Below are 54674 nucleotides of genomic sequence, written 5' to 3' on the forward strand. Positions count from 1 at the left end.
TGCCGGACCTGCCGGCGTTGATGATTGAGGAGACGGTCAAGGCCGCGCTGCTGGAAGACTGGGGCCGGACCGGCGATATCACCGCGCAGGCGACCTTGCCGCGCTCTGCCCGCGCCGATGCGGTCATTGCAGCCCGGGTGCCTGGGCGGATCGCCGGCATTGCCTGTGCGCTCGCCGCCTTCCGCCTCTCCGACCCGGAGATTCGCGCCGAGGCCCTGTGCCAGGATGGCGATCTTGTCTCGCCGGGGGACAAGGTGATGCGGATCGAGGGGCCGGCTCGGGCCGTGCTTGCCGCCGAGCGGGTTGCCCTGAACTTCCTGGGGCATCTGTCCGGTGTGGCCAGCGCCACGCATCTGTTTGCCGAGAAGGTCGCGCATACCAAAGCGCGGATCGTCTGCACCCGCAAGACCACGCCGGGCCTGCGTGCTCTGGAGAAATACGCGGTGCGCTGCGGCGGCGGTGCCAACCACCGCTTCGGTCTCGATGATGCGATCCTGATCAAGGACAACCACATTGCCGTCGTCGGCAGCGTTGCCGAGGCGGTGGCCGCCGCCCGGCGCTTTGCCGGCCATCTGGTCAAGGTGGAGGTCGAGGTCGACACGCTGGAGCAGCTTCGCGAGGCGCTGGAAGCGGGGCCGGATGTGGTGATGCTCGACAACATGCCGCCGGCGCGCCTGCGCGAAGCGGTGGCAATCGCGAACGGCCGGGTGCTGCTGGAAGCTTCCGGCGGGGTCAATCTGGAAACGGTGGCCGGCATCGCCGAAACCGGCGTCGATCTCATCTCCGTCGGCTGGATCACCCATTCGGCGCCGGTGATGGATCTGGGGCTCGATATCGCGCTGCGCGGCTGAGCCGGCTTACCCGGTCGCGTCCGGCGCGATGCCCTTGAAGAAGCGGCGCGCCTCCTCCTCGAACACCCGGGTGACCCAGGTGCCGGGCAGGCGTGCCGGTTTGGCAAGCGCGACCCGGTGCGGCGGGATGGGGTCTTCCAGCTGCAGATGGGCGACCGTTCCGCCGTCATAGGTGGTGCGATACGGCAATTCGGTCGCCAGCAGGCCGACGCCGAGGCGGCTTGCCACCATCGAGCGCAGCATCTCGATGGAACTGGTCTCCATGCCGATGCGCGCGCTCAGCCCGCGTGCCTGAATGATCGACAGGAAGAAGTTCCGGCTTTGCGGCAGGTTGACGAGGATGAGGGGATCCTCAAGCACTCGGGCGAGCGAAACGCTGGTTTCTCCGGCGAGCGGATGATCGCCGGCCACCAGCGCATAGGGCCTTGCCTCATGCAGCGGCGTCATCTCCACATCTCCGCCAAGACCGAAGTCATAGACGATGGCAAGGTCGATGCGTCCGGTCTCCAGCCAGGCATGCAGGGTTTCCAGGTCCGCCTCGTGCAGGCGCAGCCGGGCATTGGGCACGCGCGTCCGGAACCGGTCGATCAGCGTGGGCACATAGCGCGGTCCCAGGGTGGAAAACACCCCCAGATCCAGCATCGGCGGCAGCGGCGCCTCCTTGCCGGCGGAGGCGAGGATTGCCCGTGTCTGCGCGCGCAGGCTGCGGAACTCGGCCAGCTTCTGCCGCCCGAAGCCGGTGAGCGCCATGCCCTGGCCGGTGGCGCGCAGGAACAGCGGCTGGCCAAGGGTCTCCTCCAGCCGGGCCACCGCGAGGGACACCGAGGGCTGGGAGACGTTGACAAGGCGGGCGGCGGCGGCGGTGCTGCCGGTTTCGGCGACGGCGATGAAGTAGTCGACCTGCCGAAAGCTCAAGGGGATAGTTTCCATTTATCCCTTATATGAAAGAAATGTATTTCTTTCTATATCCGCCGCCCGCCTAGGCTCTGCCGAATGAGCCAGGCAAGAGGATGGCGGAAATGGAAACGGAAAAGGCGGCACGGCCGCTTGACGGCGTGCGGGTGCTGGATTTCACTCGGGTTCTGGCCGGACCCTATTGCACGGCGATGCTGGCCGATCTCGGCGCCGATGTGATCAAGATCGAAAGCCCCGGCGGCGATGATTACCGTCATGTCGGGCCGTTCCGTGAGGAAGAAAGCCTGCTGTTTCAGGCGGTCAATCGCGGCAAGCGGTCGATCGCGATGGATCTGAAGGATCCGGCGGCGGTGCAAAAGGTGCGGGAGCTGGTCAGGTCCGCCGATCTGCTGGTGGAGAACTTCCGCCCCGGGGTGATGACCAGGCTCGGCCTCGGCCCGGAGGCGCTTCAGGCGGAAAACCCCGGACTGGTCTATGTCAGCGTCTCCGGTTTCGGTCAGAGCGGGCCGAATGTCGCCCGCCCGGCCTATGACATCATCGTCCAGGCCATGTCCGGCCTGATGCATCTCAGCGGCGAGCCGGACGGAGCGCCGACCATGGTCGGCGAGGCGGTGGGCGATGTGGCCGGCGGGGTGTTCGCCGCCTTCGGGGCGATGGTCGCCCTGTTCGAGCGCCAGCGCACCGGCCGGGGGCGCCATGTGGATGTGGCGCTGTTCGATTCTCTCCTGGCGATGATGCCGACGGCGGCGACCCGCGTTCTGATGGCTGGCGAGGATCCCATGCGCACCGGCAACCGCCATGCCCTGTCGGCGCCCTTTGGCACCTACCGGGCCTCGGACGGACATTTCGCCGTGGCGGTGCTGAACGACCGTCTGTTCCAGGCGTTTTGCCGGGCGATTGGCGAGGAGGCCCTGACCGCCGATCCGCGCTTTGCCAGCGATGTGCTGCGCCGCCAGAACGAGCCGGCGCTGGCCACTCATATCGAGGGTTGGTCGGCGGGGCTGACCGCTGCGGAGGCGGTCGAGCGGCTTGCCGAAGCCGGCATTCCGGCGGCCCCCATTGAGACCGCCGCGGACGCCTGGCGTTCGCCGCAGGCCTCCGCGCGCGGCCTTGCCAGCATCGTCGATCACCCGCTGTTCGGGGCGCTGTCGGTCCCCGAGCAGCCGGTGCATTTCTCCGGTGCGCCCCGGGGTGGCCGGCGGCCCGCGCCAGCCCTCAATCAGCATGAAACAGAAATCCTTGCCGGACTGACCGAAGGAGCCAGCCAATGACCCCGACATTTCGTGACGATGAAGCGATGATCATCGAACAGATCGCCCGCTTCGCCGAAAAGACGCTGGCGCCGCAGGCCGCGCGGATCGACGAGGAGGGGCAGTTCGCCACCATCCACCGCGATGCGCTGGCGGAAATGGGCATTCTGGGCATGAACCTGCCGGAGCAATATGGCGGGGTGGGGCTGCCCGGCCCGGCGCTCTACCGGGCGGTGGAGCTGATCGCCGGCGCCTGCGGGTCCACCGCCTCCATGCTGACCGCACATTTTCTGGCAACTGATTCCCTGCTTCTGGGCGGCGATGAGGCGTTGAAGCAGCGCTATCTGCCGGCGGCGGCCGAGGGGCGGATGCTTGGCGCCTTCGCGCTGACGGAACCGGAAGCGGGTTCGAACCCGGCGGACATGCGCAGCCACGCGGTGGCCGAGGACGGCGGCTACCGGCTGAAGGGCTCCAAGTGCTTCATCTCCAATGCCGGCGCGGCGGATTTCATGGTGGTCTATGCCAAGACCGACCGGACCGCCGGCGCGCGCGGCGTCAGCGCCTTCGTGGTCGAACCGAAGACGACCGAGGGCATCGAGATCGGCCCCAATGAAAAGACCATGGGCCTGCGCGGCGGCCATGTTTTCAGCTTGTCGCTCGATTGCCACGTGCCTGCTGAAAATCTGTTGGGCGCGGAGGGCACCGGCTTCCGCACCGCGATGAAGGTGCTCGACAACGGCCGGATCGAGGTGGCGGCGCAGGCGACCGGCATCGCCGAGGCCGCCCTTGAGGCTGCGGTTGCCTATGCCAAGGAGCGCAAGGTCGGCGGCCATGCCATCGCCGACTTTCAGGGGCTGCAGTGGATGCTGGCCGATATGGCCACCGATCTGGCGGCGGCAAGGGCGCTGGCCTATCAGGCGGCGGAAAAGCGCGGCACCGGTCAGCGCTATTCGCGCGAATCCGCCTTCGCCAAGCTCTATGCCAGCGAGGCCGCCTGGCGGATCGCCGACCGGGCGCTGCAGATCCACGGCGGCTACGGCTACACCTGCGATTTCCCGCTGGAGCGCTACCTGCGCGATCTGCGCATTTTCCGCATTTACGAGGGTTCTTCTGAGATCCAGCGCACCATCATTGCCCGCGACCTCTTGAGCTGACGTCGCTGTCCGGGCCGAGGCGGCAGGCGGCAACCCCGTCTTCCATCGCCTTGGCCCGGTTCTTGAGCGCCGCGATATGGGTGCTCAGGGTGTCGGGGTCATTGACCCGCACCCGCCGGGGAAGAAAAAGCACCGCGATGGAGCAGGACAGCAGCGGATAGCGTTGCGGCTGCCCCTTCCGGTCGCTGGCCAGAATGAAGCCCTGTCGCCGGTGGTTTGCCTCATGCAGGCTTTCCACCTCATGCCGGAAGTCCCGGCGCAGCTCGCGCATGACTTCCTCCAGTGGCGCCAGCTCCTGTCCCTTGATGCCGAGAAAGAAATCATCGCCGCCGACATGGCCGATGAAGGCCGCCAGGTTCTGAAGCTTGCGACGGGCGATCTCCGCGAACAGCATCAGGGCACGGTCGCCGAGGCGGAAGCCGTAGGTGTCGTTGAACGGCTTGAAATTGTCGAAATCGACGTAGCAGAAGGCGCGATCGACGTCCGATTGCAGCGCCGCCTTGCCGACATGATCGAAGATTGCCGCGTTTCCCGGCAATTTTGTCAGCGGATTCTGATCCTGTGCAATCCGCAGTCTGGTTTCGTTGGAAAGCTTCAACAGCGCATTGGTCGGCAGATAGCCCGCATAGCGACCGTTTTGCGTGATCACGATGCCCTCGGATGGATCCGAGCTGCTGATCTCCACAAGGGTTTCCAGTGGGGTGTGGATATCCGCCACGGCACAATGGCGAATGAAACGCCGCAGGTGATTGTCGATGGTGGGATTGAGCAGCAGGTCGCGCCCGTAGGAGGTATAGAGCAGGCTCTTGAGATCGGGTTCCAGGATGAGGCCGGTCGGGTGATCGAGAGCGTCGAGCACCGGCAATACCGTCTGGCGGGCGTTCGCGCGGAAGATTTCCAGCGCTCTGGAGATGCTGGCCCCGGTGTGGATCGACGGCAGGACCTCCATCTCCCGCATCAGGAAGCCCGGATCGGCGCCAAGAGCCTCGCCATGGCGCAGAGCGGCGGCGCCAATCGTGTCATAGCACCGGCGCAAGCTCTGAAGATCAAGCGTGGGCTCTGCAATCAGCGCCCCTTGCACCAGATCGCAGCCCATTTCCCGACAGGCGCGCAGATCCGCCTCCGTTTCCACATTTTGCGCGAGCACCCGTCCGCCGAGCGCGTGGGCGAGATCGACCAGGCTCGCGGCGAAGCGCATCCGGCGCGCATCCCCGTGCAGGCCCGCGAAGAAGCTGCGGCCCAGCTTGAGCAAGCGCGGCCCCTGTTCGTATAGGGTCTGGAGCGGGGTGCCGATGGATTCAAGGCCGTCATGGGCATGGGAGAAGCCAAAACCGCGGGCCGTCATTACGAAACGATCGATGCTGTCCTGAGGGATCAATCCGCTTGCTGTCGGTGGCTCCAGGCAAATCGCTTCTGGCGCCAGTTTGTGCTTGGCCGTCAGGTTCTGGGTTTCCTTCAGCAGAGCGCCGTCGAGATCGAGGATGTGCTTGCTGACCGGCAACAGAAGCAGGAGGGGGCGTGCCTCCGAGAGCCGGGCGAATTGGGCGATTGCCCTTGCCCGCAGCAGGGTCACGAACTCGGGAAGACAGCCAGTCTCCGCAGCGAAGTCATGAATGAGATGGGGCGCGTCGAAGCCGAGTTTTTCCGGCCCGCACAAATGGGCGCCGAGCCCCTGAATCTCGCCGGTGTGGCTGTCGACAAAGGGTTGCAATGCAATGTCGAGATGAGCGCGGGCATTGGCCAGAAACAGATGGCTGTTCCGGTGCGAACGCCAGGCCTGCGTCAGGGCGTCGATGTCATGGCTCATCTGCGGGGCTCCGCGGCCGCTAACCGGCCGGCGCGCACGACTCACATGCCCGGGCTGGGCAGGTCGAACGTCAGGGCGAGAACCCTAGCTGGCAAATTTGAAGCCAATATTACGCTGGGAGATGATATCGAATGAGCGCTGTCGAAATGGAACTTCAGGATCTTGCGATGCAGTGCTGGGACAATGCCGAATTTGGTGCCATCGAAGTTTTTTTGGGAATGGTCCTGGCCATCTTCGCCGTGCTGACCATCAACTGGGCGATTATCGATCTCGCGGCCAAGGGCGAGAGTGTTACCGCTGCGAACGCCGGCGCGGCGATGACGATCGGGGCGCTGTTGATGACGGGAGGTGGTTGGCTGACCGGCCGGATCGTGTTCTTTTCCTATCTGATCGTGCATTCACGATATGACAATCCTTTCTTGTACTGGTCCGTCATGTGGGGCTGTATCTTCATTTTTGCTCAAGGGGTTGTTCAGTTTTCTCTCGATATTCGAGACCCTGTTATTTTATTGATTGATTTGTAAATCTTCAAAACGGGATTTCGGCAAACCCTGATCTTACCAGATCCATGGAGACGGTCGGGTAGGCTGTTCAGCGCCGAACGCAGTGCCACAACCCGGCAACCATGAGCGCCATGCCGAGGAGGAAGGTCGGGACAAAATGCTGAAGCGCTTCCCAGTCATCCCAATGCAGGGAGACACCGCCGCAGCCCGTGGGGTTCATGCCGCAGCCGAAGGCGTTGAGCCAGTACCAGGCCGCAAATGTGACACCGAAAATGAGCGCGCCGGAGACGAGGAGCAACACGGCTTTCATGGGGGCCTGTTTCGTTGCGCGCGCCAGGGGCGAAGGCGCTGGAGCGGCGGGCTGGTTCGGGTGGCTAGCTCCAGCCGCCGCCCTTGGTCTTGTAAAAGATGTGCTGGCCGATCTTTTGCAGCCGGGTCATGTAGCGGGCCCAACGCGGCTTGACGTAGGTCGCATGGTAATGGGTCGAGGCGCCGACCTTTTCCAGATACCGCTGGCCGGAGACCGTTTCCCGCGCCACCTTTTGCGCCACCTTCCAGCGCTCGCGATCGTTGATCCGGTCGCGGATGCCATCGCAGGCGAAGGAGAACTGGCAGCGATTGCGCTTTGTGCGGTTCTGGTAGACCACCTTGCAGATGGTCGGCGGGTAGGTGGGGTTTTTCACCCGGTTGAGCACCACCTGGGCAACCGCCACCTGGCCGTTGAGCGGCTCGCCGCGTGCCTCGAAATAGACCGCCTCGGCAAGGCAGCGCTGTTCCTTGGCGGCCAGCACGCTGGCGGGGAGCGGACGTTTGGCCCACCAGAATGGATCGCTGTCGCTGTTGGCTTCGAGCGCGGCCTCTTCTTCGGCCGAAAGCGGCAGTGTGCTGCCGCCGAGCAACGCCTCGAACGGCGCGCGAATGTTTTCGGTCCCTTCGGGCGCATAGGCCGAGGCCAGCGAAACGCTGGTGGCGGCGACATTGCGGGCAATCGCCAGCCGGGTCAGGTCGAGCGGGCTTCTGCCCGTCTGCGTGGCGGCAAGGGCCGTGCCGGTGGTCGGCGCGGATTTGATGAAGGCGACGCGCGGGTTCTGGACCGCGCGGTTCTCGCCGATCAGGCTGGCCATCTGGTAGACGGCGCCGGCGGCAACCCCGACCATCTGCCGGTCCGGGGCCATCGAGACATATCGGTCGCCCTTGGTGGCGCGGTTGACCCTGGTCTTGTCCGACAGGACCCCGGGGGCCACTTCCTTGACGTAGCTCTCCAGCCCGCGCACCACCGCCGGATCGGATCCGGGCATGGCGTTGGTGACGGCATAATCGGGCGCATCGGCCTGGCGCGGGCGGGAGGCATCGGCCAGCACAAGGGTCGGCGCCAGGCTGGAGGCATGCGGTGCGGCCTCGATCGCCGACATCCAGCGCGGGGCATTGGCGCGGTTCGCCTCCATCAGCGCGGCGATGTCCTGCTGGGCGACCGGCAGGGTTGCCAAGAGATAGAAGGCGGGCGCCGAGGTGGCGAGAACACCGATGGCGCGGCCGCGTCTGCGGCTTCGCGGGGAAGCTGATTGCACCGTGCCAAACATACGCGGCAACTCCGGTCCTGGGCGATACGCGGTGACGGCGGGCGGCAAGGGCCCGCCAGACGTGTCAGTGCTTATCCTCCGCTCTTAACCTTGAGAGAGGGTTAACCAGGTCGGAAGTCGGCGGAAACAGGGAAGTCGGTGCGCCGCGCCGCGATAAACCGCGGCGAACAGGGTTAATGGCTGTGCTAAGATTTGGTGCAACTGGCTGCGCTGGCGTTGTTTTTTCTGTCGAAGACAAGCGCTTCAGAAGGCGCAGGAGGCTTCGAACCGGCATTCGCGCCCGCCGGTGGGATGGCGCAGGGTGAGGCTTTCGGCGTGCAACTGCAGACGCGGCGCAGCGTCCAGCGCCTCCGGCCCGGCGTAAAGCCGGTCGCCGAGGATCGGATGGCCAAGGCTGAGCATATGCACCCGCAATTGATGCGAGCGGCCGGTGAGCGGGAACAGGCGCAGGCGCGTCGTGCCATTCTCGTGGGCAAGCACCTGCCAGCGGGTCTGGGCCGGTTTGCCCCGTTCATGATCGACCATCTGCCGCGGCCGGTTCGGCCAGTCGCAGATGAGCGGCAGGTCGATCTCGCCTTCGCTTCCCGCTACCTCTCCCCAGACCCGGGCGATATAGGTCTTGGAGAGCTTGCGCCGTTCGAACTGCAATCCCAGATGCCGCTGCGCCGCCGGGTTCATCGCCATCACCACCACCCCGGAGGTGTCCATGTCGAGCCGATGCACCAGACGCGCTTCCGGCAGGCGTGCCCGTGCCCGGGTCTCCAGACAATCGGCCAGTTCCGGCGCCTTGCCGGGAACGGTCAACAAACCACTCGGCTTGTCGAAGACGACCAGATCCGCGTCCTGATGCAGGATCGTCAGGAACGGCTCGCACGGAGGTGCATAGACCAGGGGAGGGAGGGCAGCGGACGACATGCCGTCCCTTTACCGCGCCCGGCCGCCCACGCGCAATGCACCATGTGCTTCCACCCCGCGCGCAGAGGGCTTTCTGCTTTCCCGCGCGGTCAGCGGGTCTCGCCGGCGGGAAAGATCATGCAGGTTTCCACACCATGGGCGATCAGCTTGCCGTTCTCATCGACGAGCCGCGCCTCGGAGGTGGCCATGCGCCGGCCCCGATGCAGCACCGTTCCGTCGCAGATGACCCGGCCGCTGGTCTGAAACAGCGGGCGGACGTTGTTCACCTTGAATTCTATGGTGGTGTACCCCTCGCCGGGCTGCAAGGTGGTGTGAACCGCGCAGCCAAGCGCGGAATCCAGGATGGTGGCGATCCAGCCGCCATGTACCATGCCCATCGGATTGTAATGGGCAAAGCCCGGCTCGCCCTCGAAGCGGGCGCTGCCGTCCTCGACCTCGGTCAGGATGAAATTCATGGTCTGGCAGATCGGTGGTGCGGGGAAGCGGCCATCGAGCATCGCCCGAAGCATGGCAAGGCCGGTCATGGTCGCGGTTTCGGCCCGATCGGCCAGCCCGAATGTCCGCTCCTGAAAATCCATCTGTCATGCTCCCGGTTTATGCGTGTATCAGCACATAATCACGAGCCGATGTGCAAGGCAATGGCCTGGCGAAGCAGGGAGGTGATGCGAAGGTTCCATAAAATAAGTGCTGATGCACGGAAATCGCGGCCATGCTAGCATGCGCCATGAGCAACGATCTCTTGTGTTCCTGTCACCGGCTGCGCCGCGCCGGGCGCGCGGTGACCCGCCTTTACGAACGGGCGCTGGATGGCAGCGGCGTGACCATCTCGCAATTCGCGGTGCTGGCGGCGCTGGGCGAAGGGCACGCGCGCAGCGTGTCGGAACTTGCACGGCTTCTGGGCAGCGATCGCACCACCATGACCCGGACGTTGGAGCGCCTTCTCGCCGCCGGTCTCTTGCGGGAGGACCCTGGCGAGGATCAGCGCGAGCACCGGGTCATGCTGACCGATACGGGGCGGACGGCCTTTGCCGGAGCGGTCGCTTGCTGGCGCCGGGCGGAAGGCACGCTCAACCGGGCGATGGGGCCGGAACGGCTGGCCCTGTTGTGGCAGTTGCTGGAGGAGGCGGAAACGGCGACGCGAAGTTTCGATCCGTCCCGCGCGGCGCGCAAGGCGCGAGAAGAGCTGTAGACGGGGGCGTAGCCGGGCTATCGGCCGCCGACCCGCAGGCCGAGCGCCGGGCGCTCCTTCAGCACCTCCCGGCGGAAGCGGAACAGCGCCGCTGGCCGGCCACCGGTCTGGGTCGAGGTCTCGCCCGTGGGTTCGACCAGCTCGGCCTTGTCCACCAGACGGCGGAAGTTCTGCTTGTGCACGTGGCGCCCGGAAATCGCCTCGACGCAGCGCTGCAGGTCGGTCAGCGTGAAGGTGCGCGGCATCAGTTCGAACACCACCGGGCGGTATTTCAGCTTGGCGCGCAGGCGGGAGATGGCAGTTGCCAGGATCCGCCGGTGGTCGTAGAGCATCGCCTGGCCGAGTGGCGGCAGGCAGGGGCGCTCCAGCGCCGCCGGGCGTCCGTCGCGCCGCGCCTCGGCAAGAAGGCCGGCCTCGAACAACAGTTCGAACCGGTCGAGCACCTTTTCCTCGTCCCAGATCCCGTCCTGAATGTCGAAGGCCTGATGCATCCGGTCCTCGCGGCTTTGCGCGCGCGGCGGGCTGCCCGCCGGCACCGGTGCGGCCACCCAGCGCTCCAGCGCTGGCAGGATGTGCTCGGTGACGATGCCCGGGCAGCCGGAGCGCCAGTCCTCCCAGGGGAAGAAATCGTACCAGGAGCGCCAGGTGGCGTTCTCGCGCGCCAGCGCCTCTTCCGATTCGCTGGTTTGCCGCGCCAGCGCCAGATAGCCGACCGAGACCACATGTGGGCCTTCGTCGCTGTGGATGTGATGGCGGCCCCGATCTCCGAAGGTGTAGAGCTGTTCCACATAGCCGAGGGTCAGCGCGGTCTGTTCCTCCACCCATTCGCGCAGGCCGATCTCGAAGGTGCGATGACGCTCCGGGTCGAACGGACCGAAAGGCAGGGACGGTGCCTGCTGGGCAACCGGTGTCGCCACGGTCAGTACCAGCGGCTGCGGGTCATCGACCGCGACGATCACCGCGTTGAGGCCAATCTCGATCATCGGCCGGTCAGCGCTCCACCCCGGCCACAGGGACCGGTTCCAGCGGTACGGTGAACGGGGTCCCCTGGAAAGCGTCCGCGCCCCGGCCAATCGCCCTTATGCCGTCGATCATCCGGCCGTCCCGATCGAGCAGCCGGTCGGCGATCGCCACCAGCCGGGCATTCGGCGTCGCCGAGGCGGAGGCCGAACGCAAGGCTGCCGCCAGCCCGGCCTCGCAGGCATCGGGCCGCAGGGCACAGGCGGTGATGTAGGCGGCTGCCGTGGAGCGGCTGATGCCGGCAAAGCAATGGATCACCATCGGCGTTGTCCCGTCCCAGTCGGCGACGAAGTCGAGTAACTGGCGCACATGCGCCTCTCCGGGCGGGGTCATGCCCTCGGCCGGGGTGGTGATGTCATGGAAGGACAGGAACAGATGATCGTCTTCGGCGATTTCCGGCGGTCGCGGCACCACCGTTCCGGCGCTGATCAGGGTCACCAGCCGGCGGGCGCCGGTAACCCGCACCGTTTCCGGCAGATGCGCGAGAGAGCAAACGGTGATCATGGCGAGGCCTCCGTATCGGCGATGCTGTCGCAAGGTAGCAGGTCTGGCGTCTGGCGTCTGGCGTCTGGTGCCGGGCGCTGGGGATCTGCTGCGGTCTTCCGTGTCTCACCGGCGCGGTGTCTGGGTCGCGCGTGCCTGTTCGATCTCGGTGAAGCGAGCGAGAAAACGTGCCTGGGCCTCCGCAGGAGGCAGCGGGGCGAGGCCGAGCCTCGGCGCGCCTTGCGGCCCGTCGTCGAAGCCACGCGGCCGGCCGAACAGGCGCCCGGCCTCCCGGTCGTCGAATCCGGCCAGTTCGACCGCTTCGAAATAGGCGGAAATCATGTCGGCGCGCTTGGCCAGGGTCTTGACCGTCTTTGGTGTCTCCGCCGGCAGGCCGAAACGCAGGTGAATGGCGCCCTGAAGCCGCGCCTCGATCTCCTTGTAACTGCCGCCCATCACCGTCTTGAAGGGCGAAATCATGTCGCCGATCACATACTCCGGCGCGTCATGCAGCAGCACGACCAGGCACCAGTGCGGCGGCAGGTCCGGCTTCAGCCGCCGGGCCAGCTCCTCCACCAAAAGCGAATGCTCGGCCACCGAGAAGGCGTTGTCGCCGATGGTTTGTCCGTTCCAGCGGGCGACGCGGGCGAGCCCGTGGGCAATGTCCTCGACCTCGATGTCGAGCGGCGAGGGATCGAGCAGGTTGAGGCGGCGGCCGGAGAGCATTCGTTGCCAGGCGCGGGGTTCGGTCGATTTCATGGAGCCCGTTCGTGTGATCGCGTCGGTGGGAAGCGTGGTCGGTCTCGGCCGCCCATGTCAATCGTCGGCGGACGCTGTCTCCGGCCAGGTGAACCGGGCAAACTCGGGCAGGGCGAACCGGAGCGCGACGCCGTCTGCGGCAACCGTCGTGCCGGCGGCCTGAGCTGCCGCCACCCGGTCGAGACGGACAAGGGCGAGCCCTCGCGTGCCATCGACGGAACCGAGCGTGCCAACCGGCTTTCCGCCGGCTTCAATGGTGCTGCCGGAGGCGGGGAGCGCGGTGTCCGAGGTGACCTTGACGATGCGCCGGCGCGCGGTGCCGCGATGCTGCATCCGGCTCACCACTTCCTGACCGATGAAACAGCCCTTGTCGAAGGCAACGCCGTTCAGGTCGTCCATATCAACGTCATGCGGGAAGACATCGCCATAGGCAAAGTCGAACGGCGCTTCGGGAACGCCAAGGGCGATCCGGTGCCGGCGGTAGGCGGCGGCGTCCGCCGTCGTCTCTGCGAAGGGAGAGCCATCGCCGGACGCGGGCACGACGGCCCTCTGTCCGAGGGTGGCAAGCCGGGGATCGGCCCCATGGGCAAGGGCGCTGTCCGGCGCAGTGACCTCGCCGCCCCAAAGGGCCAGAACCGCCGTTTCCGCGCTGATATCGGCGATCTCCACCTTGCTCCGCAGCCGGTAGAAGGTCAGCCGCTTGACCAGATCGCCGGCGGCGGCGCGCGGCAGGTCAAGCAGGTAGTCCTCTCCCTGGCGGAAAATGAGGAAGCCGAACAGGATCTTGCCCTGGGGCGTCAGCAACGCGCCCGTTCCGGCGCCGTTCTCCTCGATCCGGTCGAGATCGCAGGTCAGGAGATTTTGCAGGAACCCGCGCGCCTCCGGCCCGCCGACCCGCACCACGCCCCGGTCTGCCAGATGCGCGATCTTGCCCATGCCCATGCGTTCCCTCCGTCCGTGTCCGTCCGTCGTTTCAAGGCTGTAAGCGACATAGGCCGGATCGACGGGTGCAACAAGGGGGGCGAACCGGGTTATCCGCCGATCCGGCGCGGAGGGCTTTGTTTCAGGCCGGATCAAGAACCGGCGCTGTCGCGCTGTGGCTGGGGGAAAGGTCGGCCAGCCGCGCCCGGGGCGGGATCGGCCGGATGGTGAAAAGGCGGGGAATGCGCTGGGTGTCGGCGTCGCTGGCCAGCGCCATCAGTGCCTCGATCTGGTCGCCGACCCGGCGATGGGTCTCGGTCTCGATGCGGATCCGCCGCCAGACATGCCGCTGGATGACAAGGTCCAGGCAGGCCTTCAGCTCCCCGATCAGGAATTCGAGATCGAGGGTCGGCAGGCTGAGATAGCTTCGCAGCTCATCGAAGACGGTCTTCAGCACCGCCGCATAGGCCATCTGTTCGGCTGAAGGACGCAGCTCGTTGATATCGAGGCACTGGATCTGTGCTTCCTCCCGGGCGGTTTCGATGAAAGCGGCGATCTCCGCCGCCGAGGCGGTGATGGTGCCATCCTCCAGCGACAGCTGGCGCATCAAGAGGGCAGCTTCGAAAATATCCAGAATGCGTCGGGACAACAGATGCACCAGCTGGCGCAGGGCCTGTTCCTGCGCCGGATGACACTCCACGAAGTTCATCTCGATGATGTCGAAAAGGCCTGCCTCGAAGGCTTCGCCGACCTTGCGCAGACAGGGCGTGTGCTCCAGCAGCGCATTGACCGCCGGAAGGGCGTCGGCCTCGATCGGGCAGTCGCTCATGCGGATGTCGTCGATGTCGGTGAACAGATCCGGGACCGGCAGGTTTCTGATGGCTTGGGTGGTGAGCACGGTGATCTCCATCGCGGACCTGGCGACCGCGTTTTGCAAGGTCTGGTTGTTCGGGTTTCGGGCCGGGAGGGGCCGATGCGGAAAAGCATTCCGAATCGCGCCCTGAGTCGCAACGTTGAATTGTAATTCGAAAGGCAAGTTTTTTCTTGTGACCCTGTTGAACACCTGTGGATGAGGGCTCGTGCGGGCGCTGTTGCCCCCGCATTCGCTCCGCTCGACCTGTGATGGCGATCACTGCGATGTGAACGCTGGCGCGGCATCTAACAATGCGGGCTAACCAGAGATTCACCGGTCGCCGCTAGGGTTTCCCGGACCGTCGGCGTGTACCGAGTAGGATGGGTGTGAATATGATCGGACTGATTTCGAACGGAGCGCATCTTCCGCGCGGCAGGATCGTTTTCGGAGTGGCGGCCTCGATGACGATGCTCGCTGCGCTGCTCGCCCACACGCCGGCACAGGCCCGCGATGCCGGCCAGTTGACGCCGGTGGCCGGTCAGAGCGCGCCGGTGATCGCGCCGGATGATCCGTTGCAGGTGATCGTTTCGCTGAAGGAACAGCGTCTCGATGTCTACCGGGGCACCCGGCTGATGGAGAGCTCGCGCATTTCCTCCGGCAAGCGCGGTTACGGTACGCCGACCGGCGTGTTCAGCATTCTGGAAAAGCGCCGCAAGCATTTCTCCAACATCTACGACAATGCCCCGATGCCCTACATGCAGCGTCTGACCTGGTCGGGCATCGCCCTGCATCAGGGGCGGGTGCCGAATTATCCGGCCTCCCACGGCTGTGTCCGCCTGCCGGGGAAATTCGCCAAGCGGCTGTTTTCCCTGACCGAGCGCGGCGCCCACGTGGTGGTCACCCGTGAGTTGACACAGCCGGTGCCGATTTCCCATCCGCTCCTGCCGCAGCCGGCGACGCGCGCGACCGAGGTTGCCAGCCTGGATGAGGCGGTGGGAACGACCGGAGCTTTGCGCGGGGCGCTTGACGCAGGCAAGCCGGCCGCGGTCGCCGCGCTGGTCGTTGAGAAAGAGCGGGCCGCCGAGGAGCCGCGCGTTCCCTTGCGCATTCTGATCACCCGGACCGACGCCCGCGAGCGTCTGCGCGACATGCAGCGCCAGCTTCACCGGCTCGGTTATGCGCCGGGGCCGATCGACGGGGTGATGGGTCGCCGTACCCGCGAGGCTCTGCGCCTGTTCCAGGAAGGGGCCGACCTGCCGGTGACCGGTGAGCCGACCGACGTGGTGTTGCGTGCGCTCTATGCCGAGGCGGGCGAGCCCGGGCCGGCAACCGGCAAGCTCTACGTCCGGCGCAAGTTTCGCGAGCTCTATTCGGCCAATGTGGTGCTGAAGGATCCCGACGCACCGACCGGCACCCATATCTTCACCGCGCTGGGGCCGGATGCGTCGGCGAAGGAGGGGGCCGCGCCCATGCGCTGGATGCAGGTGACGGCGGCGGAAACTCCGGGCGCGAGCGTTGCAACCGTGCTCGACCGAATCGAACTCTCCGACGAGACGCGCGCCTTCCTGGGTGCCCGGCTGGTGCCCGGAACCTCGCTGATCGTTACCGACCGGCCGTTTCGCCTGCACTCCGGCCTCGGGACGGATTTCGTCGTCACCACGCGGCAATAGCCGGGCTTTGCCCAGAATGTCGTTCCTGCTCATGGGCATGTCGGCAATTGACATGCACCATGGCAAGAAAGCAGGTTGTCTTTCTAGGGGCCAGACTCATAGATGAGGCTGACATGGCATGGGAAATGGCAAGAGGCTGCGAGGAAGGGCGTGCGGAGCGGGCTTGTTGCCCGGTCAAACGCGCTGACGACGCAGGGTGAAGCCATTTCCATGTCCTGAAGGATTTGACCGGATTGCGCTTGCTCATGCGTCGCGAAAGGCTGGAAAATGAACCACATTTCCTGCGCTTCCGCTTCTTGATCAGGAGCAATCCGCCTCAAACCATTTCAAGCTCATTTATGAGTCTGGACCCTAGGGTATCACGATGCAGCCAGTGCTGGTTGGTTCGATCATCCCCAAAGGAGGCAGCACAGTGTTCAAGACGATTCTGATCCCCGTCGACCTTGCTCATGTGGATGGGATGCAGCGGCCGCTAAAGGTCGGGGCGGATCTTGCACGGCTCTATGGCGCCTCGCTTACTCTTGTGGGAGTTACGGCGGGAACCCCGAGTCCATTGGCGCATTCCCCTGAGGAATACAGGGAGAAACTTGAAGCCTTTTCCGGCGAGCAGTCCATCACCTTCGGGCTGCCGATAAAGGCAAAGGCGATGCTGGCTCATGATCCGGCGGTTGATCTCGATGACCGGATCCGCGCGGCGGCCGAGGAAATCGGTGCCGACCTGATCGTCATGGCCTCGCATGTTCCCGGGTTTGCCGAGCACCTCTTCGCCTCGCGCGCCGGCTATCTGGCCGCCCACAGCAGCCTGTCCGTCTTCGTGGTGCGATAGCCGGCTGCGCGGGCGGCGGTGCGGGCGTCAGTCGCCGGCGACAAAATAATGCATGGTGCCATCCGGACCGATGCCGACCCGGTAGAACAGCCAGGTGCCGGTCGCTTCCATCTCCGCAAAATCGCCGGCGGTGACGATCCGGTACATCTCCACGGTCTGCTCACGGCTCAGCCGGTCGAGCGGGAAGCGGGCGAAATACGGCCAGATGTACATTTCCTGCGCCGTGCCCTTGTCGACATGCACATAGCCGGCCTCCAGGATTTCCGTCAGGATCGCGAGTGTCTCAAGGCCCTCGCCATCGCCGGAGGCCGCCTTCAGCGTCTCGACCGGGTCGGTCATCTCGCCGAAGGTCAGGGTCGGCATCAACTCGTTGCCTTCCAGCACCATGCGCAGCCGCTCAAGATCGCCAGAATAGGCGGCCTCCAGCAGTTGCGCCCGCATCCGCGCCACCGGCTTGGGCAGGCCTGCCTCACCATGGTGAACCTCAGGTATGGGCAAGGGCGTGGCGGCGGGGGCTTCCTCGGTGGCTGTGTCGGCGGGCGCGTCCTGCTCGGGCGCGGGTGCCTCCGCGCCCTGAAGCGCATCGGCCGGGATCGGGCTGCCGGTGTCCTCCGGCGGCGAAAGCTGGATGCGCTCGGTGGTGACCGGGGTCGCGGCCCGGGCGATCACCGAGCCGGTGAGGGCGGTAGCGAGGACAAGGGAAGACGCCAGAAGGTGAGGGGACATTCAGCAGGTTCCCGAGTTGATTGGGGAGCGTCAGAAGGCGATGCGGTGACCCGGGTGCGCGCGCACAAAGGTCGGGTCGCGGTCGCAAGGCGACCGCACACTAGATCAATGAACGGTGCAGTGAAAGCGCTTGTCGCGCGCACTGATCGGGCGAGAGGGGTGGAAGCAGGCTGTGGACGGTTGAGCGAGACCGCGAATTTGGGCTATGGCAAGCTCAGGCGTTTCGGCGATGGTTCGCGCATCGAGGAAACGTGGGGCAAAGGGCGAGGCGCACAGCGATATGACATCAGGAAGAGAGTGAGTTTGTTCGATCCGTTTTTCTTCCTGATTGGTGGCGCCATCGGCGTCGCCACCAGCGCGCCCGTCGGGCCGGTCAACATCGCGGCAATCCAGCGGGCGCTGCGTTACGGTTTCCTGCCGGGCGTGCTGGCCGGGCTGGGCGCGGTGCTGGCCGATGGCCTTTATGCCAGCTTCGCCGCCTTTGGCATCACCTCCGTTTCCGACTTCGTGGCCCGGCACAGCGCGCTCATCCAGACCGCAGGCGGCCTGTTGGTGATCCTGTTCGGTGTCCGGGTGCTGGTCGCACGGCCGCATATGGAGGCGGAAAACGGTGGTGCGAGCGGGCTCTTGTCCGGGCTGGCCACCGGCTTTGCCATCACTGTCACCAACCCTGGCGTGGTGCTCGGCTTTCTGGCGATCTTCGGCAGTCTTGGAAAATGGACGCCGGACCCAGGGGACTATGCCGCTGCAGCGGCAATGGTTATGGGGGTTATTGCCGGCGCATTGCTCTGGTGGGTGTTCCTGGCCGCTACCGTGTCCCGCCTGCGGGCGCGGCTGACCGACGAATGGCTTGCCTGGATCAACCGGATTTCCGGCGGGCTGCTGATCCTGTTCGGCCTTGGGTTGTTCGTCCACCTCTTTCTGGAAGCGGCCTGACGCAGCGGTGACGGACGCGGCGGGGCGCCTGTCGGCGGCGCCTGGCGTCCGGCGCGGGTCAGTGCAGCGGGCGGTTCAGGGTGTAGTCGCCGCGCCGGACCCGCTCGGGAAACTCTTCGGCAAGGGCGGCCACCGCTTCCTCACCGAAGCTGGCGACGAGATCGGCGAAAGCGGTAAACAGCGCAGCATGGGAAACCGCTGCCGGGTCGATGCCATCGGCGATGGCTTCGGCGAAGGCTTCATCGATATAGCCGAGCGCCATTTGGCGGATGTCCTGGTCCGAGACCATCTGCTCGTCGTGGTCGATGTCGTTGAGTTCGGTATCTCGCATCGCGATGCCGCCTTCGGTCCGGTGTTGGGGCCGTTCTGGCCCATGAGTCGTGTCTGACCTAGGCGTAGCACGGGCCGGCGAGTCGCCAAACGGATCGTAAACGAAACCTTAATTTCCCCCGGGAATTCTAACCAATATGGTTAACAGGTCACAGTCCGGAGGTGGGAAGGGGCACAAGGTTCAGCGATTGTAGCGGGTGGTGACCGTGCGCACGAGCGCGCTGCCTTCCTCGATATAGCGGGCGAGGGCCACTTCGGCAGCCGGTGTGCAGCGGCGATAGACGGAGGAAAAGCCGCGATAGCCCTGGTTGAACCGCTCGATGAACCGCCGCTCGCGGTTCGCGTCCCGGGTTTCCGCATCGAGCAGGGCGCGCATCTGGTCGCGCCACAGGGGGCCGTCGGTGGCGCCGCAGAGCGGACGCAGATAGTGCAGGGCGCCGAGGATCTCCGAAAGACGCATCAGGTCCGCTTCATAGGGTGGGTCTTCCGCCGCCGGTTGGGCGCTGACCGATGGGGCAAGAACGAGCGGCGCAAGCACGAGCGCGGCGGCCAGGGACGCGGTGAGAAAACGCAAGGGCGCGAAGGGGCGAAGCGTGCGCAGCATGGGGCGAAGATGCGTCGGTTGGCGCGGCAAGGCAAGGGGTGGTGCGGCTTGTGCCCGGATGATGTGGCGGTCGCCGCGACCGCCGTCGCCGATCAGCGGGGCATCAGCCGCCGGATGCGTGCGGCGGTGCCCGGCGTCATCGGCAGTGCGTCGAGGGCATCGAAGCTGACCCAGCGGGCATCAAGGGCATCGTCGCCGGCCTGAAGCTGGCCGGCCGGATGCCGCGCGCGAAACACGGCAATCACGAAATGAACGCCCGCAAGCGTGGACCCCGCCTCGTCCTGCACGGGCGGCGGCAGGAGTTCGACCAGATCGGCGGGAGCGGTCTCCAGGGTCGCGGAAAGCCCGGTTTCCTCGCGCAGCTCGCGCAAGGCGGCGTCGGCGAGCGATTCGCCGAAATCGACACTGCCGCCGGGCAGGCTCCAGTGGCCTTGATAGGGCGGCTTGCCGCGCTGGACGAGCACGACCCGGTTCTGGTCATGGCACAGCACGCTGACGCCAAGCTGGGGGCGAAGGATCATGGCACCCGACAAATCATGCCGCGCGCTCCGGGGCAAGCGATCAGGCGAACAGGGCGTCGATCGCGTCCTGCGCTTCCGTATCCTCGGTGCCATCGGGGATTGCCTCGCCGTGAATGATGGCACTGGCGCTGGCGATCAGCGGCCGCACCTCTTCCACGGTCTCATGCGCCACCTGCTCGGCGATCAGGCGCACGTCCTCCGCCGATCGCAACCGACCCTGCTTCTCGCACACGGCGGTATCGAGGGTGGCGACCACATCGCGCAAGGCGCGGCGCACCGGCACCGGCGCGGCGCGAAACGCCTCGATGGCCAGATGCTTCTCGGCGAAGTTGGAGGCCTCGAAATGCGCTTCATAGCTGAGCGGCTGCCATTCCAGCACATCCTCGGCGCATTCGGGCATGTCCGGCAGCATTTCCAGGAGCATCACCACTTCGTTGAAGTGGTTGAGGTAGTCGGTAGCAAGGCCGGTGCGGGGGTTGATATTGGCGGCAGTGAGACGCTCCGCCGTCAACTTGCCTTCTCCCAATGTGGAACACGCCTGATCCATTGCCATGCCTCTTGGAATTTCCATCCCTGTCAGTTTAGCTGAGGTACGGTTTCGAATTGGCTAACCGGATGTCAGAACGGGGAAATCCGTCGCGGCAACCTGTGGTGTGGCTGCGGAGTGGGTGCAATGTGTGGACGCTATAGCCTGACGGCAACACCGGAAGAGGTGCGGGCATTCTTTGAGTTTGTCGAGCAGCCGTGGTTCCCGCCGCGCTACAACATCGCACCGACCCAGCCGATTGCCACCGTGCGCTTCGCCCATGGGGCACGGCATTTCGCGCTGGTGCGCTGGGGGCTGGTTCCCGGCTGGGTCAAGGATCCGGCCAGTTTCTCGCTGCTTCTGAACGCCCGGGCGGAAACGGCGGCGGAAAAGCCGTCCTTTCGGGCGGCCATGCGCCATCGCCGCTGCCTGATCCCGGCCAGCGGCTTCTACGAATGGTACCGGCCGGATGCAGGGCCGAAACAGCCCTACTGGATCCGTCCGAAGGCGGGCGGGCTGGTCGCCTTCGCAGGGCTCTACGAGGACTGGTGCGACCCGGATGGCGGCGAGATCGAGACCGGCGCGATCCTGACGGTTTCCTCAAACGCATCCATTGCGCCGATCCACCACCGGATGCCGGCGGTGATTGCCCGGGAGGATTTCGCCACCTGGCTCGATGTGGGCGGGGTCTCTGTGCGCGAGGCGCAGGCGCTGTTGAGGCCGGCACCGGAGAGCCTGTTCGAGGCGGTGCCGGTCGCCACCCGGATCAACAGTGCCCGCGATGACGATCCGGGACTGCAAGCGGCGGCCGATCCGGTGGTGGCACCGCCGGAGGAAAAGCCGCGCGAGGCGGGCGCGAAAAAAGGCAAGGGCGCGGCCAGGTCTCCCGCCGCGCCCTCGTCGCAACTCGATCTGTTCTGACGGGAAGCTCTCCCGCCCGGCTCAGCCGGCGATCTTCGAGAAATCCGCCACCGTGCGCGTCGCCTCGCGGATTTCCGCGAGCAGCCGCAGCCGGTTGAGGCGAAGGTCCGCGTCATCGGCATTGACCAGAATATCGTCGAAGAACCGGTCGACCGGGCCGCGCAAACCGGCCAGCGCCGTCATCGCCCCGGCGAAATCCTCCTGGCCGAGCGCTTCGCGCATTGCCGCCCGGGCGGTGTCGATGGCCGCCGCGAGGGCAATTTCCGCCGGCTCGACCAGGTGGTCGGCATGGGGCGCGCCCTCGATGGCCGCCCTGTCCTTCTTTTCCTCCGCGCGCAGGATGTTGGCCGCGCGCTTGGTGCCGGCCAGAAGGTTGGCGCCATCGTCGGTGGCCAGGAAGGCGCCAAGCGCCTCGACCCGGCGGACGATCATGAGAAGGTCGTCCTGACCGCCGAGCGCGAACACCGCGTCGATCAGGTCGTGCCGCGCGCCTTCGTCCTTCAGATGCACCTTCAGCCGGTCGGCGAAGAAGGCGAGAAGGTCGGCATAGAGCGCCTCGCCCTGCGGGACGCCGGGTTCGCCGGCGGCCGAAAGGTGCGGGGTCGTGGCAGTGCGCAGCCAGTCGGTGAGTTTGAGCCGCAGCCCGTTTTCCAGCACGATGCGGATCACGCCAAGGGCGGCGCGGCGCAGGGCGTAAGGGTCCTTGGAGCCGGTCGGCTTCTCGTCGATGGCCCAGAACCCGGTGAGGAGATCGAGCTTGTCGGCAAGCGCGACCGCAATGGCGACCGGATCGGTGGGCACATCGTCGGACGGGCCCTGCGGCTTGTAATGATCCTCGATGGCAATGGCGACGGAGGCATCCTCGCCTTGCATCTGCGCATAGGTGCGGCCGATCTGGCCCTGTAGTTCCGGGAATTCATAGACCATCTGCGTCGGCAGATCCGCCTTGGCCAGATGCGCCGCGCGCACCGCCTTGTCCGGATCGGCGCCAACCAGCGGCGCCAGCTCCCGGGAAAGCGCCTCAAGCCGCTTCACCCGCGCGCCCTGGGTGCCGAGCTTTTCGTGGAAGACAACGCTGTCGAGCTTCGGCAGGCGGCTTTCCAGCGGTGCCTTCAGGTCCGTGTCCCAGAAGAAGCGGGCGTCGGAAAGCCGCGCCCGGATCACCTTCTCGTTGCCGGCGATGACGGTCTTGCCGCCATCCACCGCCTCGATGTTGGAGATGGCGACGAAGCGGTTGGAGAGCTTGCCGGTCGCCGGATCGCGCAAGACGAAGCATTTCTGGTTGGCGCGGATGGTCAGGCGGATCACCTCGTCCGGCAGTTCAAGAAACGCGTCCTCGAAGCTGCCGACCAGCACCACCGGCCATTCGACGAGACCGGCGACCTCTTCCAAGAGCCCTTCGTCCTCGACCAGTTCCAGCCCCAGTGCCATCGCCCGGTTGCGGGCGTCATGGGCGATGATGTCCTTGCGCCGGTCGGCGTCGAGCACGACCTTGGCCTTGTCCAGCTTGTCGGCGTAATCCTCCAGCCGGCGCACCTCGAAGGCGTCCGGCGCCAGGAAGCGGTGGCCGCGCGTCACGTTGCCCGAGCGGATGCCGTCGACCTCGAAGGGCACCACTTCCGGCTCCTCGGTCTCCGGACCGAAAGTCGCGACGATGGAATGCAGTGGGCGCACATAGCGCATGGTGCCTGTGCCCCAGCGCATGGACTTTGGCCAGGGGAAGTTGCGGATGATCTCCGGCATCGCCTCGGCGATGATCTCCTCGCTCGGCCGTCCGGGGCGCTCGATCACGGCGACGTAGAAGTCGCCCTTCTTCGGGTCGGAGGCGACCTCCGCCTGATCGAGGCTCTCCAGTCCGGCCCCGCGCAGGAAGCCGGCGACCGCCTTTTCCGGCGCGCCGACGCGCGGTCCCTTGCGCTCTTCCCGGGTCGGATTCGATCCGGCGGGAAGGCCTGCCACATGCAGCGCCAGCCGGCGCGGGGTTGAGAATGCCTTGGCACCCTCATAGGTGAGGCCGGCCTCCACGAGGGCATCGGTGACTTGCGACTTCAGGACTTCCGCCGCGCGGCGTTGCATCCGGGCGGGAATTTCCTCGCTGAACAGCTCCAGGAGAAGATCAGGCATCGGGGGCGTCTCGAACGGTTGGGTGAGGGACGCGCGGGCGGGCGCGGCGGATCACGGATGGCGCATCCGGCACGGCAACGGCAATCGCCGCTTCGGATGCTGTCCCGGGTCCGTTAGCAAGGCGAGGGGGAAAAGTCACCCCCGCTTGGGGGCGCCCGGGCTCAAAGGGCAAGAAAAAGGCGCAGGATGATCGCGTTCGCCAGGTCGGTGAAGAAGGCCGCGACCAGCGGCAGGATCAGGAAGGCGCGAGGAGCGGCGCCGAAATGCTTGGTGACGGCGGTCATGTTGGCAATGGCCGTTGGCGTCGCGCCGAGGGCAAAGCCGGCATAGCCGGCGCTGAGCACCGCCGCCTCATAATCCCGTCCCATCAGCGGAAACACCACGAACAGGATGAAGAGGGCGGCAATCGCCACCTGCGCGGCCAGGGTCACCAGCATCGGCCCGGCAAGCCCGGCGATGGTCCAGAGCTGGAGGCTCATCAGCGACATGGACAGGAAGATGCCAAGCGCCAGATCCGAGACGACGGCAAGCGAGCGGCTGTGCGCCGGCCAGGTCAGGGTTTTGAAGAACACAGGGACCGTATTGGAGAGCAGGATGCCGCTGAACAGACAGACGACGAACAGCGGCAGGTCGAGCCCGGCCGCAGCCAGGATTTCCTGAAGCAGGGCGCCCAGCACAATGGTGAGGTTCAGCACCAGGATGGTGCCCATCAGCCCGGTGTGGGTCACGGCGGCGTAGGATTGTTCGTCCCGCTCAAGGCCGATGGTCGGCACCTGATGGATCTCGTCCCCTGGGACGGCACCTTTCCTGTCGATCAGGTAACTGGCGATCGGTCCGCCGAGCAGGCTGGCGGTGATCAGGCCGAGGGTCGCCGTCGCAGCGCCCAGTTCGATGGCGCTGGTCACGCCATAGTTCTCGCTCAGGGTCGGCCCCCAGGCAATGGCGGTGCCATGACCGCCGATCAGCGAGACCGTGCCGCCGATCAGGCCATAGGCGATCGGCTGCCCGAATGCCGCGGCGGCGGTGACCGAGACGATGTTTTGCAGCACCATGTAGCCAATGGTCAGCCCCAGCAGGATCAGCAGCGGCAGGCCACCTTTGGCAAGGTCGCCGAGCCGGGCGTTGAGGCCGATGGAGGTGAAGAAGTAGAGCAGCAGGAAATCGCGGGCGGCGAGCGAGAAGGTGATCTCGCCGAGCCCGGAAAGGTGGGCAACAAGCACCGCGCTGGCGACCAGCATGCCCCCGGAGACCGGTTCGGGAATGTTGTAGCGGTTGAGGACCGGAATGGTTCGGTTGAGGTGGATGCCGAGGAAATAGACGATGATGGCGAGGTTGAAGCTGGCGAAATCGCCGATGGTGATGGTGTCGCCGCTCATCCGTGCCCGCGCCTTTCCAGTTCTCGCCGCCACTCACATTCATCGCCCCGCCGTCGCCATCCATGCAGCGCGGCGGTCGATGGGACCATCCTACCAGCCGCCGCCGCCGCCGCCACCTCCACCGCCGCCGGAAAAGCCGCCGCCGGAAGAGCCCGAACTGGAGGACTTGGGCGCGGGCAGTGAGGAGGAGAAGGAGCCGGACATATCGCCGAGCGTGCTGCCGAGGGTTCCGGTGATGTCGCTGCTGTCGAAATCGCTCCCGCTATAGAAGTGGGGGCTGTAGTGCGCGGCCTGTGCGGCGCCGGCTGCCGAGGCCAGCCAGGTCTGGAAGGCCGTCGCCCAGGGCTTTTCCACCCCGAGCGCCACCGCGTAAGGCAGCAGCGTTTCGAAATGCGACGGGCTCATGGCCGGAGCGCCGGCCATGTTGAGCCGGTCCTTTTCCGCCACGTTGAGATACATCTTCAGTCCTTCGATCTCATCGAGCACCTTGCGGCCAAGCGCCGTCGGCGCCCCGAGCAGCCAGCCGAACATCAGGTTGATGGCGATCAGCGCGACGGCGATCAGCGGCAGGATCGGGATCTCGCCGTCTTGCTGCAAGAGCATCCCCGCGCCGATCAGGTTGCCAGCACTGAAGAGGGTAAAGATGAGGAGCGCGAGGACAATGCGCGTCACGATCCCCCGCGCGCGCCTGGCTGCCCGACCGATGTTGATGGCAACCATCACAACCACGACACTGGTCATGATCGCCGGCACAAGCACCGAGATCTGGTCATAGCTGAGCCGACCAAAGGCGAGCAGGGCAAAGATGGTGCCGACACTGAGCGCGATGCCGGGGATCAGGTAGAGCCGGTTCTTCTTGAAATACCGCTGCCGGGTCTCGCCCTCGATGGCGCTGCGGAAGGAGGTGCCAAGCTTCTGGACCGCCTTGCCGTTCGCCTTGTTGAGCGTCAGCGCGTCTCCACGCGCATCCAGCCATTTGGCGATGGCCGCTTCGCCGTGTGGAAGGTCCTTGGTGCGGCCCCGGCCATTGGCGGGGCGTTCAAGGGTGAGATCGCCGGCAAGGTTCTCCAGATGCAGCCGCCCCTTGACCGCAAGGCTGAGACAGGCGGCAGACAATGCGCCCCAGCCGCCATCGCCGAAGCCCTTGTTGGCGATGTAGTTGGTGAGCGCCGGGGACAGCCCTGCGGGAGGCTCGAAGCGGGGGAAGATCACGCCGGCGGGTGGATCCCGCCCGACCGACCACCAGGCCCAGAGGTAGTAGCCCAGCACCAGCAGGACGCCGAAACCGCCGAGGAGCTGTGCCCGGTAATCGAGGAAGAAATACCCCAGCTGCTCGTCAGTGCCTGGCTGGGCGATGCTGCCGACCGGCAGGGTCACCACGACACTCAGCCCTTCGCCAGGGCCAAGAGGCTGCGTGGCGGTGAAAAGCACGCTGCGTCCGCCGTCTTCCGTACGGGCGGTGAACGCCTTGCCGGTCGCGCCATAAGCCCCGGTGTAGCCGTCCGTTTCCAGCGCCGAGGTTCCCTCGGGCAGGATGATCCGCGCAGCCGCCCGGTCGATGGGGAACGCCCATTCGTTGCCGGTCGCGTTCCAGTAGATCTCGTCATGCGTGTCGAAGAACCGGACAAGCCGGGTCAGCCTGTAGACGATGCGATAGGTGTGTTCCCCCCGGGAAAGAAGCGTGTTTTCACTGCCGATGTAGATCCGCACGCCGTCGCCGCCGTGGTTGACCGAGGAGCCATCGGGGACGCCGTCCCGCTCAACGGAAACCAGCTCGAACCCGGCCTTGTGCCGGCGCCCGTCGCCGCCTTCGAAGGCCAGGGGCAGGTCACGGAAGATGCCACGCCGGATCTGGTTTCCCTCGGCGCGGGCCTTGATCACCTCGGTGACGGTGAAGGTGCCGTCGGCGGCAACGTCAACGGTGGAGCTGAAGGACAGAATGCGCTCGTCGGCCTGGGCGAGCAGGGTCGACAGCAGCAGCAGAACGCCTGTGACCAGAAGCGTGGCGAGGGGAACGGCAGGGCGGAGAGAAGCAGAGATGAAAGGCATGATCGGTCAGAAGTCGACCTTGGGAACGGCGCGTTCGCGGGCGTCCTCGATCTCGAAATAATCCTCATGCATGAAGCCGAACTGCCTGGCGACCAGGTTGGAGGGGAAGCTCTCGACCATGACATTGAGGGCGCGCACGGCGCCATTGTAATAGCGGCGGGCCATTTGCAGCGCCTCTTCCACCTTGTCGAGGGAGGCATGCAGGTCGCGAAAGCCGTCATTGGCCTTCAGGTCCGGATAGGCCTCGGCAACGGCGAACAGGCGTCCGAGCGCCTGGGACAGCATCCCTTCCGCCTGCGCCCGTCCGGCAACGTCATCGCGCGGCAGGCCGGCGGCGCGCGCCCGCATCTCCGTCACCTCGTCGAGGGCGGCCCGCTCATGGGCGGCGTAGCCCTTCACCGTCTCGACCAGATTGGGAATGAGGTCGGCGCGGCGCTTCAACTGGACGTCGATGCCGCTCCAGCCCTCGCGCACCATCTGCCGTTTCCGGACAAGGCCATTGTAGAGAACAACGAGATAGAGGCCGGCGGCAACAATGGCAGCCAACAGGATCAGGGACGTCATCGGTAACCACTCTCCGGGTCGGTTTGGCGCGATCCGCCGTCCGGAGCGGGACGACGCGGCAAGACGCTAGACTTTGGCCGCGACTTTGTCACGACCCGAGACTCAGCTCGCCGCAGTCTTTTCTGAATGATCAGCCAGAGGCGCCGGCCGGGGCGGCGGCGCGCGCCCTCAGCCCAGGTAGCCGACGCCGCCGGCTTCTGTTTCCAGGAAGGCCGCGCCGCAGGCCTTGGCCAGCTCGCGCACCCGCAGGATGTAGCTCTGCCGTTCGGTGACCGAGATCACCCCGCGCGCATCCAGCAGGTTGAACGCATGGCTGGCCTTGATGCACTGGTCATAGGCCGGCAGCACCATCTGGTGCACCTTGGCGCCGGCCGCGTCGCGGGCCTTGGCGCCCGCCTCCAGCAGCCGCCGGCATTCCTCTTCCGCGTCCTTGAAGTGGCGGAACAGCATGTCCGTGTCGGCATGCTCGAAATTGTGCCGGGAATACTCCTGCTCGGCCTGAAGGAACACATCGCCATAGGAAATGCGCTCAGCGCCTTCGCGGCCGTTGTAGTTCAGGTCGTAGACGTTATCGACGCCCTGAATGTACATGGCCAGCCGTTCGAGGCCATAGGTCAGCTCGCCGGAGACCGGCGCGCATTCGAAGCCGGCCACCTGCTGGAAATAGGTGAACTGCGACACTTCCATGCCATCGCACCAGCATTCCCAGCCAAGGCCCCAGGCGCCGAGCGTCGGGCTTTCCCAGTCGTCCTCGACGAAGCGCACGTCATGCAGCGCCGGATCGAGGCCGATGGCGTAAAGGCTTTGCAGGTAAAGGTCCTGCAGGTTCGCCGGCGACGGCTTCATGATCACCTGGAACTGGTAGTAGTGCTGGAGCCGGTTCGGGTTCTCGCCATAGCGGCCGTCCGTCGGCCGGCGCGAGGGCTGCACATAGGCCGCCTTCCACGGGCGTGGGCCGAGCGAACGCAAGGTGGTCGCCGGATGAAAGGTGCCGGCGCCGACTTCCATGTCATACGGCTGGAGCACGGCGCAGCCCTGATCCGCCCAGAAGCGCTGCAGGGTGAGGATCAGTCCCTGAAAGGAGTTTTCGGGGCGCATGTGCGGGGCGACCGCTTCGCTTGCCATGATGTGGTGTCCTTGCCGCTGCCGGAATTTGCCGGTCCCGGAAAGGGCCGGGCCGTCGCTGCCGTCTGGTGCCACTATCGCCCGGCGCCGTCAAGACGGGCAGGCAGCGGAAACACTCGTACCGGGCGGGGCTATGGGGATGCCGTGACGCGGACCGTCCGCAAGCGGGCGAAGGCTCCGGCCTGTGCTGCGCGTCACATCCTCAAATCTTCCGTTACGGCAGTATTGGGTGGCAGGGAAGGCCGGCCACCAGAAACCGACCCCAGATCACGGAGCGAGAAGATCTGAACGGGTGGTTCGTTCAGCATAGATCCGGAGGGAAGCGACATGACCGATCTGCGTCGACTGACACTTTTGAGCCTTGTCACCGTTTCGATGGTGATTGCCGGAAGCCAGGCCATGGCTCAGAGCAGCACGAGCGGCGGAAACGGCGGTGGAACGGCCTCGGCCGGGACGGATCAGGGAGCATCCGTCGATGGCAGCAGCGGCGGCGGACGTCGTGGCTGGGGGCCGAAGAGCAGCGTTGCCGGTCCGATCCTCTGTGCCACGCCGAGCTGCATGGCCGCTGCCGCAGCGGTCACCCATGTCCCGGGCAAGCCGCGTCGGCCCGTGCGCCCCCGTCCGGTGCGGCTGAAGCTGGAGGAAGGATGCAGCAAGATCCGCTACGTCTATCCCAACGGCACGGTGATCATCCAGTCCGATTGCCCGCGCCCGGTGCTCGGCACCCATCAGTAACCGGGCCGTTCATGAGACTTTCGAGAACGGGGGCGCCAACTGCGCCCTCGTTTCCGTTTGCTGGTGACATCCGAAAGATCGTGCCGCTCAGGCCGCCGGCGTGTTCTGGCCCTCTGCCTCGTCGTGATCATGCACATGGGGGCTGAGCGACGCCTGCCGCTCCCGCACCGCCTGGAGGATGATCTGGAAGGCGGAGGACAGGAACAGCCCGGCCATCAGCCCGGCAACGATCAGGTCCGGCCAGCCGGTGCCCGTGCCCCAGACCCCGAGGGCCGCGGCCATCACGGCGATGTTGCCGATGGCGTCATTGCGCGAACACAGCCAGACCGAGCGCACGTTGGCGTCCCCGTCCTTGTAGCGCATCAGCAGTCCGACACTGGCAAGGTTCGCCGCCAGCGCCATGAAGCCGATCACGCCCATGACCTCCGCCTGGGGAACGCCCAGCACCAGCACCTGATAGAGCGTCGAGCCGAACACCCAGAGCCCCATCAGGAGCAGGCTGAGGCCCTTGGCAAGCGCCGCCGTGGTCCGCACCCTGATCGAGGCGCCGATCACCGCCAGCGAAATGCCGTAGGTCAGCGCATCGCCGAAGAAATCGAGCGCGTCGGCCTGCAGCGCCTGCGACTTGGCCATGTGACCGGCCACCATCTCCACCGCGAACATGCCGGCGTTGAGGGCGATGACGATCCACAGCCGGCGCTTGTAGTCCGCCGATAGCCCTTCGAATGTCCCGTGATCGTGTCCGCAGCACGCACCCATTCCTGTCTCCTTGCAAATCCGTGTCTTGTTTGCTGTTGAGAGGACCCTAAATGCTCTAGTCACTATAGGTTCAAGAGGGAAAATGCGCGATGTTGACGATTGGTGAGCTGGCACGGGCAACAGGGGTGAAGGTACCGACCATCCGCTATTATGAGAAGCTCGGGCTGATCGCCGAGCCGACGCGCAGCGAGGGAAATCAGCGTCGCTATGCCGGTCCGGCCCGCCAGCGCCTGTCCTTCATTCGCCATGCGCGTGATCTCGGGCTGTCGCTCGATGCGATTCGCGAGCTGCTGCATTTGAGCGAGAACCCGGACATGCCCTGTGCCGAGGCGCATGTCATCGCCGGCGCGCATCTTGCCGCAACAAGGGCGCGCATTGCCCAGTTGCAGCGGTTGGAGGCGGAGCTGGCGCGCATCACCTCGGCCTGCGACACCGGCACCATCGGCGATTGCCATGTCATTCACGCGCTTGCCGATCACAGCCTGTGCGACGGCGAGCATTGAGGGAAGGCGTTGTTGGCTTGGGGGCCCGCGCCGGAACTGAGCCGATCCGGCGCGGGGCGGTTTCATGTGGGGGCCTTAGAGAACCCGGCCGGGGCTGAGGATGCCGTTCGGGTCGAAGGCCTGCTTGATGCGGCGCATCATTTCCAGTTCCACCGGCGATTTGACCTCGGCCAGAAGGTCCCGCTTCAGCCGACCGATGCCGTGTTCGGCGGAAATCGAGCCGCCGTAGCGCTGGACGATGTCATGCACCACCTTGTTCATGTCATCCCAACCGGCAATGAAGGCGGCCTTGTCGGCGCCGACCGGCTGGCTGACATTGAAGTGGATGTTGCCATCGCCCATGTGGCCGAAGGGCACCGGGCGGCAGCCGGGAACCTTGGCTTCCACCGCGGCGATCGCCTCGGCGAGGAAGGCCGGGACGCTGGCCACCGGCACGGACACATCATGCTTGATCGAGCCGCCTTCTTCCCGCTGCACTTCCGACAGCCCATGGCGCAGGCGCCAGAAATCGGCGGCCTGGGCGCCCGATTCGGCGAGTGCGGCATCTTCCACCAGTCCGGCCTCGAAGGCCTCGCCAAGGATCGCTTCCATCAGGGTCCGGGTCGGGGCCTGGTCCTCGCCGCTTTCGGTGCCGGAGGACAGCTCGACCAGAACATACCAGGGCGAGGGCGCCTGCAGCGGATCGCGGGTGCCGTCCAGATGGCGCAGGGTGAACTCCAGTCCGACGCGCGGCATCAGTTCGAAGCCCGTCAGCATCGCGCCTGCGCGCCCGCGCGCGGTTGAAAACAGCTCCAGCGCCGCTTCCGGCGAACTGAGTCCCACGAACGCCACATCCCGCTCCCGGGGAAGGGGGAACAACTTGAGCACGGCGGCGGTGATCACCCCCAAAGTGCCTTCCGAACCGATAAATATTTGTTTCAGATCGTAACCGGTATTGTCCTTCCGCAGGCTGCGCAGACCCTCCATGATCGACCCGTCGGGGAGCACCACCTCAAGGCCGAGAACCAGCTCGCGGGTGTTGCCATAGGCAAGCACCGCCGTGCCGCCGGCGTTGGTGGCGATGTTGCCGCCGATCTGGCAGGAACCCTGGGAGCCGAGGGTCAGGGGGAACATCCGGTCCTCCGCTTCGGCGGCGTCATGGATCGCCTGAAGGGTACAGCCTGCCTCCACGGTCATGGAGAAGCCGGCGGCGTCGATCTCCCGCACCTTGTTCATCCGGGACAGGCTAAGCACGATTTCCGTAGCGGAATCATCGGGAATTTGCCCGCCGACCAATCCGGTGTTGCCCCCCTGGGGCACGATCTTGAGCCCATGGGCATTGGCGTGGGCGAGGATCTGCGACACCTCCTCCCGGCTGCCCGGGCGCAGCACGACCGGTGTCTTGCCGACGTAAAGGTCGCGCCATTCGCGCAGGTAAGGGGCCATGTCCGCCGGATCGCGCAGGGCATTGCGTTCGCCGACGATTTCGATGAGGCGGGAAAGAGAAGCGGGATCGGACATGATGAGCGTCGAGACCTGTTCGGTTGGTAGCGGGAACGGCGAAGACGATTATCACATTTCTCAGCCCCGTCGACGCCCTCGGCCCGCATGCCGATGGCTTGAAGGTGACTTGGGGCTGTGCCATAGGAACGCGGCTCGCTATGCCGACGGGGTGTGGTGGGCGCGGTCGCGGGTGCAGATTGCATCGAACGCGCGGCCGCCGGAGTTTGCGTGCAGGAGACAAGGCATGGCGATGACACAGGGACTGATGGCTGGAAAGCGCGGGCTGATCATGGGCGTCGCGAACAATCGGTCCATCGCTTGGGGGATTGCCAAGGCGCTCGCCGACGCGGGAGCGGAGATCGCACTGACCTATCAGGGAGAGGCGCTGCGCAAGCGGGTCGAGCCGCTGGCGGCCGATCTCGGCGCCATCGTCGCCGGTCATTGCGATGTGACGGACGCGCAGTCGATTGACGCGGTGTTCGAGACCCTGGAGCAAACCTGGGGAAAAATCGATTTTCTGGTCCATGCGATCGCCTTCTCCGACAAGGACGAGTTGACCGGGCGCTATGTCGATACGACGGCGGAGAACTTCAGCCAGACGATGCAGATCTCCTGCTACTCGTTCACGGCGGTCGCCCAGCGGGCGGAAAAGCTGATGACCGATGGTGGCTCGATGCTGACGCTGACCTACTACGGCGCCGAGAAGGTGATGCCGCACTACAACGTCATGGGCGTTGCCAAGGCCGCGCTTGAGGCGAGCGTGCGTTATCTCGCCGCCGACCTTGGCAAGAACAAGATCCGGGTCAATGCAGTTTCCGCCGGTCCGATCAAGACGCTCGCCGCTTCCGGCATTGGCGACTTCCGCTATATCCTGAAGTGGAACGAGTACAACGCGCCGCTGCGGCGCACCGTCACTATCGACGAAGTTGGCGACGCGGCGTTGTTCCTCCTGTCCGATATGGGGCGCGGGGTGACCGGCGAGATCCAGCATGTGGACAGCGGCTATCACGTGGTCGGCATGAAGGCGGTGGACGCGCCGGATATTTCCGTCGTCAAGGACTGAGCCCCTTCGCCGGTTTCGTTGAAAGGCCCGCTTGAGCGGGCCTTAAGCTTCCGACAAAGGGCAAGGACGTCTTTCGCGTCATCCCGGGCAAGCCTTGGCGCGACCCGGGATCGGAGAGCCAGAAGACGGGCATTTCCAATAGATGGAGCCGAAAGGCCGTGCCTCGCCGATCCCGGATCTTCGCTTGCGCTCCGTCCGGGAGGACGCCACTCAGGGGGCTTTGTCATCGCACTCGGGCCCGCTTGCGCGGGCCTTTCCGCGTAGCGCGCTAGCGCCCGTGCGGACTTGCCGCCGACCGTATCAAGGATACCTGAAGAGCTATGAGCGAACAGGCGAACGGCGCCACCCGGCTGAAGCCGCCCTTCATGGCGTTCATCCGGCATGGCCAGACCGACTGGAACGCCGAAGGGCGTATGCAGGGCCAGCAGGATATTCCCATCAACGACATCGGCCGGTCCCAGGCGCAGCGCAACGGCGAGGCGCTGCGCGCCTATCTGGAGGCGAGCGGACGGGACCATTCCGAGCTGGAATTCTTTGCGTCCCCCCTGTCGCGCACGGTGGAGACCATGCGCATCGTCTGCCGCGCGCTGGAGCGGGACGAGGACGCCTTCGGACGCGATGACCGCTTGCGGGAAATCACCTTCGGCGCCTGGGAAGGCTTCACCATCCCGGAACTGGCCGCGAAGACGCCGGAACTGACCGCGGCGCGCAAGGCCGATAAATGGGGCTTCGTTCCGCCCGAAGGGGAGAGCTACCGGATGCTCATGACCCGGGTGGAAGCCTGGCTCGTGACGCTTGACCGACCGAGCGTGGTGGTCTCCCACGGTGGTGTGATGCGGGTGCTGCGCGGCTGCCTGCTCGGGGTGCCGAAGCCTGAGATCCCGGCCCTCGACACGCCGCAGGACAAGGTCCTGATCTGGGATGGGGCCGACCTGTCCTTTATCTGACGAAAAGGTCGGCCGCCGTCCGGGCCGTGGTGCGCTACTGCTGGATCTGCACGTCCGACAAGGTCTTGCCGCTGTCATCTTCCTCGAAGAACACAAGCACGGCCATGCCTGGCTTGAGATCGTCGATGTAGAAATCGACCGGGATCGAATAGCTGTTGCCGTCGGACAGGGTCAGCTTGGCCTCGTCCGGATTGATGTCGACGATCGTCGCCTCAACCTCCCCGGCGATTGCCGCGCTCAGCGCGGCGCCCAGGATTGCCGTTGCGGCAGCGAGCAGTCTGATGGAACGTCTCATTCTCGTCTCCGTTGACGCCGCCCATTGCAAGGGGGCGGTGGATCGAACCGGAAGGCCGCGCGCGCGTCAAGCCGGTCCTTGCACGTTTGCCGCAGCGCAGGATGAACCGGTAGCCGCCAGGCCGCGTACAGACTTTACCGCCATCTGGGTGTTTTCATGGCATGGTGCTGGAAGGGGGCGGGCAGAAAGGTCCCTCCAATGTCCTTAGTACAGCCTCGGAACGACCGTTTCTACGAAGAGCTACCTGCATTCACTGATTTCACCAAGGTGAGCGAAGGGCATGCGTTCGCCGATTTGCCGGCGGACTGGGTGCTACTGGCCACCGATATCGTCCGCTCCAGCGATGCGGTCGCCGAAGGCCACTACAAGACCGTCAACATGATCGCTGCCGCCACATTGGCCACCATCCTCAACACGGCGAAGGGCGCCGATCTGCCGTTCGTCTTTGGCGGCGATGGGGCGATGGCGGGGGTGCCGGCCAGGCTGGCCGCACCGGCCTCCGCAGCGCTGGCCGGCCTGCGAAACATGGCGCGGGAGGTGGCGGGGCTGGAGCTGCGCGTTGGCGCCTTTCCGGTTGCCGACCTGCGGGCTTCCGGCGCGGGCCTCAAGGTGCGCAAGTTTCAGCTCAGCGAAGGGAACCATCTGGCGATGTTCGCCGGTGGCGGTCTGGAACTGGCCGAGGCGATGCTGAAGGATCCGGACCGGGCCGCACCTTACATCGTGCCGGAAACGGACGAGGCGCCGCCGCCGCCGCTCGATGGGCTTTCTTGCCGCTGGGAGCCGGTCTTCTCGGAGCGGGGCTTCATGGTGACGGTGATGTTGCGTCCCGCCCGGGGGCAGGCGGAGGAGTTGCGGGCGATACTCGCCGATCTCGACACGCGCCTGGGGATTGCATTGACGGGGACGGATCCGGATGCCGCGCCAGTGCGCCGGACCAATCTGCGCTTCCGGTTCCCGCCGGGTGGGCTCTGGCGCGAGATGCGCATGATCGGCTGGCGGCGCGGCCGAGGGCGTGTGCTCGCCCGGGCGCTGTTCGAATCGGCGGTGTTTCTGCTGGCGCAGCTCACCGGTCGGCGCATCGGCCCGCTGGTGCCGGACCGCTACATGGAGGAACTGCGCCGCAACATCGATTTCCGCAAGTTCGACGATACGCTGCGTCTGGTGCTCGATCTCAGCGGAGATCAGACGGCGGCGCTGCAAGCGTATCTCGATGCGGAGCAGGAGGCCGGCCGGCTGCACTACGGCATGCATGTGGCGGATTCGGCGCTGATCACTTGCCTGGTGTTCAGCTTGGAGAAAAGCCGGCACATCCATTTCATCGACGGTGCGGACGGCGGTTTCACCCAGGCGGCCCGTGCCTTCAAGCAGAACCGGGCGTAATCGGAATTTCGCGCAAAAGCGGTTTCCCCTTTGCCGCAGACCGCGCTAGAAGAGCCGTCGAATGCCGTTCTGTCCCCTCTTTGCTGGTTCCTGTCGATGTCGCACAATTCCTTTGGTCACCTGTTCCGCGTCTCCACCTGGGGCGAAAGCCACGGCCCGGCGCTTGGCTGCGTGATCGACGGATGCCCGCCGCGCATTCCGCTGGCGGCGGAAGAGATTCAGGCCTTTCTCGACAAGCGGCGGCCGGGCCAGTCGAAATTCACCACCCAGCGGCAGGAGCCGGACGCGGTCCGCATCCTCTCCGGCGTGATGGTCGACGAGGACGGGGTGCAGAAGACCACCGGTACGCCGATCTCGCTGATGATCGAGAACACCGACCAGCGCTCCAAGGATTACTCGGAGATCAAGGAACGCTACCGGCCGGGGCATGCGGATTTCACCTATGACGCCAAATACGGCATTCGCGACTATCGCGGTGGTGGACGCTCCTCGGCGCGCGAGACCGCCGCGCGGGTGGCGGCCGGCGCGGTGGCGCGCAAGGTGCTGCCGGGGCTCCGCGTGCGCGGCGCGCTGGTGCAGGTCGGGCCACACCGCATCGACCGGTCGCGCTGGGACTGGGAGGCGGTCGATCGCAATCCGTTCTTCTGCCCCGATCCGGTGGCGGCGGAAGAATGGGCGGCGTATCTCGACGGCATCCGCAAGGACGGTTCGTCCATCGGCGCGGTGATCGAGGTGATCGCCGAAGGCGTGCCGGCGGGTCTTGGCGCGCCGATCTATGGCAAGCTCGATCAGGACATCGCCTCGGCGCTGATGTCGATCAACGCGGTCAAGGGCGTGGAGATCGGCAACGGCTTCGAGGCCGCGACATTGACCGGCGAGGAAAACGCCGACGAGATGCGCGTCGGCGCGGATGGACGCCCGGTGTTCCTCAGCAACAACGCCGGCGGTGTGCTGGGCGGCATCTCCTCCGGAGAGCCGGTGGTGGCCCGCTTCGCCGTCAAGCCGACCTCTTCGATCCTGACGCCGCGCCGTTCGGTGACGCGCGGCGGCGAGGAGGTCGATGTGCGCACCAAGGGCCGTCATGACCCTTGCGTTGGCATTCGTGCCGTGCCGGTCGGCGAGGCGATGGTCGCCTGCATCATCGCCGATCACTATCTGCGCCATCGTGGTCAGAACGGCTGATTTCAGTAACACTGAAATCATTTATGTTTTTCATTGATACTGAAAGCCTGCTCGGCTAGCCTGCGGTCATGAGACTGGATGAATGGCTTGCTCAGCAAAGGGAATCGCGGTCGGGCTTTGCCCGGCGCGCTGGCTTGTCGCCGGCGGCGGTAACGGCCCTGTGCAACGACCCGGGCGTCTGGGTGTCGCGCGACAGCGCGGAGCGGATCGCTGCCGCCACCGGCGGCGCGGTGACGCCCAATGATTTTCTCGGCTTGAGAGTAGCGAAGGAACAGAACATGACCCAATCGCGTGTGGCGGAAGCCATCCGCGCGTTCGAGCGCGGCGAAATGCTGGTCGTCACCGATGACGACGACCGGGAGAATGAGGGCGACCTGATCGTTGCCGCCTCGCTGGTGACCACCGAGCAGATGGCGTTCATGATCCGTCATACCTCGGGCATCGTCTGTGCGCCGATGACCCGTGAGGCGGCCCGCCGTCTGCGGCTCGATCCGATGGTTGCCGACAACGATGCGCCGCTGTCGACCGCCTTCACCATTTCCGTGGACTATCGTCACGGCCTGACCACCGGCATTTCCGCCGATGAGCGCTGCTCGACGGTGCGCGGGCTGGCCAACCCCAATGCCGGAGCCGCCGATTTCGTGCGCCCGGGGCACGTGTTCCCGCTGGTGGCGCGCGAGGGCGGGGTCTTGATGCGCTCCGGTCACACCGAAGCGGCGGTCGACCTGTGCCGGCTGGCCGGTCAGCCCGAGGTCGGGGTGATCTCCGAGCTGGTCAATGATGACGGATCGGTCAAGCGCGGGCCGGAGGTTGCCGCCTTCGCCGCCGAGCATGGGCTGAAGATGGTGTCGGTCGCCGATCTGATCGCCTGGCGCCAGCGGATGGAGCGTCTGGTCGAGCGGGTCAGCGAACAGCCGGTGGAAACCATCGCCGGTCCCGCCTACGCGGTGACCTATTCCACCCCTTACGATCCGATGCACCATGTCGCCGTCGTCTACGGCGATATTCTCGATGGCCGCAATGTGCCGGTGCGCCTGCAGCTTGAATCCGTGCTTGACGATGTCTTCGGCGGCGCCCGGGTGATGGACGACGTGATGCGCGATTTTGCCGCTCGCGGCCGCGGTGTTGTCGTCTATCTGCGCGAAGGCTCTGTTGGCGTTGCCCGCAATGTGGGGCGGCCGCGCTCCGATCTGTCCGCCGCCGAGGTGGAAGAACACCAGTCCGCCCAGGCGCGCGAGGAACAATGGCGGGAAATCGGCCTTGGCGCACAGATCCTGAAGGATCTCGGCGTCAACTCGATCACCCTGTTGGCGTCGCGCCAGCGCCACTATGTCGGCCTGGAAGGCTTCGGAATCGTGATCGAAGGAACGGAAATTCGCGAAGGATAACATCGCGTTACGGGCGGATCGCGCAAGGTCCGCCCGGAATCCGGACAAAAAAAGAGGTCGTGCGCGATTGCACGACCTCAAGTCGATCACTGTGCACGTGGCCCCATCGACCACAACTTCTATTTAGTAGATTTTGCGCTACAATGCATCACCCTTTTAGGTGAGGCATGTCGTGTTTTTCGGCGCTGCGCCGTTCTGATGGCGGAGGTCGATCGCCTGACGCTGTCTGCTTGCGACCGTACCGGGCTTGCCTGCCTGCGGGGTTTGGTCTGTTCGGGGTTTGCACCCTATGTACAGATGGTGCTATCCAGCGCGCTGTCTTCAGCGTCGATGCGATCTGACGAAACCTTGGGATTCAGCCCGTGTACCAACGCCCCGATACGCCGCTTCTCGATACCGTTCCGACCCCGGACCGGCTCCGCATGCTCGATGAGAGCGACCTGCGCCAGGTGGCCGATGAACTGCGCGCGGAAATGATCGACGCGGTGTCCGTCACCGGCGGGCATCTGGGCGCCGGCCTTGGCGTGGTCGAGCTGACGCTGGCGATTCACTACGTCTTCAATACCCCTGACGACCGGCTGATCTGGGACGTGGGGCACCAGTGTTATCCGCACAAGATCCTCACCGGTCGGCGGGACCGCATCCGCACCCTGCGTCAGGGCGATGGCCTGTCCGGCTTCACCAAGCGCAGCGAGAGCGAGTTCGACCCCTTCGGCGCGGCGCATTCCTCCACCTCGATTTCCGCTGGGCTCGGTATGGCCGTCGCCCGCGATCTCGACGGGGGTAACAACAACATCATCGCGGTGATCGGCGATGGCGCCATGTCCGCCGGCATGGCCTATGAAGCGATGAACAACGCCGGTGCCCAGCATTCGCGGCTGATCGTCATTCTCAACGACAACGACATGTCGATCGCCCCGCCGGTCGGGGCGATGAGCGCCTATCTGGCGCGGCTGGTTTCCGGCCGCACCTATCTGTCGATCCGCGATGCGGCCAAGCAGCTGGCCAAGGTGTTGCCGCGCCAGCTTCAGCAGAAGGCGGCGCGGGCGGAAGAGTACGCGCGCGGTTTCTGGACCGGCGGCACCATGTTCGAGGAGCTGGGCTTCTACTACGTCGGACCGGTGGACGGGCACAATCTCGACCATCTGTTGCCGGTGCTGAAGAATGTCCGCGACACCCATCAGGGGCCGGTGCTGATCCATGCGGTCACCCGCAAGGGCAAGGGCTACGCGCCGGCCGAGGATTCGGCCGACAAGTATCACGGCGTTGCCAAGTTCGACGTGGTGACCGGCAAGCAGTCGAAGCCCAAGGCCAATGCCCCCTCCTACACCCGCGTCTTCGCCGAGAGCCTGGTGCAGGAAGCCGAGCGCGACGACAAGATCGTCGGCATCACCGCGGCCATGCCCGATGGCACCGGCCTCGATCTGTTCGGCGAGGCGTTCCCCACCCGCATGTTCGATGTCGGCATTGCCGAGCAGCACGCGGTAACCTTCGCCGCCGGCATGGCGACCGAGGGGTTCAAGCCGTTCTGCGCGATCTACTCCACCTTCCTGCAGCGCGCCTATGACCAGGTCGTGCATGACGTGGCGATCCAGGGCCTTCCCGTCCGCTTCCCGATCGACCGGGCCGGGCTTGTCGGCGCCGACGGTCCGACCCATGCGGGCGCCTTCGACACCGCCTATCTCTCCTGCCTGCCGGGCTTTGTCGTGATGGCCGCCGGCGACGAGGCGGAGCTGCGCCATATGGTGGCCACCGCCGCCGCCTATGACGAGGGGCCGATTTCCTTCCGCTATCCGCGCGGCGAGGGCGTTGGGCTCGATCTGCCCGAACGCGGCGTGCCGCTGGAGATCGGCCGGGGACGGATCCTGCGCGAGGGCGGCAAGGTGGCGCTCCTGTCGTTCGGCGGACGTCTGGCCGAATGCCTCAAGGCGGCCGATGAGCTCGATGCCGCCGGCTTGCCGACCACGGTTGCCGATGCGCGCTTCGCCAAGCCGCTGGACGAGGATCTGGTCGCCCGGCTGGCCCGCGAGCACGAGGTGCTGGTGCTGGTGGAGGAAGGCTCCGTTGGCGGCTTCGCCAGCCAGGTGCTGCATCTTCTGGCGCAGCGCGGCCTTCTGGATGCCGGCCTCAAGGTGCGGCCCATGTGCCTGCCCGATGTCTATCTCGACCATGACAAGCCGGAGCGCATGTATCAGCGCGCCGGGCTCGACACCAAGGGGATCCTGACCACGGTGTTCGCGGCGCTGGGCCGGGCGGAGGGGGCTGCCACCATCCGCCGCGCTTGAGCGGCGCGGGTGCTGCGGCGCCCGTCAGACCGCCGACAAAGGACAACGGCCGCCTTCCGCGTCTTCCCGGGTAAGCCTTGGCGCGACCCGGGATCGGAGAGCCGAAAGACGCGCGTTTTCAATAGACTGGATCCGAGAGGTCGTGCCTCGCCGATCCCGGATCTCCGCTTCGCTTCGTCCGGGAAGACGCGGAGCGTGCGGCGATGTCGCCACCCTCGCGGGCGCTGTGGTGCTCGGTTGCCCCGATCTATGCCCCGACCTATGCGATGCGGGATGGCGCTATGCGAAAACCGTTCGTTGACAGCGGCGCCGCGTTTCTAAAAGGGTTGATGCTTGTGCAATGAACGCCGTGCGGTCCGCCGGCGTTCATTTTCGTTTGTCGCCGGTGGAGAGCATCATGGCGCAGGCATTGGCTCCGGTGACCGCACTCCTTGTGTCGATCGCCCTTCTGATTGCGGGACATGGCCTGCAAAGCACCCTGTTGCCGTTGGCCGGCGCGCAGGCCGATTTCTCCGATGTGGCGATTGGTCTGGTCTCCTCCAGCTATTTCTTCGGTCTGGTGCTCGGCTGCCTCGGCGCCCCTTACGTGATCATGCGCGCCGGGCACATTCGCGCCTTCGCCGCGCTGGTGTCGCTGATGTCAGCGGCGGCGATCCTGCATCCGATCTTTGTCGACCCGGTGGCCTGGAGCGTGATCCGCATCATCTCCGGTTTCTGCCTTGCCGGCTTTTACATGATCGTCGAGAGCTGGCTGAACGAACAGGCGAGCAACGAGAACCGCGGCAAGATCATGTCGGTCTATATCGTGCTGCTCTATGCGGCGATGACCGTCGGCCAGATTTCCATCACCACCATGGAGATCACCACCTTCGTGCCCTTCGCGGTGGCCTCCGTTGCCGTCAGTCTCGCGGTCATTCCGGTATCGCTGACCACGGCCAATCAGCCAGCGCCGATCACCGTGGTGCGGTTGCGGCCGGTCAAGCTCTACCGCAACTCGCCCACCGCGCTGGTGGCGGTGCTGCTGATCGGCGTGACACAGGGCGGGCTGTGGCTGATGGCGCCGCTCTATGGGATCCAGATCGGCTTGTCCAACGACAACGCTGCCTACTTCGCGGCGGCGGTGGTCGCCGGCGGGGCGCTGGCGCAATGGCCCATCGGTCGGGCTTCCGACCGGGTCGACCGGCGTCTTGTCCTGCTGTTCCTGGCGGTGTGCGCCGTATCGGTCGGCTTCGCCTTCATCATGCTGAACGTGGAAGGGGTGGCGATGGCCTTCGGGCTCGCTTTCCTGGTCGGTGTGGCGACCCAGCCCGCCTATGCGATTGCCGCCTCGCACGCTTTCGACCACGCCGATCCGGATGACTACGTGGAAACCTCCTCGGGCATGAATCTGGCCTTCGGCATCGGCTCGTCCTTCGGCCCCTTGACCGCGTCGCTCTTGATGGAAAACGTCGGCCCCTGGGGATTGTTCCTCCAGGTGGTGGTGATCCAGGGTGTGCTGGCGTTCTACATCCTGTCCCGTGTGTTTCAGCGAGCGGCCATTTCGGAAGAAGAAAAGACCGACTTCGACTATGCCGCCTCGGCGCAGCTTGGCAACGTGCTCTCGCCCGAACCGCTCGATGTGGAAGACCCCTACGTCATTCCGCCGGAAGAATTTCCGGCCTATGAGCTGGATACGGCCCTGGAGGACGGTGCCGTTGTCGAGGAATACTGGCCGACGTCCGAAACGGATGAGGATGAGCCGTCCGAGCCGGAGCCCCAACCCCAGCCTGCCTCGCAGTAGGGGGCATGCGTGCGGTCGGCGAGGGGAGGCTTGTGACCTTGCCGAGCTGCAACTGGTGAATGTGGTAGGGGTGGTGGCCATGCGGCAATTGAGCGCTCGACGGCGGCCGCCTCTTGAGGCATTGTCCGGTCGATGATGAGGCACCCGACCCTTTTCCGGACCTTACGGCGTGAGCGTTTGCCATTTGCGCTCGTGGCCATGCTTGCGCTCGTTCTGCAGCTTATGGGCGCAGGTGCTGGCATGGCCATGCCGCAGGCCGGCGATGGCGCAGTGCAGGGGCAAATTCTCTGCCTGGGGTCGCTGGCATTTGGCCTGGAAGCCGAGGGCGGCGACGGCCCGCGCGAGCATCACGGGGACGGGCTCTGCCTTTGCGGTCCGGTGTGTCCGCACGGTTCGGCGCTGACGGTGGTACAGCCGCCGGCGGGGGAGGGCATGCCTTCCGCGGCACGTGTTGCCATTCGCCAGGCCTGGGCGCCGACCACCGACAGGGGCGGGGCCTGTGACGCGACTCGGTCGCCGGGAATTCGCGCGCCTCCACGTAAGGTCTGACAGTGGAGCCGATCCACCCGCCGATTTCCTTCGCCGCGACAGGCAAGGGGGAGCGGAGCGGATCGGATCGCGCCTTTTCCTGCCATGCCGGCCGCGCATGAGGCGTATGCCGGCGACCAACATCATCTGAATTTTGCGAGATATCACATGAACATCATCAAATCCGTGGCCCTTGCCGTCGCTCTCACCGCCACCTCCCTGCCGGCGTTGGCCGCCGACGTGACCCTTGGCGAGTTGACCCTTTCCGACGCCTGGACCCGGGCCACTCCGCCCAACGCCCAGGCCGGTGGCGGCTTTGTCACCATCACCAACAAGGGGGGCGATGACCGGCTGGTCTCCGCCGCCGCGAATGTCTCCGCAAAGACCGAGCTGCATGAGATGGCCGTCATCGACGGCGTCATGAAGATGCGGCCGATGGCCGACGGCATCGCCATCCCGGCCGGCGAGACCGTGGCGCTGAAGCCCGGCGGTCTGCATGTCATGTTCATCGGCCTGAATGCGCCGCTGAAGCAGGGCGAGACCGTGCCGGTGACGTTGACCTTCGAGAAGGCCGGTCCGGTGGAAGTTACCTTCTCGGTGGAGAAGATCGGCGCCAAGGGCATGGGCATGAACCATGGCGCCGGCGGTCATGGTGGCATGAAGAACGGCATGAAGAACGGTAATTCCGGCAATTGAGGACAGGATGTCTGGCTTGAAACTCGTAAGATATGGAGCATGGGCGGCGGTAGCCGCCCTGCTCGGGGTCGTTGCCTACGTTTCGCTCGATTATTATCGCGGCGGAAAGGACGGCAGCATGATCGCGCCCCTGGCGTCGATCGGCGGTCCCTTCACCCTGACCGATGGGTCGACCGGCAAGGTCGTGACCGAGGCAGATTTCAAGGGCAAGCCAAGCGCCTATTTCTTCGGCTTTACCTTCTGCCCGGATGTCTGCCCCACCACCCTTGCCGAGGTGCAGAGCTGGATCGAGACGCTTGGGCCGGATGCGGACAAGATGAACTTTGCCTTCGTCTCGGTGGATCCGGAGCGGGATACGCCCGAAGTCATGCGCGACTATGTGGCGGCCTTCGACAAGCGCATTCGCCCGCTGTCGGGCACCCGCGAACAGACCGATGCGATGATCAAGGCCTATAGGGTCTATGCCCGCAAGGTCGAGTTGGACGATGGTGGCTATACCATGGACCACTCGGCGGCGATCTTCCTGATGGACAGCGACAATCGCTTCGTCGGTACCATCGCCTATGAGGAAGATCCGAAGAACGCCATGGCCAAGCTGCGCCGTCTGATCGACAATGCGCCGTCCTGACTTTCGGTCCATCATGTGTGGGGTGCCGGACTGATGCGCAATGAATTGCTGTGGCCGGCGGGCCTCCTCGTCGTGCTGACCCTGGCGGCCACGGCGCTGCTCTGGCTGAAATACGGAGAGCGGGTGTTCGTCGATCGTCTGCTGTCCGGGCTTGCCGGGTGTTTCTGAAAGGCGTGCCGGGGAATGGCTGAGCGGGAACGGCTTGATCAGCTTCTGGTCCACCGCGGCCTGATGGACAGCCGTGCCCGGGCACGGGATGCCATCCTCAGGGGCGCGGTGCGGGTCGATGGCCTGGCGGTGACCAAGCCGGGCCAGCGGGTGGCGCTGGACGTGCCGCTTTCGCTGGACGATCCGGCGGCCGGCTATGTCTCCCGCGCGGCGCTGAAGCTGAAGGCCGGGCTGGCGCAATTCGCGCTTTCGCCGAAGGGGCGGATCGCGCTCGACCTTGGCGCCTCCACCGGCGGGTTTACCCAGGTGCTGCTGGAAGAGGGCGCCCGGCGGGTGCATGCCATCGATGTCGGCCATGACCAGCTGCATCCGCGTATCGCCGCCGATCCCCTGGTGCGCCGCCGGGATGGCGTCAATGCCCGCGCCCTGACCGGCGACGACCTTGATGGCGATGTGCCGGAGTTCCTCGTCTCCGACATGAGTTTCATTTCCCTGCGGCTGGCCCTGCCGCCGGCGCTGGCGCTGGCCGGGCCCGGGGCAGAGGGTGTGTTTCTCGTCAAGCCGCAGTTCGAGGCGGGGCGCGAGGCCATCGGCAAGAAGGGGCTGGTCGCTCCGGATGTCGCCGAGACGGTGGCCGAAGAACTGGCCAGATGGTTCGCGAGCCAGCCCGGCTGGCGGGTGCTCGGTCTGCATCCCTCACCGATCTGTGGTGGGGATGGCAACCGGGAATGGCTGCTTGGCGGTGCAAAGGACGGGTGAGCGGCGGCTTTTCCTTGTGCTGACGCGCTGTGCGCGGTAACGCGCATCCATGAGCACCGATCTGACGACCACCATCACCGCCCTTGCGCACAAGGGCGAGGGCCGCACCGACACCCCGGACGGCCCTGTCCATGTTCCCTACACCCTGCCGGGCGAGGAGGTCCGGATCTCCGTCGAGGGATCCCGCGCCCGCCTGAGTGAGGTCCTGACGCCGGCGCCGGAGCGGGTCGAGCCCGTCTGCCGCCATTTCGGCAGTTGCGGCGGCTGTGCCCTGCAGCACATGGCGCATCAACCCTATCTGGACTGGAAGCGGGAGCTGGTGGTCTCGGCGCTGGCCGCGCGCGGGCTGACGCCGGAGGTGGAGCCGACCGTGGATGCGGCCGGACGCGGACGGCGCCGGGCGGTGCTGGCGGCGACCGGCGCCGGTGGCCGGGTTCTGCTTGGCTATCATCAGCGGGCAAGCCATCGGCTGGTCGCCATTCGCGAATGTCCGGTCTTGGTGCCGGAAATCGTTGCGGCGTTGGCCGATCTCAGCGCGGTGGCAAAACCTGTTCTGCCGCGCAAAGGGGAAGTCACCCTGTCGGTGCTGGCCACCAGCACCGGGCTCGATGTGGCGCTGACCTCACCGGTGCGGGTGACCCGGCAGATGGTGCCGGAACTGGTGGAAACCGCCATGGCCGCCGGCTTCGCCCGCCTGTCGCTCAATGGCGATGTGCTGGTGGAGGCGCGGGCACCATTGCTCGACATCGGCGGCGCTCCGTTGGTGCCGCCGCCGGGCGGCTTCGTTCAGGCAACGGCGGAAGGCGAGGCGGCCCTGGCCGAGCGCGTCGTCGTCGGGGTCGGCAAGGCGCGCAAGGTCGCCGATCTCTTTGCAGGATCAGGCACCTTTGCCCTGCGACTGGCGCGCAAGGCCACCGTGCACGCGGTCGAGGGAGAGGCGGCGGCGCTGGCCGCGCTCGATCGGGCGGCGCGGGGCGCCTCCGGCTTGCGGCCCGTGCGCATCGAACGGCGGGATCTTTTCCGCAACCCCCTGACGGCTCTTGAGATTGACGATTTCGGCGAGGGCGTCGAAGCGGTGGTGTTCGATCCGCCCCGCGCAGGCGCCGAGGCGCAGGCCCGGGAGCTTGCCCGGTCGAAGGTGCCGACGGTGGTTGCGGTCTCGTGCAATCCCGGCACTCTTGCGCGGGATCTGCGCCATCTGGTCGATGGCGGCTACCGGATCGCGAGCGTGCTGCCGGTGGACCAGTTCCGCTACTCGCCCCATATTGAGGTGGTCGTGGTGTTGCACCGCGACGGCTAAGCCGCTGGCCGCCTCTCGCGCTCCGGCGGAGAGGGGAGAGCGCCATGGCGAGGGTGCCGCTTCAAACCTGGATGCGCCGTGCCGGCTATGCGGCGCGGCAGGGGGCTCGTGTCGGCTGGTTCACCGTTCAGGGCGAACTGGCGCAGGCCATCACCCGGCGGGTCACCGCTTCGGCGGGGGCGGGAAAGCCGCGCCCCTCGGCTGGCGACAGGCCGGCGGCGCCACGCCGCGCGAAAGCGCCGCTGCCGGATCGGGCGGAGTTGTTCGGCCAGATCGGTGCCCTGTTCCGCCGCGATCTCGCCAATGTGGAAGCCGGGCATTATCCGCTGCCGCGCGGCGAGTTCGGCAGCCCGCTGGCGTTCCTCGACCTGAGCCGCCGGTTCCTGGCCGACGTTCCGGCCGTCGCCCACCGGCGTGTCTCCGGCCGCCACCAGGAGGTGTTCGAGGCGACACGGGAGACCGGCACGGGACTGCCGCGCTACTACCGCCAGAATTTCCATTTCCAGACAGACGGATGGCTGTCGCGCGACAGCGCCCGGCTTTATGATTTTCAGGTGGAGGTCCTGTTCAAGGGGGCGAGCGCGGCCATGCGCCGTCAGGCGCTGGTGCCCTTGTCAAAGCTCTTGCGCCGGGTCGATCAGCGCCAGGTCACCTATGCGGATATTGCCTGCGGCACTGGCGGGTTGCTGGCGCCGGCGCTCGCGGCTTTTCCCCGTCTTGCCGGCATCGGGGTGGATCTGTCCGAACCCTATCTCTTGCATGCCCGCGAAGCGTTGGACAGCCGGCGAGCTGCGCGCGCGCGTTTTGTGGCCGCCAATGCGGAGGCTTTGCCCTTTGCAGCAGAAAGCCTCGATGTGGTGAGTTGCGTCTATCTGTTCCACGAGCTGCCGCCGAAGGTGCGGGCGATTGTGGCGGTCGAACTGGCGCGGGTGCTGAAGCCCGGCGGGACGCTGATCTTCGCCGACAGTCTGCAGAGCGGCGACCGGCCGGAAAACGACGGGTTGCTCACTCTGTTTCCGGCACTGTTTCACGAGCCGTACTTCGACAGCTACCTGGAAGAGGATCTGGACGGGCTGTTCGCGGCGGGCGGCCTTACGCGGGTGGAGCTGTCCACCGCCTTCCTGACCCGCATCGCGGTGTATGAAAAACGCGGGTCCGCTTGACCGGGGGGAGGTGGCTCAGTCGACGTCGAGCGGGGTGGTTCCGGCGGCCGCGCCCTCTTCCGAAAGCTGGATCTTCTCCACCTTCGCCTCGGCGGATTTCAGCAGCCGGTCGCAATGACGCCGCAGCGCCTCGCCGCGCGAATAGAGCTTGATGCTTTCCTCCAGCGGGACGTCGCCCCGCTCCAGCCGTCCGACGATCTCTTCAAGTTCCTTCAGCGCGGTCTCGAAGGAGAGATCGCCGATGGCCGGTTCGCTGCTGTCATGGGTCAAGGCGTCGGATTCCCTGCGCGAGGATGAGAGATACGTGCCGCAAACCTATAAGCCTTGCTCGCCGGCAGCAAGCATCCCCCGCCAACGGCCGCCGCCTCTTGTGGACAGCGGCCGGTATCCGGGGTGGGCCTGGCGGCCTGCGTCAGGACTTCATCAGGATCATGAGATGGGCCGCCACGGAACGGGCCAGCCCCTCAAGGTCGTAGCCGCCCTCCAGCAGGGAGACCACCCGGCCGCCGCAATGCCGGTCGGCGAGGTCCATCAGCTTTGATGTGGCCCAGGCGAAATCCGCCTCCACCAGGCGCAACCCGCCGAGTGGGTCGCGCACATGGGCATCGAAGCCGGCGGAAATCAGCACCAGGTCGGGAGAGAACGCCTCCAGCCGGGGCAGGATGGCGATGTCCATCGCCTCGCGGAATTCCTCGCCGCCGTCGCCGGCGGCCAGCGGCGCGTTGACGATGGTGTCGGCCTCGCCCCGTTCGCTCGCCGCGCCGGAGCCGGGATAAAGCGGCATCTGGTGCGTGGAGCAGTACATCACCGTCGGGTCGTTCCAGAAGATATCCTGGGTGCCGTTGCCGTGGTGCACGTCGAAATCGATGATGGCGACCCGCTCCGCGCCATGTTTGGCCTGGGCGTAGCGGGCGGCAACGGCCGCGTTGTTGAACAGGCAGAAGCCCATCGCCCGGTCTTTTTCCGCGTGATGGCCGGGAGGGCGGCTGGCGCAGAAGGCATTGGACACCTTGCGCTCCATCACCTCGTCCACCGCGCGGCAGGCGCCGCCGACGCCGCGCATGGCCGCCTCCCAGGTACCCGGCGACATGGTGGTGTCGGCGTCGATCCGGATGAGCCCTTCGGTGGGCGCGCTGTTATGCACCATGTCGATGTAGGACATGGGATGTGCCCGGACGATATCGGCAACGGTTCCCATCGGGGCGATGTCCCGTTCAAGCGACTGGAAGCGCTCGTGTTCGAGAATGCGGTCGATGGCACGGATGCGGTCGGGACGTTCGGGATGTCCAACAGGCGTCAGATGATCGAGATAGGAGGAATGGTGCAGGTAGAGGGTTGCCAAGAGCGTTTCCTTGAAAATTGCGTTTTCTGATTATTTCTCCGCATCTGATCGCCGCCGCCGGTGGCTGTCAATGCGTCAGGTCAAAACCGAAGCACATCCCCGCCCCGGACCAGGCAAACACAGGTCGCATCCGCTCGCCGGTCTGCACGCGGAGAAGGTTCGAGCGATCGGAAAACAGGCCTGTTCGCCGAAATACGGCTGATGCGGACGGCGGACCAAAGAAAGCCGGGGCGACATTTTCATGCCGACCCCGGGGGAAGGTGCGGGCAAAATGGCCCGTTGGGGAGGTTCGGTGCATCTCCTGAAATTTCAATGTTCATATTATTTGATTCTTGCGTTTTCGCGAAGCCTTGCGAAGCATTTATTCAAAAAATTGCGAATATCGGCATTTTTATATCGTGAATTATGACAAGGGGTGGAGCGAAAACTGTCGCAGGGGTTGCGACTGCTTTGCCAGTTCCCGCCGCCGCGAGGATGGCCCCGTGGGTGCGGGCCGCGGCAAGAGGTATCTCTACGGCAGGCAGGGTGCTGCCAGTCGTTCGGCCAGTCGTTCGGGCGGTTGTCCGATCAGTCTCGCGGCGCGGCGGCGCGGCGCAGGCGGTCGTTGATCGCCTCGCCAAGTCCCGTCTCGGGGATCGGCATGGCGGCGATGCCGGACGCGCCGACGTTGTCGAGCCTGCGCAGGGCGGAAAACAGGCGGGTCGCGGCCTCGACCATGTCGCCGTGCGGGCTGAGGTTTTCCACCGCCGCAGCCTGCTCTGCGCCTTCGGGGAGGGGGGCGCCGAAGGCAAGCAGCGCCTCGCCGGGCCGAACATCCGCCGCGTTGAGCCGTAGCGGCGCGGAGGGGGCATAGTGCGAGGTCAGCATCCCGGGGGCCTGCGGGGCGGTGGTGTTCTCGCCGCCCGGGGCATACAGCGGGGCGCCCAGCACCGCTTCGATATCTTCCCGGGCAATCCCGCCGGGCCGCAGCAGCCGGGCCTTGTCGTCAACCAGCGCAACGATGGTGGATTCCACCCCGACCGGCGTTGCGCCGCCGTCGATCACAAGCGCCAGCGAGGCTCCCAGATCCTCGGCGGCGGCCTCGGCGGTGGTCGCGCTGATCCTGCCGGACCGATTGGCGCTCGGCGCGGCGAGCGGACGGCCGCAGCCCTGCGCCAGATCGCGCATGATCGCCGCGGACGGAACCCGAAGCGCGATGGTGTCGAGCCCGGCGGTGGCCAGATCGCAGACCGGGCTGTCTTTCCGCTTCGGCACCACCAGCGTCAGCGCGCCGGGCCAGAACGCTTCCGCCAGAGCGCGGGCGCGCTCGTCAAACCTGCCGTGTTTCTCGGCGGCGGCCAGCGATTCGACATGACTGATCAGCGGGTTGAAGCGTGGCCGCCCCTTGGCGGTGAAGATCGCCGCGCAGGCGTCGTTGCTGGTGGCATCGGCGGCAAGCCCGTAGACGGTCTCCGTCGGCACTGCGACAAGATGCCCGTCCGACAGATCGCGCACTGCTGCGGTAAACTCCGGCGAGGCCATCCAGTTGCGGGTATTCGGGTCGATCGTCCAGCGTCGCATGCTATCCATCCAGAACGGCGTTTCATGCGGAGCGCGCCAGCGCGCCGCATTCGCCGGATGCTGTCGCAACGTCAGTGATTGACGTTTACGTCAACAGGCTTCATCTTCACACCGCGCCCTGTCGTCGGTTCGCGCCGCGCCGGGGCGTTCTGCGGCGACTTTCACATTCCGTCAAGTCGGACAGAGCAATCAGTTCAAGGAGACCTGCCTTATGTACCGTGCCCCCGTTTCGGAGATCGCGTTCACGCTGAAGGAGGTCGCCGGGCTTGCCGATGTCCAGGCCCATGCCGACCACACCGAAGTGTCCGACGATCTTGTCCTGGCGATTCTGGAGGAGGCAGGTCGGTTCGCGGCGGAGGAAATCGCGCCGCTGAACACCGTTGGCGATCGCCAGGGCACCCGGCTGGAAAACGGCGCGGTCACGACCGCACCGGGCTGGAAGGAAGCCTATCGCGCCTGGGCGGAAGGCGGGTGGAACTCTCTCACCGGACCTGAGGACTTTGGCGGCCAGGCGCTGCCGATGATGCTGCAGGCGGCGGCGCTGGAGATGTGGAACTCCGGATCGATGGCCTTTGCCATCGGGCCGACGCTGACGGCCGGTGCGGTCGAGGCGCTAGAAAAGCACGCCAGCGCCGATCTGCAGGAAACCTATCTGCCGAAGCTGGTGTCCGGCGAGTGGATGGGCACCATGAACCTGACCGAGCCGCAGGCCGGTTCCGATCTCAATGCCTTGCGGGCGCGGGCCGAGCGGGCCGAGGACGGCACCTACCGGATCTTCGGCCAGAAGATCTTCATCACCTATGGCGAGCATGACCTGACCGACAACATCATTCATCTGGTGTTGGCACGGCTTCCCGATGCACCCGCCGGCACCCGAGGCATCTCGCTGTTCCTGGTGCCGAAGTTCTTCGTCAATCCGGACGGCTCGCTGGGCGAGCGCAACGATGTGCGCTGCGCCGGCGTGGAGCACAAGCTGGGTATTCACGGCTCGCCCACCTGCACCATGGCGTTTGGCGATGGCGATGGCGCTGTCGGTTGGCTGATCGGCGAGGAAAATCGCGGTCTGGCCTGCATGTTCACGATGATGAACAACGCCCGGCTGGCCGTGGGTATTCAGGGTCTCGGGGTTGCCGAACGCGCCACCCAGCAGGCGCTCGCCTATGCGCTGGACCGGCGTCAGGGGCGTGCACCGGGCGCCGACGTGGCGGGCATGAGCGCCATTGCCGATCATCCGGATATCAAGCGCTCGCTGCTGTCGATGCAGGCCTGGACCCAGGTCGCCCGGGCGATCTGCTACGCCAACGCGCATGCCATCGACATGGCGCGGCTGGCCGGTGAGTCGGAGCGCCGGCACTGGAGCGAGCGCGCGGCCATGCTGACGCCGATCGCCAAGGCGCTCTCCACCGATATTGGCGTCGAAGTCGCCTCCATCGGCGTGCAGATCCATGGCGGCATGGGCTATGTGGAGGAAACCGGCGCGGCCCAGCATTTCCGCGACGCACGCATCGCACCGATCTACGAGGGCACCAACGGCATTCAGTCGATCGATCTGGTGCTGCGCAAACTGCCGCTGTCCGGTGGCGAACATCTGCAAGGGCTGCTCGATGAGCTGGCTGCGGTCGCCGCCGCCGCTCGGGACGATGGGCGGGAAGGCTTCGAGCCGATGGGCGTGGCGTTGCAGCGGGCGCTGGCCGATCTGCGCGGCGCCGCCGACTGGATGCTGACGGCGCAAGCGGAGGGGCGCCAGGCGGAAGCCCTTGCCGGGGCAACGCCCTTCCTGCGCCTGATGGGGCTGACGCTGGGCGCCGCGCTGCTCGCCAAGGGGGCGCTTGCCTCGGACGCCGGGGACAAGGCCGGTGCGCCCCGTATCGCGCTCGCCCGATATTTCGCGGCCAGCCATCTCGGCGAGACCGGTGCCTTGGCGGCGCAGATCGCCACTGCGCCGGACGTGGTGCTGGCCTATCAGGCCGAGGCATGAGGGCAGCGAGGACTGGAACGCGGAGGGGCGCATGATCGAGATCGAAACCGCTGGTGGGGTGCAGGTTCTGCGCCTCAACCGGCCAGCCAAGAAGAACGCCCTGACGGGGGAGATGTACACCGCCCTGTCCGAGGCGCTGGAGCGCGGCAACGACGATCCGGATATTCGTGCGCATCTTCTCTGCGGCGTTCCGGGCGCTTTCACCGCCGGCAACGATATCGCCGATTTCCTGCAATACGCGATGGGCGATGGCGGCATGGCGGATGCGCCGGTGGTGCGGTTCCTGCGTGCGCTGGCGCGCTGCGAAACGCCGCTGGTGGCGGCGGTCGATGGCCTGGCCATCGGCGTCGGCACCACGCTCCTGTTTCATTGCGACATGGTGTATGCGAGCCCGCGCGCCCTGTTCAAGACGCCATTCCTCGATCTGGGACTGGTGCCGGAGGCCGGCGCCAGCCTGCTCGCGCCGCAGCGGATGGGACACGCTCGCGCCTTTGAACTTTTGTGCCTGGGCGAGGGGTTCGATCCGGTGCGGGCCAAGGCCGCCGGTCTCGTCAATCACATCGTTGCGGAGGAAACCATCGAGCTGGAGGCGCTTCAGTGCGCCAAGGCGATCGCCGCCAAACCGGCGGAGGCGATGGCCCTGTCGCGCCGATTGCTGATCGGCGATCGGACCGTTCTGCATGCGCGGATGGAGGAGGAGATCGAGCTGTTCGCGCAGCGTCTGCGGTCGGAGGAAGCCAAAACCGCCTTCACCGCGTTCATGGCGAAGTCGCAAGCCAGGGACTGAGCGCGCAACGCAATCCGAAGATGATGGGGCCGGTCCGGCAACGGACCGGCCGGGGAAGGAAAAGGGAGGGCGGCATGTCGCTCAAGGGAAAGACGCTGTTCATCACCGGGGCCTCGCGGGGCATTGGCAAGGCGATTGCGCTGCGCGCCGCGCGCGATGGCGCCAATATCGCCATTGCAGCCAAGACGGCGGAGCCGCATCCGAAGCTGGAAGGAACGATCTTCACCGCGGCCGAGGAGATCGAGGCGGCCGGTGGCAAGGCTCTGCCGCTGATCGTCGATGTGCGCGAGGAGGCGCAGGTCAAGGAGGCCATCGACAAGGCGGCGGAAACCTTCGGCGGGCTCGACATTCTCGTCAACAATGCCAGCGCGATCCAGTTGACCCCGCTCGCGGCGACCGACATGAAGCGGTTCGATCTGATGCATCAGATCAACACCCGGGGCACTCTGGTCTGCTGCAAGCATGCGCTCGATCATCTCGCCCGTGCGGACAATCCGCATATCCTGATGCTGTCGCCGCCGCTCGACATGCAGGAAAAGTGGTTCGCCCCGTTCACCCCCTATGCCATTGCCAAATACGGCATGAGCCTGGCGGTGCTGGGACTGGCCGGGGAGTTGCGGCCCAAGGGGATCGGCGTCAACGCCCTGTGGCCGCGCACCACCATCGCCACGGCGGCGGTGCGCAACCTGATCGGCGGGGACGATATGGTGAGCAAGAGCCGCACGCCGGAGATTCTCGCCGATGCCGCCTATGAGATCTTCACCAGCCCGGCGAAATCCTTCAGTGGCAATTTCCTGATCGACGACACGTTCCTCACCGCGCGGGGCGTGACCGATTTCGACCGCTACCGCGTCGATCCTGCGCAGCCGCTGATGCCGGACTTCTTCGTGCCGGATGACAGCGAGCCTCCCGTCGGGCTTGGCCCGGCAAAAGGATAATGCACGGGCTCGGCCCGGCAAAGGTGTGATGCCCGGGCTTGGCCCGGCAAAGGGGTGATGTTCGGGCCTGCCTGGACGAGGCCGGTTGCCTTTGGAAGGGCATGAGAAGCGCGAAGGGTTGAGCTACCAGCCCTTCGCGCGCCAGAACAGCGCCCCGACGACGGCGGCGAGGCAGATTGCGAAGGCGATGGCCCGGGCGACGGGAAACCGCTCTTCGCGATGATGTCTGCGATGGCGTTGCCGCATCGAGGGATCGCCTTTCAGCTTAGTCGAACTCCGGCCCACGTGCGCGATAGGGCCGCAGTTCCTGCCATGCGCGCATCAGGGTTTCCAGCTCCTCATCCGGCTCGTCCGGCAAGGTGATGCGCAGGGTGATCAGGAGGTCGCCGCGCCCGCCCTGTTTGTTGGGCAGGCCCTTGCCCTTCAGCCGCATGGTTTTGCCGCTGTTGGCGTTCGGGGCGATGGTCAGGTTGATGGCGCCATCCAGCGTGGGAACGCGCACCTTCCCGCCAAGCACCGCTTCGTAGAGC

57 protein-coding genes (1 of these 57 cut by a window edge) are annotated in these 54674 nt (G+C 65.9%); 27 read left to right on the forward strand and 30 right to left on the reverse strand.

Going from position 1 to position 54674, the window contains the following annotated elements; all coding sequences use genetic code 11:
- The first annotated feature begins 20 nt into the window (after positions 1-20).
- Positions 21-851 (forward strand): carboxylating nicotinate-nucleotide diphosphorylase, encoded by an 831-nt coding sequence (gene nadC / locus LC062_RS05665; RefSeq protein WP_224910328.1) that lies wholly within the window; start codon positions 21-23, stop codon positions 849-851.
- A gap of 6 nt (positions 852-857) precedes the next feature.
- Here nadC and LC062_RS05670 read toward each other — a convergent pair whose 3' ends face one another.
- Entirely contained in the window at positions 858-1766 is a 909-nt protein-coding gene (locus LC062_RS05670; protein ID WP_224910057.1) for a LysR family transcriptional regulator, read from the reverse strand.
- Between the two features lie 104 nt (positions 1767-1870).
- On the opposite strand from LC062_RS05670, the gene LC062_RS05675 reads away from it, so the two are divergent.
- Positions 1871-3037 (forward strand): CaiB/BaiF CoA transferase family protein, encoded by a 1167-nt coding sequence (locus LC062_RS05675; protein WP_224910058.1) that lies wholly within the window; start codon positions 1871-1873, stop codon positions 3035-3037.
- Complete coding sequence (locus LC062_RS05680) at positions 3034-4170, forward strand: acyl-CoA dehydrogenase family protein (protein ID WP_224910059.1); 1137 nt, start codon at positions 3034-3036, stop codon at positions 4168-4170. The genes LC062_RS05675 and LC062_RS05680 overlap by 4 nt, the downstream gene beginning before the upstream one ends.
- Here the strand turns inward: LC062_RS05680 and LC062_RS05685 are convergent.
- On the reverse strand, positions 4145-5977 hold the full coding sequence (locus LC062_RS05685) for a GGDEF domain-containing protein (protein WP_224910060.1): 1833 nt from the start codon (positions 5975-5977) through the stop codon (positions 4145-4147). The genes LC062_RS05680 and LC062_RS05685 overlap by 26 nt on opposite strands.
- A 131-nt stretch (positions 5978-6108) precedes the next feature.
- Between LC062_RS05685 and LC062_RS05690 the strand changes: the two genes are divergently transcribed.
- Positions 6109-6501, forward strand: a complete 393-nt coding sequence (locus LC062_RS05690) for a hypothetical protein (RefSeq protein WP_224910061.1) — start codon at positions 6109-6111, stop codon at positions 6499-6501.
- Between the two features lie 67 nt (positions 6502-6568).
- Here the strand turns inward: LC062_RS05690 and LC062_RS05695 are convergent, their stop codons facing one another.
- From LC062_RS05695 to LC062_RS05710, 4 genes are all read right to left on the reverse strand, one after another.
- On the reverse strand, positions 6569-6790 hold the full coding sequence (locus LC062_RS05695) for a hypothetical protein (protein WP_224910062.1): 222 nt from the start codon (positions 6788-6790) through the stop codon (positions 6569-6571).
- Positions 6791-6854: 64 nt separating this feature from the next.
- Positions 6855-8060, reverse strand: coding sequence for a cell wall hydrolase (locus LC062_RS05700; protein ID WP_224910063.1), 1206 nt, complete (start codon positions 8058-8060; stop codon positions 6855-6857).
- Positions 8061-8303: 243 nt separating this feature from the next.
- Entirely contained in the window at positions 8304-8975 is a 672-nt protein-coding gene (locus LC062_RS05705; protein WP_224910064.1) for a pseudouridine synthase, read from the reverse strand.
- Positions 8976-9064: 89 nt separating this feature from the next.
- On the reverse strand, positions 9065-9553 hold the full coding sequence (locus LC062_RS05710; RefSeq protein ID WP_224910065.1) for a PaaI family thioesterase: 489 nt from the start codon (positions 9551-9553) through the stop codon (positions 9065-9067).
- Between the two features lie 131 nt (positions 9554-9684).
- On the opposite strand from LC062_RS05710, the gene LC062_RS05715 reads away from it, so the two are divergent.
- Positions 9685-10164 (forward strand): MarR family winged helix-turn-helix transcriptional regulator, encoded by a 480-nt coding sequence (locus LC062_RS05715; RefSeq protein WP_224910066.1) that lies wholly within the window; start codon positions 9685-9687, stop codon positions 10162-10164.
- 17 nt (positions 10165-10181) lie between these two features.
- Here the strand turns inward: LC062_RS05715 and LC062_RS05720 are convergent, their stop codons facing one another.
- From LC062_RS05720 to LC062_RS05740, 5 genes are all read right to left on the reverse strand, one after another.
- Complete coding sequence (locus tag LC062_RS05720) at positions 10182-11147, reverse strand: NUDIX hydrolase (RefSeq protein WP_224910067.1); 966 nt, start codon at positions 11145-11147, stop codon at positions 10182-10184.
- A gap of 7 nt (positions 11148-11154) precedes the next feature.
- On the reverse strand, positions 11155-11688 hold the full coding sequence (locus tag LC062_RS05725; protein ID WP_224910068.1) for a tyrosine phosphatase family protein: 534 nt from the start codon (positions 11686-11688) through the stop codon (positions 11155-11157).
- 105 nt (positions 11689-11793) lie between these two features.
- Positions 11794-12426 (reverse strand): HD domain-containing protein, encoded by a 633-nt coding sequence (locus tag LC062_RS05730; RefSeq protein WP_224910069.1) that lies wholly within the window; start codon positions 12424-12426, stop codon positions 11794-11796.
- Positions 12427-12483: 57 nt separating this feature from the next.
- Positions 12484-13368 (reverse strand): CAF17-like 4Fe-4S cluster assembly/insertion protein YgfZ, encoded by an 885-nt coding sequence (gene ygfZ / locus LC062_RS05735; protein WP_224910070.1) that lies wholly within the window; start codon positions 13366-13368, stop codon positions 12484-12486.
- 121 nt (positions 13369-13489) lie between these two features.
- Complete coding sequence (locus LC062_RS05740; protein WP_224910071.1) at positions 13490-14245, reverse strand: hypothetical protein; 756 nt, start codon at positions 14243-14245, stop codon at positions 13490-13492.
- Between the two features lie 416 nt (positions 14246-14661).
- On the opposite strand from LC062_RS05740, the gene LC062_RS05745 reads away from it, so the two are divergent.
- The gene (locus tag LC062_RS05745; RefSeq protein ID WP_224910072.1) at positions 14662-15870 is read left to right on the forward strand and encodes a L,D-transpeptidase family protein; all 1209 of its coding nucleotides are present in this window, start codon (positions 14662-14664) and stop codon (positions 15868-15870) included.
- A 364-nt stretch (positions 15871-16234) separates the two neighbouring features.
- On the forward strand, positions 16235-16696 hold the full coding sequence (locus LC062_RS05750; RefSeq protein ID WP_224910073.1) for a universal stress protein: 462 nt from the start codon (positions 16235-16237) through the stop codon (positions 16694-16696).
- 27 nt (positions 16697-16723) lie between these two features.
- On the opposite strand, the gene LC062_RS05755 is transcribed toward LC062_RS05750, so the two are convergent.
- Positions 16724-17422 carry a hypothetical protein gene (locus LC062_RS05755; protein WP_224910074.1) on the reverse strand — a complete coding sequence of 233 codons (699 nt, stop codon included), beginning with the start codon at positions 17420-17422 and terminating at the stop codon, positions 16724-16726.
- A 303-nt stretch (positions 17423-17725) separates the two neighbouring features.
- Between LC062_RS05755 and LC062_RS05760 the strand changes: the two genes are divergently transcribed.
- On the forward strand, positions 17726-18358 hold the full coding sequence (locus tag LC062_RS05760) for a LysE family translocator (RefSeq protein WP_224910075.1): 633 nt from the start codon (positions 17726-17728) through the stop codon (positions 18356-18358).
- 58 nt (positions 18359-18416) lie between these two features.
- Here the strand turns inward: LC062_RS05760 and LC062_RS05765 are convergent, their stop codons facing one another.
- The 4 genes from LC062_RS05765 to LC062_RS05780 form a co-directional block, all read right to left on the reverse strand.
- A complete protein-coding gene (locus tag LC062_RS05765; RefSeq protein ID WP_224910076.1) occupies positions 18417-18689 on the reverse strand; it encodes a hypothetical protein in 273 nt (90 codons plus the stop codon).
- A 180-nt stretch (positions 18690-18869) separates the two neighbouring features.
- A complete protein-coding gene (locus tag LC062_RS05770) occupies positions 18870-19292 on the reverse strand; it encodes a TIGR02301 family protein (RefSeq protein WP_224910077.1) in 423 nt (140 codons plus the stop codon).
- Between the two features lie 92 nt (positions 19293-19384).
- Entirely contained in the window at positions 19385-19813 is a 429-nt protein-coding gene (locus LC062_RS05775) for an NUDIX hydrolase (RefSeq protein WP_224910078.1), read from the reverse strand.
- A 40-nt stretch (positions 19814-19853) separates the two neighbouring features.
- On the reverse strand, positions 19854-20360 hold the full coding sequence (locus tag LC062_RS05780) for a hypothetical protein (RefSeq protein ID WP_404829688.1): 507 nt from the start codon (positions 20358-20360) through the stop codon (positions 19854-19856).
- Positions 20361-20486: 126 nt separating this feature from the next.
- On the opposite strand from LC062_RS05780, the gene LC062_RS05785 reads away from it, so the two are divergent.
- Positions 20487-21260 carry an SOS response-associated peptidase gene (locus LC062_RS05785; protein WP_224910080.1) on the forward strand — a complete coding sequence of 258 codons (774 nt, stop codon included), beginning with the start codon at positions 20487-20489 and terminating at the stop codon, positions 21258-21260.
- 21 nt (positions 21261-21281) lie between these two features.
- Here the strand turns inward: LC062_RS05785 and glyS are convergent, their stop codons facing one another.
- From glyS to LC062_RS05810, 5 genes are all read right to left on the reverse strand, one after another.
- Complete coding sequence (glyS, locus tag LC062_RS05790) at positions 21282-23384, reverse strand: glycine--tRNA ligase subunit beta (RefSeq protein ID WP_224910081.1); 2103 nt, start codon at positions 23382-23384, stop codon at positions 21282-21284.
- Between the two features lie 161 nt (positions 23385-23545).
- On the reverse strand, positions 23546-24760 hold the full coding sequence (gltS, locus tag LC062_RS05795) for a sodium/glutamate symporter (protein WP_224910082.1): 1215 nt from the start codon (positions 24758-24760) through the stop codon (positions 23546-23548).
- Positions 24761-24850: 90 nt separating this feature from the next.
- Entirely contained in the window at positions 24851-26809 is a 1959-nt protein-coding gene (locus LC062_RS05800; RefSeq protein ID WP_224910083.1) for a DUF2207 domain-containing protein, read from the reverse strand.
- A 6-nt stretch (positions 26810-26815) separates the two neighbouring features.
- Positions 26816-27373: a LemA family protein gene (locus LC062_RS05805; protein ID WP_224910084.1), complete on the reverse strand. Its 558-nt coding sequence runs from the start codon at positions 27371-27373 to the stop codon at positions 26816-26818.
- 168 nt (positions 27374-27541) lie between these two features.
- Entirely contained in the window at positions 27542-28471 is a 930-nt protein-coding gene (locus LC062_RS05810; RefSeq protein WP_224910329.1) for a glycine--tRNA ligase subunit alpha, read from the reverse strand.
- A gap of 354 nt (positions 28472-28825) precedes the next feature.
- On the opposite strand from LC062_RS05810, the gene LC062_RS05815 reads away from it, so the two are divergent.
- Positions 28826-29233, forward strand: a complete 408-nt coding sequence (locus tag LC062_RS05815; RefSeq protein WP_224910085.1) for a hypothetical protein — start codon at positions 28826-28828, stop codon at positions 29231-29233.
- 87 nt (positions 29234-29320) lie between these two features.
- Here the strand turns inward: LC062_RS05815 and LC062_RS05820 are convergent, their stop codons facing one another.
- Complete coding sequence (locus LC062_RS05820) at positions 29321-29992, reverse strand: cation transporter (RefSeq protein WP_224910086.1); 672 nt, start codon at positions 29990-29992, stop codon at positions 29321-29323.
- Positions 29993-30081: 89 nt separating this feature from the next.
- Between LC062_RS05820 and LC062_RS05825 the strand changes: the two genes are divergently transcribed.
- Entirely contained in the window at positions 30082-30495 is a 414-nt protein-coding gene (locus tag LC062_RS05825; protein ID WP_224910087.1) for a MerR family transcriptional regulator, read from the forward strand.
- Positions 30496-30570: 75 nt separating this feature from the next.
- On the opposite strand, the gene LC062_RS05830 is transcribed toward LC062_RS05825, so the two are convergent.
- Complete coding sequence (locus LC062_RS05830) at positions 30571-31995, reverse strand: FAD-binding oxidoreductase (RefSeq protein ID WP_224910088.1); 1425 nt, start codon at positions 31993-31995, stop codon at positions 30571-30573.
- Between the two features lie 226 nt (positions 31996-32221).
- Between LC062_RS05830 and fabI the strand changes: the two genes are divergently transcribed.
- The gene (fabI, locus tag LC062_RS05835) at positions 32222-33040 is read left to right on the forward strand and encodes an enoyl-ACP reductase FabI (protein ID WP_224910089.1); all 819 of its coding nucleotides are present in this window, start codon (positions 32222-32224) and stop codon (positions 33038-33040) included.
- Between the two features lie 320 nt (positions 33041-33360).
- Positions 33361-33987 (forward strand): histidine phosphatase family protein, encoded by a 627-nt coding sequence (locus LC062_RS05840; protein WP_224910090.1) that lies wholly within the window; start codon positions 33361-33363, stop codon positions 33985-33987.
- A 34-nt stretch (positions 33988-34021) separates the two neighbouring features.
- Here the strand turns inward: LC062_RS05840 and LC062_RS05845 are convergent, their stop codons facing one another.
- Positions 34022-34282 (reverse strand): DUF1344 domain-containing protein, encoded by a 261-nt coding sequence (locus LC062_RS05845; protein ID WP_224910091.1) that lies wholly within the window; start codon positions 34280-34282, stop codon positions 34022-34024.
- A 198-nt stretch (positions 34283-34480) separates the two neighbouring features.
- On the opposite strand from LC062_RS05845, the gene LC062_RS05850 reads away from it, so the two are divergent.
- From LC062_RS05850 to LC062_RS05870, 5 genes are all read left to right on the forward strand, one after another.
- Positions 34481-35662 carry a DUF3095 family protein gene (locus LC062_RS05850; RefSeq protein WP_224910092.1) on the forward strand — a complete coding sequence of 394 codons (1182 nt, stop codon included), beginning with the start codon at positions 34481-34483 and terminating at the stop codon, positions 35660-35662.
- Between the two features lie 96 nt (positions 35663-35758).
- Positions 35759-36844, forward strand: coding sequence for a chorismate synthase (gene aroC / locus LC062_RS05855; protein WP_224910093.1), 1086 nt, complete (start codon positions 35759-35761; stop codon positions 36842-36844).
- Between the two features lie 68 nt (positions 36845-36912).
- Positions 36913-38232 (forward strand): 3,4-dihydroxy-2-butanone-4-phosphate synthase, encoded by a 1320-nt coding sequence (ribB, locus tag LC062_RS05860; protein ID WP_224910094.1) that lies wholly within the window; start codon positions 36913-36915, stop codon positions 38230-38232.
- 362 nt (positions 38233-38594) lie between these two features.
- Positions 38595-40517 (forward strand): 1-deoxy-D-xylulose-5-phosphate synthase, encoded by a 1923-nt coding sequence (dxs, locus tag LC062_RS05865; RefSeq protein ID WP_224910095.1) that lies wholly within the window; start codon positions 38595-38597, stop codon positions 40515-40517.
- A gap of 397 nt (positions 40518-40914) precedes the next feature.
- Positions 40915-42297 carry an MFS transporter gene (locus LC062_RS05870; RefSeq protein ID WP_224910096.1) on the forward strand — a complete coding sequence of 461 codons (1383 nt, stop codon included), beginning with the start codon at positions 40915-40917 and terminating at the stop codon, positions 42295-42297.
- A gap of 162 nt (positions 42298-42459) precedes the next feature.
- Here LC062_RS05870 and LC062_RS05875 read toward each other — a convergent pair whose 3' ends face one another.
- On the reverse strand, positions 42460-42648 hold the full coding sequence (locus tag LC062_RS05875; protein WP_224910097.1) for a hypothetical protein: 189 nt from the start codon (positions 42646-42648) through the stop codon (positions 42460-42462).
- A 345-nt stretch (positions 42649-42993) separates the two neighbouring features.
- Between LC062_RS05875 and LC062_RS05880 the strand changes: the two genes are divergently transcribed.
- The 6 genes from LC062_RS05880 to LC062_RS05900 are packed head-to-tail and all read left to right on the forward strand — an operon-like array spanning position 42994 to position 47539.
- Positions 42994-43521, forward strand: coding sequence for a copper chaperone PCu(A)C (locus LC062_RS05880; protein WP_224910098.1), 528 nt, complete (start codon positions 42994-42996; stop codon positions 43519-43521).
- Between the two features lie 7 nt (positions 43522-43528).
- Complete coding sequence (locus LC062_RS05885; RefSeq protein ID WP_224910099.1) at positions 43529-44149, forward strand: SCO family protein; 621 nt, start codon at positions 43529-43531, stop codon at positions 44147-44149.
- A 33-nt stretch (positions 44150-44182) separates the two neighbouring features.
- Positions 44183-44317, forward strand: coding sequence for a hypothetical protein (locus LC062_RS21325; protein ID WP_263625476.1), 135 nt, complete (start codon positions 44183-44185; stop codon positions 44315-44317).
- A 15-nt stretch (positions 44318-44332) separates the two neighbouring features.
- Positions 44333-45076: a TlyA family RNA methyltransferase gene (locus LC062_RS05890; protein ID WP_224910100.1), complete on the forward strand. Its 744-nt coding sequence runs from the start codon at positions 44333-44335 to the stop codon at positions 45074-45076.
- 49 nt (positions 45077-45125) lie between these two features.
- Positions 45126-46376 (forward strand): class I SAM-dependent RNA methyltransferase, encoded by a 1251-nt coding sequence (locus tag LC062_RS05895; RefSeq protein ID WP_224910101.1) that lies wholly within the window; start codon positions 45126-45128, stop codon positions 46374-46376.
- Positions 46377-46420: 44 nt separating this feature from the next.
- Positions 46421-47539: a class I SAM-dependent methyltransferase gene (locus LC062_RS05900; protein WP_224910102.1), complete on the forward strand. Its 1119-nt coding sequence runs from the start codon at positions 46421-46423 to the stop codon at positions 47537-47539.
- 15 nt (positions 47540-47554) lie between these two features.
- On the opposite strand, the gene LC062_RS05905 is transcribed toward LC062_RS05900, so the two are convergent.
- The 3 genes from LC062_RS05905 to LC062_RS05915 all read right to left on the reverse strand — a co-directional run bounded on the left by LC062_RS05905 (position 47555) and on the right by LC062_RS05915 (position 50441).
- Entirely contained in the window at positions 47555-47809 is a 255-nt protein-coding gene (locus tag LC062_RS05905; protein ID WP_224910103.1) for an exodeoxyribonuclease VII small subunit, read from the reverse strand.
- A 142-nt stretch (positions 47810-47951) separates the two neighbouring features.
- The gene (locus tag LC062_RS05910; protein WP_224910104.1) at positions 47952-48881 is read right to left on the reverse strand and encodes a histone deacetylase family protein; all 930 of its coding nucleotides are present in this window, start codon (positions 48879-48881) and stop codon (positions 47952-47954) included.
- 567 nt (positions 48882-49448) lie between these two features.
- Entirely contained in the window at positions 49449-50441 is a 993-nt protein-coding gene (locus tag LC062_RS05915) for an L-threonylcarbamoyladenylate synthase (RefSeq protein WP_224910105.1), read from the reverse strand.
- A 211-nt stretch (positions 50442-50652) separates the two neighbouring features.
- Here LC062_RS05915 and LC062_RS05920 point away from each other — a divergent pair, with 211 nt between their 5' ends.
- The 3 genes from LC062_RS05920 to LC062_RS05930 all read left to right on the forward strand — a co-directional run bounded on the left by LC062_RS05920 (position 50653) and on the right by LC062_RS05930 (position 54144).
- The gene (locus LC062_RS05920; RefSeq protein WP_224910106.1) at positions 50653-52419 is read left to right on the forward strand and encodes an acyl-CoA dehydrogenase; all 1767 of its coding nucleotides are present in this window, start codon (positions 50653-50655) and stop codon (positions 52417-52419) included.
- A 31-nt stretch (positions 52420-52450) separates the two neighbouring features.
- Complete coding sequence (locus LC062_RS05925) at positions 52451-53206, forward strand: crotonase/enoyl-CoA hydratase family protein (protein ID WP_224910107.1); 756 nt, start codon at positions 52451-52453, stop codon at positions 53204-53206.
- A 74-nt stretch (positions 53207-53280) separates the two neighbouring features.
- Positions 53281-54144 (forward strand): SDR family oxidoreductase, encoded by an 864-nt coding sequence (locus LC062_RS05930; protein WP_224910108.1) that lies wholly within the window; start codon positions 53281-53283, stop codon positions 54142-54144.
- A gap of 123 nt (positions 54145-54267) precedes the next feature.
- Here the strand turns inward: LC062_RS05930 and LC062_RS21330 are convergent, their stop codons facing one another.
- Both LC062_RS21330 and LC062_RS05935 read right to left on the reverse strand, forming a co-directional pair.
- Positions 54268-54390 (reverse strand): hypothetical protein, encoded by a 123-nt coding sequence (locus LC062_RS21330; protein WP_263625477.1) that lies wholly within the window; start codon positions 54388-54390, stop codon positions 54268-54270.
- Between the two features lie 19 nt (positions 54391-54409).
- Positions 54410-54674 carry the final stretch of a DnaJ C-terminal domain-containing protein gene (locus tag LC062_RS05935; RefSeq protein WP_224910109.1) on the reverse strand. Its footprint extends 713 nt past the window's final position, so the window shows 265 of its 978 coding nt (coding positions 714-978); the start codon falls outside the window, past its right edge; the stop codon is at positions 54410-54412.

It is taken from the genome of Stappia indica, assembly GCF_020177335.1.
Classification (GTDB): Bacteria; Pseudomonadota; Alphaproteobacteria; order Rhizobiales; family Stappiaceae; genus Stappia; species Stappia indica_B.

What these genes read in the sequence shown, in the direction of transcription:
- LC062_RS05880 (WP_224910098.1), top strand. Translation starts at nt 42,994, where the DNA reads ATGAACATCATCAAATCCGTGGCCCTTGCCGTCGCTCTCACCGCCACC.
- fabI (WP_224910089.1), top strand. Translation starts at nt 32,222, where the DNA reads ATGGCGATGACACAGGGACTGATGGCTGGAAAGCGCGGGCTGATCATG.
- LC062_RS05930 (WP_224910108.1), top strand. Translation starts at nt 53,281, where the DNA reads ATGTCGCTCAAGGGAAAGACGCTGTTCATCACCGGGGCCTCGCGGGGC.
- LC062_RS05745 (WP_224910072.1), top strand. Translation starts at nt 14,662, where the DNA reads ATGACGATGCTCGCTGCGCTGCTCGCCCACACGCCGGCACAGGCCCGC.
- LC062_RS05775 (WP_224910078.1), bottom strand. Translation starts at nt 19,813, where the DNA reads ATGATCCTTCGCCCCCAGCTTGGCGTCAGCGTGCTGTGCCATGACCAG.
- LC062_RS05770 (WP_224910077.1), bottom strand. Translation starts at nt 19,292, where the DNA reads ATGCTGCGCACGCTTCGCCCCTTCGCGCCCTTGCGTTTTCTCACCGCG.
- LC062_RS05700 (WP_224910063.1), bottom strand. Translation starts at nt 8,060, where the DNA reads ATGTTTGGCACGGTGCAATCAGCTTCCCCGCGAAGCCGCAGACGCGGC.
- LC062_RS05900 (WP_224910102.1), top strand. Translation starts at nt 46,421, where the DNA reads ATGGCGAGGGTGCCGCTTCAAACCTGGATGCGCCGTGCCGGCTATGCG.
- LC062_RS05690 (WP_224910061.1), top strand. Translation starts at nt 6,109, where the DNA reads ATGAGCGCTGTCGAAATGGAACTTCAGGATCTTGCGATGCAGTGCTGG.
- LC062_RS05845 (WP_224910091.1), bottom strand. Translation starts at nt 34,282, where the DNA reads ATGAGACGTTCCATCAGACTGCTCGCTGCCGCAACGGCAATCCTGGGC.
- LC062_RS05780 (WP_404829688.1), bottom strand. Translation starts at nt 20,360, where the DNA reads ATGGATCAGGCGTGTTCCACATTGGGAGAAGGCAAGTTGACGGCGGAG.
- LC062_RS05820 (WP_224910086.1), bottom strand. Translation starts at nt 29,992, where the DNA reads ATGGGTGCGTGCTGCGGACACGATCACGGGACATTCGAAGGGCTATCG.
- LC062_RS05840 (WP_224910090.1), top strand. Translation starts at nt 33,361, where the DNA reads ATGAGCGAACAGGCGAACGGCGCCACCCGGCTGAAGCCGCCCTTCATG.
- LC062_RS05765 (WP_224910076.1), bottom strand. Translation starts at nt 18,689, where the DNA reads ATGCGAGATACCGAACTCAACGACATCGACCACGACGAGCAGATGGTC.
- LC062_RS05870 (WP_224910096.1), top strand. Translation starts at nt 40,915, where the DNA reads ATGGCGCAGGCATTGGCTCCGGTGACCGCACTCCTTGTGTCGATCGCC.
- LC062_RS05830 (WP_224910088.1), bottom strand. Translation starts at nt 31,995, where the DNA reads ATGTCCGATCCCGCTTCTCTTTCCCGCCTCATCGAAATCGTCGGCGAA.
- LC062_RS05675 (WP_224910058.1), top strand. Translation starts at nt 1,871, where the DNA reads ATGGAAACGGAAAAGGCGGCACGGCCGCTTGACGGCGTGCGGGTGCTG.
- LC062_RS05815 (WP_224910085.1), top strand. Translation starts at nt 28,826, where the DNA reads ATGACCGATCTGCGTCGACTGACACTTTTGAGCCTTGTCACCGTTTCG.
- LC062_RS05915 (WP_224910105.1), bottom strand. Translation starts at nt 50,441, where the DNA reads ATGCGACGCTGGACGATCGACCCGAATACCCGCAACTGGATGGCCTCG.
- LC062_RS05805 (WP_224910084.1), bottom strand. Translation starts at nt 27,373, where the DNA reads ATGACGTCCCTGATCCTGTTGGCTGCCATTGTTGCCGCCGGCCTCTAT.
- LC062_RS05715 (WP_224910066.1), top strand. Translation starts at nt 9,685, where the DNA reads ATGCTAGCATGCGCCATGAGCAACGATCTCTTGTGTTCCTGTCACCGG.
- LC062_RS05925 (WP_224910107.1), top strand. Translation starts at nt 52,451, where the DNA reads ATGATCGAGATCGAAACCGCTGGTGGGGTGCAGGTTCTGCGCCTCAAC.
- LC062_RS05695 (WP_224910062.1), bottom strand. Translation starts at nt 6,790, where the DNA reads ATGAAAGCCGTGTTGCTCCTCGTCTCCGGCGCGCTCATTTTCGGTGTC.
- LC062_RS05800 (WP_224910083.1), bottom strand. Translation starts at nt 26,809, where the DNA reads ATGCCTTTCATCTCTGCTTCTCTCCGCCCTGCCGTTCCCCTCGCCACG.
- ribB (WP_224910094.1), top strand. Translation starts at nt 36,913, where the DNA reads ATGAGACTGGATGAATGGCTTGCTCAGCAAAGGGAATCGCGGTCGGGC.
- LC062_RS05890 (WP_224910100.1), top strand. Translation starts at nt 44,333, where the DNA reads ATGGCTGAGCGGGAACGGCTTGATCAGCTTCTGGTCCACCGCGGCCTG.
- LC062_RS05750 (WP_224910073.1), top strand. Translation starts at nt 16,235, where the DNA reads ATGCAGCCAGTGCTGGTTGGTTCGATCATCCCCAAAGGAGGCAGCACA.
- LC062_RS05920 (WP_224910106.1), top strand. Translation starts at nt 50,653, where the DNA reads ATGTACCGTGCCCCCGTTTCGGAGATCGCGTTCACGCTGAAGGAGGTC.
- LC062_RS05885 (WP_224910099.1), top strand. Translation starts at nt 43,529, where the DNA reads ATGTCTGGCTTGAAACTCGTAAGATATGGAGCATGGGCGGCGGTAGCC.
- LC062_RS05895 (WP_224910101.1), top strand. Translation starts at nt 45,126, where the DNA reads ATGAGCACCGATCTGACGACCACCATCACCGCCCTTGCGCACAAGGGC.
- LC062_RS05730 (WP_224910069.1), bottom strand. Translation starts at nt 12,426, where the DNA reads ATGAAATCGACCGAACCCCGCGCCTGGCAACGAATGCTCTCCGGCCGC.
- LC062_RS05825 (WP_224910087.1), top strand. Translation starts at nt 30,082, where the DNA reads ATGTTGACGATTGGTGAGCTGGCACGGGCAACAGGGGTGAAGGTACCG.
- LC062_RS05705 (WP_224910064.1), bottom strand. Translation starts at nt 8,975, where the DNA reads ATGTCGTCCGCTGCCCTCCCTCCCCTGGTCTATGCACCTCCGTGCGAG.
- gltS (WP_224910082.1), bottom strand. Translation starts at nt 24,760, where the DNA reads ATGAGCGGCGACACCATCACCATCGGCGATTTCGCCAGCTTCAACCTC.
- LC062_RS21330 (WP_263625477.1), bottom strand. Translation starts at nt 54,390, where the DNA reads ATGCGGCAACGCCATCGCAGACATCATCGCGAAGAGCGGTTTCCCGTC.
- LC062_RS05810 (WP_224910329.1), bottom strand. Translation starts at nt 28,471, where the DNA reads ATGCGCCCCGAAAACTCCTTTCAGGGACTGATCCTCACCCTGCAGCGC.
- LC062_RS21325 (WP_263625476.1), top strand. Translation starts at nt 44,183, where the DNA reads ATGCGCAATGAATTGCTGTGGCCGGCGGGCCTCCTCGTCGTGCTGACC.
- nadC (WP_224910328.1), top strand. Translation starts at nt 21, where the DNA reads ATGATTGAGGAGACGGTCAAGGCCGCGCTGCTGGAAGACTGGGGCCGG.
- LC062_RS05685 (WP_224910060.1), bottom strand. Translation starts at nt 5,977, where the DNA reads ATGAGCCATGACATCGACGCCCTGACGCAGGCCTGGCGTTCGCACCGG.
- LC062_RS05850 (WP_224910092.1), top strand. Translation starts at nt 34,481, where the DNA reads ATGTCCTTAGTACAGCCTCGGAACGACCGTTTCTACGAAGAGCTACCT.
- LC062_RS05720 (WP_224910067.1), bottom strand. Translation starts at nt 11,147, where the DNA reads ATGATCGAGATTGGCCTCAACGCGGTGATCGTCGCGGTCGATGACCCG.
- LC062_RS05785 (WP_224910080.1), top strand. Translation starts at nt 20,487, where the DNA reads ATGTGTGGACGCTATAGCCTGACGGCAACACCGGAAGAGGTGCGGGCA.
- LC062_RS05755 (WP_224910074.1), bottom strand. Translation starts at nt 17,422, where the DNA reads ATGTCCCCTCACCTTCTGGCGTCTTCCCTTGTCCTCGCTACCGCCCTC.
- LC062_RS05710 (WP_224910065.1), bottom strand. Translation starts at nt 9,553, where the DNA reads ATGGATTTTCAGGAGCGGACATTCGGGCTGGCCGATCGGGCCGAAACC.
- aroC (WP_224910093.1), top strand. Translation starts at nt 35,759, where the DNA reads ATGTCGCACAATTCCTTTGGTCACCTGTTCCGCGTCTCCACCTGGGGC.
- LC062_RS05680 (WP_224910059.1), top strand. Translation starts at nt 3,034, where the DNA reads ATGACCCCGACATTTCGTGACGATGAAGCGATGATCATCGAACAGATC.
- LC062_RS05725 (WP_224910068.1), bottom strand. Translation starts at nt 11,688, where the DNA reads ATGATCACCGTTTGCTCTCTCGCGCATCTGCCGGAAACGGTGCGGGTT.
- ygfZ (WP_224910070.1), bottom strand. Translation starts at nt 13,368, where the DNA reads ATGGGCATGGGCAAGATCGCGCATCTGGCAGACCGGGGCGTGGTGCGG.
- glyS (WP_224910081.1), bottom strand. Translation starts at nt 23,384, where the DNA reads ATGCCTGATCTTCTCCTGGAGCTGTTCAGCGAGGAAATTCCCGCCCGG.